Annotated in this window: 49 protein-coding genes; 27 read left to right on the plus strand and 22 right to left on the minus strand. The window is 41.6% G+C overall.

Annotated elements, in window-relative coordinates; translation table 11 throughout:
* Window positions 1-199: 199 nt before the first annotated feature.
* Together B4F91_RS03715 and yegQ are read right to left on the minus strand one after the other, a co-directional pair.
* Window positions 200-592: a hypothetical protein gene (locus B4F91_RS03715; RefSeq protein WP_288635380.1), complete on the minus strand. Its 393-nt coding sequence runs from the start codon at window positions 590-592 to the stop codon at window positions 200-202.
* A 660-nt stretch (window positions 593-1,252) separates the two neighbouring features.
* On the minus strand, window positions 1,253-2,644 hold the full coding sequence (gene yegQ, locus B4F91_RS03720) for a tRNA 5-hydroxyuridine modification protein YegQ (protein ID WP_288635381.1): 1,392 nt from the start codon (window positions 2,642-2,644) through the stop codon (window positions 1,253-1,255).
* 217 nt (window positions 2,645-2,861) lie between these two features.
* On the opposite strand from yegQ, the gene ndk reads away from it, so the two are divergent.
* From ndk to der, 9 genes are all read left to right on the plus strand, one after another.
* Window positions 2,862-3,293, plus strand: coding sequence for a nucleoside-diphosphate kinase (gene ndk, locus B4F91_RS03725; RefSeq protein ID WP_004586996.1), 432 nt, complete (start codon window positions 2,862-2,864; stop codon window positions 3,291-3,293).
* 184 nt (window positions 3,294-3,477) lie between these two features.
* Complete coding sequence (locus tag B4F91_RS03730; RefSeq protein ID WP_004586995.1) at window positions 3,478-4,608, plus strand: bifunctional tRNA (adenosine(37)-C2)-methyltransferase TrmG/ribosomal RNA large subunit methyltransferase RlmN; 1,131 nt, start codon at window positions 3,478-3,480, stop codon at window positions 4,606-4,608.
* A gap of 126 nt (window positions 4,609-4,734) precedes the next feature.
* Window positions 4,735-6,600, plus strand: coding sequence for a type IV pilus biogenesis/stability protein PilW (pilW, locus tag B4F91_RS03735; protein WP_286938723.1), 1,866 nt, complete (start codon window positions 4,735-4,737; stop codon window positions 6,598-6,600).
* A complete protein-coding gene (locus B4F91_RS03740) occupies window positions 6,597-7,493 on the plus strand; it encodes a RodZ domain-containing protein (protein WP_286938724.1) in 897 nt (298 codons plus the stop codon). Before pilW ends, B4F91_RS03740 begins: the two co-directional genes overlap by 4 nt.
* Window positions 7,494-7,498: 5 nt before the next feature.
* A complete protein-coding gene (gene ispG, locus B4F91_RS03745; RefSeq protein WP_004586992.1) occupies window positions 7,499-8,617 on the plus strand; it encodes a flavodoxin-dependent (E)-4-hydroxy-3-methylbut-2-enyl-diphosphate synthase in 1,119 nt (372 codons plus the stop codon).
* Between the two features lie 396 nt (window positions 8,618-9,013).
* Window positions 9,014-10,294: a histidine--tRNA ligase gene (hisS, locus tag B4F91_RS03750; RefSeq protein ID WP_004586991.1), complete on the plus strand. Its 1,281-nt coding sequence runs from the start codon at window positions 9,014-9,016 to the stop codon at window positions 10,292-10,294.
* 19 nt (window positions 10,295-10,313) lie between these two features.
* On the plus strand, window positions 10,314-10,934 hold the full coding sequence (locus B4F91_RS03755; protein ID WP_004586990.1) for a YfgM family protein: 621 nt from the start codon (window positions 10,314-10,316) through the stop codon (window positions 10,932-10,934).
* Between the two features lie 10 nt (window positions 10,935-10,944).
* Window positions 10,945-12,123, plus strand: a complete 1,179-nt coding sequence (gene bamB, locus B4F91_RS03760; protein WP_004586989.1) for an outer membrane protein assembly factor BamB — start codon at window positions 10,945-10,947, stop codon at window positions 12,121-12,123.
* Window positions 12,124-12,197: 74 nt separating this feature from the next.
* On the plus strand, window positions 12,198-13,664 hold the full coding sequence (gene der, locus B4F91_RS03765; protein ID WP_004586988.1) for a ribosome biogenesis GTPase Der: 1,467 nt from the start codon (window positions 12,198-12,200) through the stop codon (window positions 13,662-13,664).
* A 109-nt stretch (window positions 13,665-13,773) separates the two neighbouring features.
* Here der and B4F91_RS03770 read toward each other — a convergent pair whose 3' ends face one another.
* Both B4F91_RS03770 and B4F91_RS03775 read right to left on the minus strand, forming a co-directional pair.
* On the minus strand, window positions 13,774-14,274 hold the full coding sequence (locus B4F91_RS03770; protein ID WP_288635382.1) for a zf-TFIIB domain-containing protein: 501 nt from the start codon (window positions 14,272-14,274) through the stop codon (window positions 13,774-13,776).
* Window positions 14,275-14,313: 39 nt separating this feature from the next.
* The gene (locus tag B4F91_RS03775) at window positions 14,314-14,901 is read right to left on the minus strand and encodes a DUF4202 domain-containing protein (RefSeq protein WP_121638651.1); all 588 of its coding nucleotides are present in this window, start codon (window positions 14,899-14,901) and stop codon (window positions 14,314-14,316) included.
* Between the two features lie 217 nt (window positions 14,902-15,118).
* Between B4F91_RS03775 and B4F91_RS03780 the strand changes: the two genes are divergently transcribed.
* A complete protein-coding gene (locus B4F91_RS03780) occupies window positions 15,119-16,846 on the plus strand; it encodes a DUF885 domain-containing protein (protein WP_286938729.1) in 1,728 nt (575 codons plus the stop codon).
* Between the two features lie 130 nt (window positions 16,847-16,976).
* The gene (locus tag B4F91_RS03785) at window positions 16,977-18,284 is read left to right on the plus strand and encodes a DASH family cryptochrome (protein ID WP_286938731.1); all 1,308 of its coding nucleotides are present in this window, start codon (window positions 16,977-16,979) and stop codon (window positions 18,282-18,284) included.
* 26 nt (window positions 18,285-18,310) lie between these two features.
* On the opposite strand, the gene B4F91_RS03790 is transcribed toward B4F91_RS03785, so the two are convergent.
* Complete coding sequence (locus B4F91_RS03790) at window positions 18,311-19,387, minus strand: YeiH family protein (protein WP_286938732.1); 1,077 nt, start codon at window positions 19,385-19,387, stop codon at window positions 18,311-18,313.
* A 137-nt stretch (window positions 19,388-19,524) separates the two neighbouring features.
* Between B4F91_RS03790 and B4F91_RS03795 the strand changes: the two genes are divergently transcribed.
* A complete protein-coding gene (locus B4F91_RS03795) occupies window positions 19,525-20,418 on the plus strand; it encodes a LysR family transcriptional regulator (protein WP_286938734.1) in 894 nt (297 codons plus the stop codon).
* 93 nt (window positions 20,419-20,511) lie between these two features.
* Here B4F91_RS03795 and B4F91_RS03800 read toward each other — a convergent pair whose 3' ends face one another.
* Complete coding sequence (locus B4F91_RS03800) at window positions 20,512-20,856, minus strand: hypothetical protein (RefSeq protein WP_126009495.1); 345 nt, start codon at window positions 20,854-20,856, stop codon at window positions 20,512-20,514.
* A gap of 139 nt (window positions 20,857-20,995) precedes the next feature.
* The gene (locus B4F91_RS03805) at window positions 20,996-21,454 is read right to left on the minus strand and encodes a thioredoxin family protein (protein ID WP_348689276.1); all 459 of its coding nucleotides are present in this window, start codon (window positions 21,452-21,454) and stop codon (window positions 20,996-20,998) included.
* 128 nt (window positions 21,455-21,582) lie between these two features.
* Here B4F91_RS03805 and B4F91_RS03810 point away from each other — a divergent pair, with 128 nt between their 5' ends.
* The 4 genes from B4F91_RS03810 to B4F91_RS03825 all read left to right on the plus strand — a co-directional run bounded on the left by B4F91_RS03810 (window position 21,583) and on the right by B4F91_RS03825 (window position 26,815).
* Window positions 21,583-24,138 carry a CotH kinase family protein gene (locus B4F91_RS03810; protein ID WP_286938738.1) on the plus strand — a complete coding sequence of 852 codons (2,556 nt, stop codon included), beginning with the start codon at window positions 21,583-21,585 and terminating at the stop codon, window positions 24,136-24,138.
* 77 nt (window positions 24,139-24,215) lie between these two features.
* Window positions 24,216-25,133 (plus strand): polyphosphate polymerase domain-containing protein, encoded by a 918-nt coding sequence (locus B4F91_RS03815; RefSeq protein ID WP_286938740.1) that lies wholly within the window; start codon window positions 24,216-24,218, stop codon window positions 25,131-25,133.
* Window position 25,134: 1 nt separating this feature from the next.
* Window positions 25,135-25,722, plus strand: a complete 588-nt coding sequence (locus B4F91_RS03820) for a DUF4956 domain-containing protein (RefSeq protein ID WP_096042696.1) — start codon at window positions 25,135-25,137, stop codon at window positions 25,720-25,722.
* Window position 25,723: 1 nt separating this feature from the next.
* Window positions 25,724-26,815 carry an OprO/OprP family phosphate-selective porin gene (locus tag B4F91_RS03825; protein ID WP_286938742.1) on the plus strand — a complete coding sequence of 364 codons (1,092 nt, stop codon included), beginning with the start codon at window positions 25,724-25,726 and terminating at the stop codon, window positions 26,813-26,815.
* Between the two features lie 395 nt (window positions 26,816-27,210).
* Here the strand turns inward: B4F91_RS03825 and B4F91_RS03830 are convergent, their stop codons facing one another.
* The 5 genes from B4F91_RS03830 to B4F91_RS03850 all read right to left on the minus strand — a co-directional run bounded on the left by B4F91_RS03830 (window position 27,211) and on the right by B4F91_RS03850 (window position 30,271).
* On the minus strand, window positions 27,211-28,092 hold the full coding sequence (locus tag B4F91_RS03830) for an NAD-dependent epimerase/dehydratase family protein (protein WP_054981634.1): 882 nt from the start codon (window positions 28,090-28,092) through the stop codon (window positions 27,211-27,213).
* Between the two features lie 131 nt (window positions 28,093-28,223).
* Window positions 28,224-28,748, minus strand: a complete 525-nt coding sequence (locus B4F91_RS03835; protein WP_096042694.1) for a hypothetical protein — start codon at window positions 28,746-28,748, stop codon at window positions 28,224-28,226.
* Window positions 28,749-28,821: 73 nt separating this feature from the next.
* Window positions 28,822-29,466, minus strand: coding sequence for a hypothetical protein (locus tag B4F91_RS03840; protein WP_096042693.1), 645 nt, complete (start codon window positions 29,464-29,466; stop codon window positions 28,822-28,824).
* A 122-nt stretch (window positions 29,467-29,588) separates the two neighbouring features.
* On the minus strand, window positions 29,589-29,924 hold the full coding sequence (locus B4F91_RS03845; RefSeq protein ID WP_096042692.1) for a hypothetical protein: 336 nt from the start codon (window positions 29,922-29,924) through the stop codon (window positions 29,589-29,591).
* Window positions 29,925-30,040: 116 nt separating this feature from the next.
* A complete protein-coding gene (locus B4F91_RS03850; protein ID WP_096042691.1) occupies window positions 30,041-30,271 on the minus strand; it encodes a hypothetical protein in 231 nt (76 codons plus the stop codon).
* Between the two features lie 709 nt (window positions 30,272-30,980).
* On the opposite strand from B4F91_RS03850, the gene B4F91_RS03855 reads away from it, so the two are divergent.
* The gene (locus tag B4F91_RS03855) at window positions 30,981-31,466 is read left to right on the plus strand and encodes a hypothetical protein (protein ID WP_024032946.1); all 486 of its coding nucleotides are present in this window, start codon (window positions 30,981-30,983) and stop codon (window positions 31,464-31,466) included.
* A gap of 27 nt (window positions 31,467-31,493) precedes the next feature.
* On the opposite strand, the gene B4F91_RS03860 is transcribed toward B4F91_RS03855, so the two are convergent.
* Window positions 31,494-32,699: an anhydro-N-acetylmuramic acid kinase gene (locus tag B4F91_RS03860; protein WP_286938745.1), complete on the minus strand. Its 1,206-nt coding sequence runs from the start codon at window positions 32,697-32,699 to the stop codon at window positions 31,494-31,496.
* 147 nt (window positions 32,700-32,846) lie between these two features.
* On the opposite strand from B4F91_RS03860, the gene B4F91_RS03865 reads away from it, so the two are divergent.
* The 3 genes from B4F91_RS03865 to B4F91_RS03875 all read left to right on the plus strand — a co-directional run bounded on the left by B4F91_RS03865 (window position 32,847) and on the right by B4F91_RS03875 (window position 35,206).
* Entirely contained in the window at window positions 32,847-33,335 is a 489-nt protein-coding gene (locus B4F91_RS03865) for a GNAT family N-acetyltransferase (RefSeq protein WP_286938746.1), read from the plus strand.
* Window positions 33,336-33,511: 176 nt separating this feature from the next.
* Window positions 33,512-34,540, plus strand: coding sequence for an NADP-dependent oxidoreductase (locus tag B4F91_RS03870; protein WP_286938748.1), 1,029 nt, complete (start codon window positions 33,512-33,514; stop codon window positions 34,538-34,540).
* 48 nt (window positions 34,541-34,588) lie between these two features.
* A complete protein-coding gene (locus B4F91_RS03875; protein WP_138576690.1) occupies window positions 34,589-35,206 on the plus strand; it encodes a glutathione S-transferase family protein in 618 nt (205 codons plus the stop codon).
* Between the two features lie 71 nt (window positions 35,207-35,277).
* Here the strand turns inward: B4F91_RS03875 and B4F91_RS03880 are convergent, their stop codons facing one another.
* Together B4F91_RS03880 and B4F91_RS03885 are read right to left on the minus strand one after the other, a co-directional pair.
* Entirely contained in the window at window positions 35,278-35,586 is a 309-nt protein-coding gene (locus B4F91_RS03880) for a YkgJ family cysteine cluster protein (RefSeq protein WP_004586962.1), read from the minus strand.
* A gap of 45 nt (window positions 35,587-35,631) precedes the next feature.
* A complete protein-coding gene (locus tag B4F91_RS03885; protein ID WP_286938750.1) occupies window positions 35,632-37,560 on the minus strand; it encodes a RecQ family ATP-dependent DNA helicase in 1,929 nt (642 codons plus the stop codon).
* 503 nt (window positions 37,561-38,063) lie between these two features.
* Here B4F91_RS03885 and B4F91_RS03890 point away from each other — a divergent pair.
* Entirely contained in the window at window positions 38,064-39,368 is a 1,305-nt protein-coding gene (locus B4F91_RS03890; protein WP_029772829.1) for an NAD(P)/FAD-dependent oxidoreductase, read from the plus strand.
* 98 nt (window positions 39,369-39,466) lie between these two features.
* The gene (locus B4F91_RS03895; RefSeq protein WP_096042686.1) at window positions 39,467-40,966 is read left to right on the plus strand and encodes a T6SS phospholipase effector Tle1-like catalytic domain-containing protein; all 1,500 of its coding nucleotides are present in this window, start codon (window positions 39,467-39,469) and stop codon (window positions 40,964-40,966) included.
* Window positions 40,967-41,811: 845 nt separating this feature from the next.
* Here the strand turns inward: B4F91_RS03895 and eat are convergent.
* Genes eat through B4F91_RS03910 form a run of 3 tightly spaced genes read right to left on the minus strand, consistent with a single transcriptional unit; the run spans window position 41,812 to window position 45,517 of the window.
* Complete coding sequence (eat, locus tag B4F91_RS03900; protein ID WP_096042685.1) at window positions 41,812-43,215, minus strand: ethanolamine permease; 1,404 nt, start codon at window positions 43,213-43,215, stop codon at window positions 41,812-41,814.
* 20 nt (window positions 43,216-43,235) lie between these two features.
* Window positions 43,236-44,114, minus strand: coding sequence for an ethanolamine ammonia-lyase subunit EutC (eutC, locus tag B4F91_RS03905; protein WP_288635383.1), 879 nt, complete (start codon window positions 44,112-44,114; stop codon window positions 43,236-43,238).
* Complete coding sequence (locus B4F91_RS03910; RefSeq protein WP_264390823.1) at window positions 44,114-45,517, minus strand: ethanolamine ammonia-lyase subunit EutB; 1,404 nt, start codon at window positions 45,515-45,517, stop codon at window positions 44,114-44,116. The genes eutC and B4F91_RS03910 overlap by 1 nt, the downstream gene beginning before the upstream one ends.
* 219 nt (window positions 45,518-45,736) lie before the next feature.
* Here B4F91_RS03910 and B4F91_RS03915 point away from each other — a divergent pair, with 219 nt between their 5' ends.
* Window positions 45,737-46,705, plus strand: a complete 969-nt coding sequence (locus B4F91_RS03915; protein WP_286936898.1) for a helix-turn-helix domain-containing protein — start codon at window positions 45,737-45,739, stop codon at window positions 46,703-46,705.
* A gap of 695 nt (window positions 46,706-47,400) precedes the next feature.
* Window positions 47,401-47,964, plus strand: a complete 564-nt coding sequence (locus tag B4F91_RS03920) for a cytochrome b (protein ID WP_121638649.1) — start codon at window positions 47,401-47,403, stop codon at window positions 47,962-47,964.
* A 31-nt stretch (window positions 47,965-47,995) separates the two neighbouring features.
* Here B4F91_RS03920 and arfA read toward each other — a convergent pair whose 3' ends face one another.
* From arfA to B4F91_RS03935, 3 genes are all read right to left on the minus strand, one after another.
* Window positions 47,996-48,196, minus strand: coding sequence for an alternative ribosome rescue factor ArfA (gene arfA, locus B4F91_RS03925; protein ID WP_024032961.1), 201 nt, complete (start codon window positions 48,194-48,196; stop codon window positions 47,996-47,998).
* A gap of 218 nt (window positions 48,197-48,414) precedes the next feature.
* Window positions 48,415-50,955 carry a TonB-dependent receptor plug domain-containing protein gene (locus tag B4F91_RS03930; protein WP_286936900.1) on the minus strand — a complete coding sequence of 847 codons (2,541 nt, stop codon included), beginning with the start codon at window positions 50,953-50,955 and terminating at the stop codon, window positions 48,415-48,417.
* A gap of 227 nt (window positions 50,956-51,182) precedes the next feature.
* A complete protein-coding gene (locus B4F91_RS03935) occupies window positions 51,183-52,160 on the minus strand; it encodes a sensor histidine kinase (RefSeq protein WP_286936902.1) in 978 nt (325 codons plus the stop codon).
* Window positions 52,161-52,271: 111 nt separating this feature from the next.
* On the opposite strand from B4F91_RS03935, the gene B4F91_RS03940 reads away from it, so the two are divergent.
* Together B4F91_RS03940 and hemH are read left to right on the plus strand one after the other, a co-directional pair.
* Complete coding sequence (locus B4F91_RS03940; RefSeq protein WP_256850967.1) at window positions 52,272-53,603, plus strand: HD domain-containing phosphohydrolase; 1,332 nt, start codon at window positions 52,272-52,274, stop codon at window positions 53,601-53,603.
* Between the two features lie 284 nt (window positions 53,604-53,887).
* A complete protein-coding gene (gene hemH / locus B4F91_RS03945) occupies window positions 53,888-54,907 on the plus strand; it encodes a ferrochelatase (RefSeq protein ID WP_055255821.1) in 1,020 nt (339 codons plus the stop codon).
* Window positions 54,908-55,415: 508 nt separating this feature from the next.
* On the opposite strand, the gene B4F91_RS03950 is transcribed toward hemH, so the two are convergent.
* Window positions 55,416-56,573 carry a benzoate/H(+) symporter BenE family transporter gene (locus B4F91_RS03950; RefSeq protein WP_004589605.1) on the minus strand — a complete coding sequence of 386 codons (1,158 nt, stop codon included), beginning with the start codon at window positions 56,571-56,573 and terminating at the stop codon, window positions 55,416-55,418.
* A 377-nt stretch (window positions 56,574-56,950) separates the two neighbouring features.
* Between B4F91_RS03950 and B4F91_RS03955 the strand changes: the two genes are divergently transcribed.
* Entirely contained in the window at window positions 56,951-57,667 is a 717-nt protein-coding gene (locus B4F91_RS03955; protein ID WP_286936905.1) for a hypothetical protein, read from the plus strand.
* The last annotated feature ends 4 nt before the right edge of the window (window positions 57,668-57,671 follow it).

Raw genomic sequence — 57,671 nt, forward strand, 5'->3', positions numbered from 1 at the left:
GATCTAGAAGTGATGAGAGTTTTTTCAAACGAATGAAATTGGGTACTGGCATTAAATGCGGTGTCTAAAGCTGTTTTAATATTCATAAAAAAATCCGATGGCAAATGCTCATCGGATTCTTACATCTATAGAAGATCGGTCAACTGATCATTAAAATATTTCTTAACTGATCGGCATTAGCCCAGAGGCTCGCCAGATTTTATGAGCTTTCTATTAACCGTAACCAACTGTCTTCTGCAACTGCAAAATATACATTGGGTTTTAGCATAAATAGTTGCTCAAATTCTGCAGTAAACAACCCACAAAAGTTTGTTATTTCTTCAATATGTATGAGTAAAAGGGCATACATTTCAATACCCTCCAAATACCGCTCTGAGAACTCAGGATTAGCAGCTAGTAACTGTTGAGAAATACTAATACCCAAAACACTTCCCACGCTATCTCGGTGTAAATAAATGTAGTTTGTGAAGCCCAACTCTTTCGTTTGCTTATCAACTACATCAGCTAATAGCAAAATTGTAGAAATGTCATCCCACGGTGATCTACTAGTGCGTACATATTGGCGTATAAACGGTGATTTTTGATCTTTCATTATTTTTCCTAGTTATTTGTCCTAAAACTAACTAGGCATAAGTCAGGAGAAAAATTGAAAGGTGATAGATAAACGACTTAAATTTGCAAAATACCTTAAAAACATTAAGGTTAAGGTACTTTTTCAAATACTGAGAATTTAAAATGAGTGATTTTATATGGCTATTACCAGCTGCTGTGCTGACGATAATATTAATTAGGCTTATTAAACAAGCTAAGGAAGTAGATTAAGTAAAAACAATACTTAACTTTTTTGCTATAACCGCTGGCAGTTTAAGTGACCTATATGTCACTTTAAGGCCCAAAATGCAGCTTAATGCTCCCTATAAGGCACTTTATAGTGAGAGTTAAAAAAAAGAAAAATCTAAGTTTTACTTTTATTAACTACCAATTCTCTTTTCCAAATTCATTCTAGAAGCTACAAAACACGAATATAAGATTCAAACACTCTACCAGTCTAAAATTTCAACTATTCAGTTAATACAATTTGCCTTTTAAGGCTGTTTTTAAGATACTAGCTAGGTGCTTGTGAATTACTAAAAATCGTAGCACAAACCATAGCACGACAAAGCAAAACATTGTTTTATAAAGATTTAATTAGAAGCCTTATAACCATCGCAGTTAATGCATTTATTATTTATAAATAGTGCCATGCAAGCGCTTACTCACTTGCTACTTTTTTATAGGGGTTGCGGGTATTTTGGTGCTCATCTAAATTTCGCATTAATATTGCGTGCTCTAAATTAATGCGTGTATCTAATCGAATTTTAACGTGATGCCCAGAGCCTTTGGCGTCGGTAATACTTTCGCCCTTTTTGTTTTGCATATATTCAAGTTCAAAAATAATGTTCCCTTGTGGTGTCATCAGTTCAAGTGAGTGGCCTGTGCAAAATTTATTTTTTACGTCTATTTCAACTAAACCATCAGCATGGCGCCCTATTACTTCCCCAACAAATTGCTGCTTAGTTGATACAGAGTGACCGTATTCATAGTTTTGATAATCTTGGTGGGCATGGCGCTTTAAAAAGCCTTCGGTGTAGCCTCTATGCGCTAAGTTCTCAAGTGTTTTAAATAAGTGAGTATCGAATGGTTTACCCGATGCCGCATCATCTATGGCTTTACGGTATACTTGCGCGGTGCGCGCTACGTAATAAAACGATTTTGTCCGCCCTTCTATTTTTAAACTATGTACACCCATTTTTGTTAACTGCTCTACGTATTGTACGGCGCGTAAATCTTTTGAATTCATAATATACGTACCATGTTCATCCTCAAATGCAGGCATATACTCACCAGGGCGACCTTGTTCCTCTAACATAAATACTTCGCTACTTGACGTACCTTCACCAAGAGTAGGAATAACTTGGTTCGGATCAATTTTATGCACCATCTCACCCGTTTCGTTTTCAACGCCTGGTTTTACATCGTAATTCCAGCGGCAGGCATTCGTGCAGGTGCCTTGGTTAGGGTCGCGCTTATTTATATAACCCGAGAGTAAACAGCGCCCAGAATACGCCATACATAACGCGCCATGGACAAACACCTCAAGCTCAGTATTTGGGCAGAGTGTGCGTATTTCGGTTATTTCTTCAAGTGATAGCTCGCGCGATAAAATAACCCGCTCAATACCTTGTTTTGCCCAAAACTGAACACTTGCATAATTAACTGCATTTGCTTGCACCGATAGGTGAATAGGCATGGCTGGCCACTTTTCACGTACCAGCATAATTAGCCCAGGATCTGACATAATCAGCGCATCGGGTCCCATAGCAATCACAGGTTCTATATCACGTAAATACGATTTAACCTTTGCGTTATGCGGAGCAATATTTGAGACCACATAAAACTTTTTATTTTGCGCATGGGCTTCATTAATCCCTATTTGTAATGTCTCTAAATCAAACTCATTATTACGTACCCGCAAACTGTAGCGAGGCTGACCTGCATACACAGCATCAGCTCCATATGCAAAGGCGTAGCGCATGTTTTTTAAACTCCCCGCAGGGCATAACAGTTCGGGAATAAAAGAAGTTACAGAAGAAACAGCTGGCATATGCGCTCCGTACAGCTAACCGAGTACACATCGGTTACATGATTAATTAATTTACAAGCGCGGCATTATAAATGCGCTAAACATTGTGCTTTTGATCAAGATCATAAAACTGCAACCAAACTGGTTTTTAATAAAATTAGGTTTTTTCAATTAAAACGCGTATAATTCGCGCCCGTAAATATTCACACTTTTATTTAAAAATTATTGGAGCATAAAGATGGCTTTAGAGCGTACTTTCTCAATCGTAAAACCTGATGCAGTAGCAAAAAACCACATCGGCGCAATCTACAACCGTTTCGAAACTGCGGGTCTTAAAATCGTTGCAGCTAAAATGGTTCACCTTTCAAAAGAGAAAGCTGAAGGTTTCTACGCAGAGCACAGCGAGCGTCCTTTCTTCGGTGCTTTAGTATCTTTCATGACATCTGGTCCAGTAATGGTTACCGTTCTTGAAGGCGAAAACGCTGTTCTTAAAAACCGTGAAATCATGGGCGCTACTAACCCTGCTGAAGCACTAGCTGGTACTTTACGTGCAGACTACGCTGATAGCATCGACGAAAACGCTGTTCACGGTTCTGACGCTGTTGAATCTGCTGCTCGCGAAATCGCGTACTTCTTCGCTGACGAAGAGCTTTGCCCACGTACTCGTTAATTCGAGTTTTACAGTTAACGCTGTAATGCAAAGTAAGAAAAGGGCTTTCGAGCCCTTTTTTAGTCATTACGTAAAGTATCCTTAAATGCATTTTTGATATTTTACTTAATGATTAAAGTGGGTGAATTGTGTACAATTCGCCCTTGTAAATTTTATCTCCACCGTCACCGATTGAGGTTGTTTCATGACCGAGCAAAAAAAGATTAACTTATTAGATTTAAACCGAGATGCAATGCGCGAGCTATTTGTATCATTCGGTGAAAAGCCATTTCGTGGCGACCAGGTGATGAAATGGATTTATCATTTTGGCGTTGATAACTTTGACGACATGAGCAACGTTAATAAAAAGCTTAAAGAAAAGCTTAAAAACGAATGCGAAATTGTTGCGCCAGAAATCTCTGTACGCCAACAAGCAAGCGACGGCACAATTAAGTACGCATTAGTGCTTGATGGCGGCCAAGAAGTTGAAGCTGTATGGATCCCAGAAAAAGACCGCGCCACCTTGTGTGTATCTTCGCAAGTGGGTTGTGCCCTTGAGTGTACGTTTTGTTCAACTGCGCAACAAGGCTTTAACCGTAACCTTAAAGTGTCTGAAATTATTGGCCAAGTTTGGCGTGTAGCTAAAGACATAGGCCTTGATGGCAACAGCGAAAAACGCCCAGTTACCAACGTAGTAATGATGGGTATGGGCGAGCCCCTACTTAATATTAAAAACGTAGTGCCGGCAATGGAACTAATGATGGATGACTGGGGCTTTGGCTTATCTAAGCGCCGCGTAACATTAAGTACCTCAGGGGTTGTGCCTGCGCTTGATTTATTAAAAGAAAAAATAGACGTAGCACTTGCTATTTCTCTTCACGCTCCCGATAACGCTCTGCGTGACGTACTTGTACCAATTAATAAAAAGTACCCAATTGAAGAATTTTTAGCCGCGTGTCGTCGTTATATCGATGGCTCTAAAGCAAATAAAGACGTGACTATTGAATACGTTATGCTAAATGGCGTTAACGACAGCACCGACCAAGCACATGAGCTGGTTAAAACGCTTAAAGGTACACCTTCTAAAGTTAACCTTATTCCGTTTAACCCGTTCCCGGGTAACGAATACACACGCTCTAGCAACAGCCGTATTGACCGTTTTTCTAAGGTTTTACAAGCTGCGGGTATTACGTGTATTGTGCGCCGTACTCGTGGTGACGATATTGACGCCGCCTGTGGGCAATTAGCCGGCGATGTTGTTGACCGTACTAAACGTATGGCGAAAAAGAAAATGCGTGACGATAACGCAATTAGCGTAAATATCCAGCAAGCATAAGCCTGTAACCACCCTGCGTATATTCCCTGTGCAGGGTGGTTAAGTTGTTTATTTTTAAATAAATGATGCAACACTAAGGGTTTTAGGTAAGATAGGCGCTATGGATAGAAAAACAGAGACAAGGTAATGCGATCTTTACTTGCTTTAACACTTTCAACACTTGCCCTTACAGGGTGCGTAAGTGAAAGTAGTTATAACGGCAGTGACAAACCCGTCGTCGAAAACAAAATCAATAATGCAGGCGCAGCACGCACTCGTATCGCCCTCGCTTTACAATACTTAGAAACTGGCAACAACTCGCAAGCAAAGTATAACCTTGAGCGAGCTATAGAATTTGCCCCAAATCTACCTGAAGTACATTACTCTCTTGCTTATTATTACCAACAAGTAGGCGAAAAAGAGCGTGCCGATAAAGCCTATCAAAAAGCATTAGCAATTAAGCCTGACGATCCGAACACGCTTAATAACTACGGTGTGTTTTTATGTAGTATTGAAGAGTATGACCGCGCGACCGATCAGTTTTTAAAAGCAATTGATATTCCAAGCTATATTCGCGTTGCCGAAAGCTACGAAAACCTTGCATTATGTGCCATAGAATTTAACGACTTTGAAAATGCAGAGAGTTACTTTAAACAAGCGCTTAATCACAGCTCGCAACGTACATCGACCCTAATAAGCTTAGCCGCCCTTTTTTATGCCAAAAGCGATTTACATAAAGCCAGCGAAGTATTAAAGCGCCATGACGACACCGGCCGAGTGTCTGCACGTGCTTTATTGCTTGGTTATTTAATTAAGCAGCGCATGGGCAGAATAGAAGAAGCAGAAAAAATTGCCGCCACCATAATGCAAACTTACCCAACAAGTAAACAAGCCTATGCTATTCGTGATAATCGTACTAAACAAACTGAGTTTGAAATACTGCGCGAAAAATACCGTAAAGCGCAACTCGAGGAGCTTCAAGAGCAGTATGGCGAAGAGCAAATCAGTGTTGAGCAACCAAAAATTAAAATTATCCGAAAAAAGCGCCCAACTACCGATAATTCGACCAGCTTAATTTCTCCAGGGGTTGAGCCTTCAAGCCCAGTATTAAATGAGACGGCAAAAGCACAGGCAACCATTGCCGCAGCAAACAAACAAAAAACCGTAGCTGAGCAAAATGATGACGCTGCCACTTTCACGCCAGCGGCTCAACCAACGCAGGCTGAAGTAGTTACAACAACAAAAGCAGTAGTGCCAGCTGCGGCAGCGGCTCCAACCGTAACAAATACTGCCCAAGTAGCAACTACAACATCTGCGCCTGCAGAATCTAATACAGATACCGCAGCGGTGCTTTTGGCTTTAACAACGGCTCACCAAGCGCAACAAACGTCTACACCCACAGCTGAGCCGCCAAAAGCCGTCGCTAAACAAACACCCAAAGATGATGACGAAGTAAAAATAATTTCATTTGGTGCGCCCAAACAAGCTAACTTTAACACCCCACAAAATACACGCCCTGCTGAAAATGGCCCACAGAATACGGGCTTAAATAATTCGGTAGTATTTTATGAGGCTAAAAAAGACAGTGCGGTATTTAGTAATAATCCATACAGCGACAGTAACGACATTACACTAAAAAACTACCAACCAAGTGTAAAACAAGAGCCTCCCATGCTTAATCCAAAAGTCCCCCCTTTAAAGGTGCCTTTTCATATTATTGAGTTTGGTGAAAACCTATTTAGCATTTCAGTGCGATACAATGTTAAACTACAAAAACTCCTGCAGTGGAATGGTCTAAAGGAGTCGGATCGCGTTATCAACGGAAGTAAAATTTATTTAAACGATCCTAATATTTATTACGAGATTAAAGCTGGCGATACCCTTTACGACATAGCTACCCAGCGGCATGTATTAATTGATGAATTAATGCGATGGAATAAATTAAGCCCAGATATAGAACTTACACCTGGGCACAGACTATTACTAGTGGATCCAAATTCGTACCTATTATGACAGAAGAAACTACGCAACAAAGCGATGAGCCAAGTGTTGGGCAACTATTAAAAGCGCACCGAGAGCAGGCTAATGTAAGCTTAGAGTCACTTACTGGCCCACTTAAGCTTTCTATTTCTCAGCTGCAACGCTTAGAAAGCGATCAGTACCAAACGTTAGGCCCAATTACCTTTGTAAAAGGCTACATTAAAAACTATTGCCGTGAACTACACGTCGATAGCGCCCCTATATTAGCTAAATTGCCTGCACCGCCCGAGCCTACAAAGCCGGCTAACATGCAAAGCTTTTCGCGCCGCACAGAAAAAGAAGCCCATGACAGCCGTCTAATGCTGGTGAGCTACATTATTTTAGCCATTGTTATTGGCTCATCTGCCTTATGGTTTTGGCAAAATGCTACGCCTATCGATGAGCAAACAAGCACAATCAATATTGAAAATTCAATTTTAGATAACCAGCAAAATAACAACGCGCTAAATAACGAAAGCGAGAACACCTCGCAAATGCCAGCAACACAGGCAGTTGAGCGCACACCGGCTGTAATGCCTTTAAGTGCTGAACAAGCCCCCTTAAGTGAAGCCGTTAATGCCACTGCGCCTATTGCCGCTAGCACCCAAACAGCCACTAACGAGCCCGACACGCAAAGTAACACCAGTACAATTAACATGGTGTTTAACGATGAGAGCTGGGTAGAAATACACGATGGCGAAGGTGAGCGCATAGCATTTGGCGTAAAAAAAGCAGGCTATAAAATGGCTGTAAGCGGCACCCCGCCTTTTTCAGTTGTGCTGGGTAAGCACGACGTAGTTAGTGTTTCTCTAAACGGCGAACCAGTTGATATTTCTGGTTATCCTAAAAATCGTTTAGCCAAATTTAAATTACCATTAGCAGAGTAGTCGCTATGTTTTCAGAATCTCCAATTAAACGCAGAAAATCAACCCGCATCAATGTAGGCAACGTGCCTATTGGTGACGGTGCCCCTATTGCCGTGCAGTCGATGACCAATACCGACACCATGGATATAGATGCCACGGTAGCGCAAATCCAAGCAATACAAGATGCCGGCGCCGATATAGTGCGTGTATCTGTACCAACTATGGATGCAGCAGAAGCGTTTAAAAGTATAAAAGAGCAAGTTAGTATACCGCTTGTAGCCGATATTCACTTTGATTACCGCATAGCGTTAAAAGTGGCAAAATATGGCGTAGATTGCCTACGTATAAACCCAGGGAATATAGGCAGTGAAGAGCGTATTAGAGCCGTTGTAGACTCTGCACGCGAGCATAATATCCCTATTCGTATTGGTGTAAATGGCGGCTCATTAGAGCGCGACCTACAAGAAAAATACGGCGAGCCAACTCCCGAGGCATTACTTGAATCAGCAATGCGCCATGTAGATATATTACGCCGCCTTGATTTTGACCAATTTAAAATATCGGTAAAAGCATCAGACGTATTTTTAGCTGTAGGCGCTTATCGTTTACTTGCTAAAGAAATAGATCAACCCCTGCATTTAGGGATCACCGAAGCCGGCGGTATGCGCTCAGGCTCGGTTAAATCGGCTGTAGGTTTAGGCATGTTACTTGCCGAAGGTATTGGCGATACGCTACGTGTATCACTTGCTGCCGACCCAGTTCAAGAAATCAAAGTAGGTTTTGATATTTTAAAATCGCTGCGTATACGCTCTCGCGGTATTAACTTTATTGCATGCCCTAGCTGCTCACGTCAAGAGTTTGATGTAGTGAGCACCATGAACCAGCTTGAAGAGCGCCTAGAAGATGTTGTTGAGCCAATGTCTGTTTCGGTAATTGGTTGTGTCGTTAACGGCCCAGGCGAAGCCCTTGTTAGTGATATTGGCCTTGCCGGTGCAAACCGCCGCTCAGGTTTATACATTAATGGCGAGCGTCAAAAAGCGCGTATTGATAACAACAACATTGTTGACCAGCTTGAAGGCTACGTGCGCGACTTTATTGCTCAAAAAGAGCAGCAAACACCTATCGACATTAAAATAGTCGAATAAATACCGTATAAAGCGCCAAACCACGTTGTTTGGCGTTTACCTTTATAGCTAGAGGATACCCAAACGACCCCAAGGTACAGAATTCAGCGTTTCACAGGCTCTTAATATCAAGGCGTTACTTTGCAAGAATGGCAATCCCTTTTAAAAAGTAACAACGATGAGAGTAAGTGTCTGTGAACCGCCCAACGGGTTGGTTTAAAAGCGATTTATACTGCGTTATTGATTTTAACAATAGAACCACTATTACTTTCAATCAATGCCTTGCCTAAATCGCTTTTAATTCAAACGACGCTCGCATCATGGGGTCATTTGGGTATATAATGACGGGTCAATTTTTAGCATTCTTGTTGTGTAAGCATTTTTTTATTACACATAAACAGTAATTAGGATTTATCAGTGGCAAAACAAATTCAGGCAGTTCGCGGTATGAACGATTGTCTGCCGGGCGACACGCAAGTTTGGCAGAAAGTAGAAAACATTTTACGCGAGACAGTAGCATCGTTCGGTTATCAAGAAATTCGTTTTCCTATTGTAGAATCAACCGACTTATTTAAACGCTCTATTGGTGAAGTAACCGATATAGTAGAAAAAGAAATGTATACCTTTGCCGATCGTAACGGCGACATGCTAACCCTTCGCCCAGAAGGCACCGCAGTGTGTGTACGTGCAGGTAACCAAAATGGCTTGCTTTATAACCAAGAGCAGCGCCTGTGGTACATGGGCCCGATGTTTCGTCATGAGCGCCCTCAAAAAGGCCGCTACCGTCAGTTTCACCAATTTGGTTTAGAAACATTTGGTATTGCCACAGCCGACATAGACGCAGAAGTTATTTTACTTACCGCGCAATTATGGAAAGCATTTGGCATTAACGAACACGTACGTTTAGAGCTTAACTCGTTAGGCTCTAACGAAGCACGTGCTGATTACCGCGATGCACTCGTTGCCTACCTTGAACAGCATACCGACGTGCTTGATGAAGATTCAAAGCGCCGTATGTACTCAAACCCATTACGTGTACTTGATAGCAAAAACCCAGACGTGCAAGCAATCTTAGTGGATGCGCCTAAATTGTCTGAGCATTTAGATGCTGAATCAAAAGAACATTTTGCAAATTTATGTGAACGTTTAGACGCAGCTGGCGTCATATACACGGTTAATGAAAAGTTAGTACGTGGTTTAGACTACTACAACCGCACCGTATTTGAATGGGTAACAGATAGCCTAGGTGCACAAGGTACAGTGTGTGCTGGCGGACGCTACGATGGCTTAGTTGAGCAACTTGGCGGCAAAGCAACGCCCGCAGTTGGTTTCGCTATGGGTCTAGAGCGCTTAGTACTGTTACTCCAAGCACTTGAGTGTGTAGGTGACATTCGCCGTAATGCTGATGTATATTTAGCGGCAATGGGCGACAAAGCCAGCGTACAAGCCCCTGCCATTGCAGCGCAACTACGTAGCGACGTACCCGGTTTACGCGTTATGGTGCATGCCGGTGGCGGTAACTTTAAAAAACAACTAAAACGAGCTGATAAAAGCGATGCACTAGTGGCTGTTATTATTGGCGAAGATGAATTAGAAAAAGGCGTTGTGACCATAAAATATTTACGTGAGCGTAAAGAGCAAGTCACACTAGAATTAGAACAAGCTAAAGCGCTATTAGCTGAGCTTATCAATAGCTAAGCTAACTTAAGAGGTAATAATGGACATTTATTCAACAGAAGAACAACAAGCAGAAGCCATTAAGCGCTTTTTTCGCGAAAACGGTATTTCACTTGCGCTAGGTGTAATTGTAGGTTTAGGCGGCTTATACGGTTGGAAAGCATACAACCAAAACCAAATTACAACTGCTGAGCAAGCGTCTGACGAATATACAACACTTGTTCAAAGTGACGATGTACTTGGCGCAGCCGATACATTCATTAAAAACAACCAAGACACAAGCTATGCAACTTTAGCCGCTTTTGTTGCGGCAAAAGACGCTGTTGATGCAAAAAAATTAGACCTTGCTAGCGAAAAACTTAGCTGGATTGTTACAAACGCCCAAAGCGAAGAGCTTAAAGCCATTGCCATTACGCGTTTAGCACGTATTCAACTTGCGCAAAGTAAATTTGACGAAGCCCTAAGTACATTAAACTCACCCCTACCTGAGGCATATAACGCCAATGTAGCTGAGCTAAAAGGCGATATTTACATTGCACAAGGTAATAAAGACCAAGCTCGCACTGCGTATCAAGCAGCTGCCGATGCAGGCGGGTTAACAACAAACCCTTTATTACAAATTAAATTAGACGACCTAGCAGTAACTAGCCCAGCGGCATAAGGTTTTAGGTATGAAAAAAATAACAACAGCAACTCTCGCACTGTGCATGGCAACGCTAATGGGTTGTTCATCAAGTGATGACGAAGACGAGTTAGTACTTCCTGAAATTGTTAATCAATTTGAAACAGACGTAGTGTGGCAAGAGTCGGTTGGCAGTGGTGTAGAACATTATTTTTCTCGCTTATCGCCTGCTGTATACAAAGACACTATTTATGTAGCTAGCCGCGAAGGCCAAATTGAAGCGCTTTCGCTTACCAATGGCGACACGTTATGGGAAACCGACGTACGTGAAGATTTATCGTTTTGGCCATGGTCAGATAACGGCACAGCAAAATTATCAGGCGGTATATTACAAGCTTATGGTAAAATTTACGTAGGCTCTGAGCACGGATTTATTATTGCCCTTGACCGCGAAACGGGTGAAGAAGTATGGCGTAAAAATGTGCCAGGCGAAGCGTTATCAAAACCAGCTGCGGGCGATGGTCTAATTTTTGTTAATTTAGGCTCGGGTAAACTATTAGCGCTGCACCCAGATACAGGCGAAGAACGCTGGAACTTTGAACAAGAAGTACCACCGCTTACATTGCGTGGCCAAAGCTCGCCAACAGTTGCAAACGGTGGTGTGTTAGTAGGCTTAGAGACAGGTAAATTAAGTGTACTCATTTCTGAGAGCGGTTATTCAGCATGGAGTGCAGAAATTGCCGTTGCTAAAGGCGCATCAGAATTTGAGCGTTTGGTTGATGTAGACACACAACCAATTATTAGCGGCCCTTACGCCTATGCCATTGCATACAACGGTAACCTAGCAGCGGTAGATATTCGCTCAGGCAATGTTGTATGGAAACGTGAATACAGCAGCTACCGCGAAATAGCGATGGATGCACAAACTATTTACTTAGTAGATAGCGAAGGCGTAATTTACGCATTAGATAAAAATTCAGGTATTGAACGTTGGAGCCAACCCGCTCTACGTGGTTGGTACCTAACAGGCCCTGCAGTTGCAGGTAGCCACTTAGCTTTAGGTGACCAAGAAGGTAACCTACATTGGCTAAACAAAGACACTGGCGAGTTAGTATCTCGTGAAGAATTTGACAGCTCAGGCTTTTTTGTTGAGCCGGTTGTAGCCGACGACAAGCTAATTTTATACACCCGTGATGGTGAAGTTAGTGTGGTAAACACCCCTAACTAACTAGCTAACACTTAAAGGTTTTTTGTAAGGCTTCGCACTGCGAAGCCTTTTGTTGTTTTTTAAAGAGGTAGTTTATGCTTCCCGTGATCGCTCTAGTTGGGCGACCCAATGTGGGCAAATCCACATTATTTAACCGTTTAACACGTACTCGTGATGCACTCGTAGCCGATTTTCCAGGTTTAACACGAGATAGAAAATATGGCCAAGCTAATTACGATGGCTATGAATTTATCGTGGTAGACACGGGTGGTATTGATGGCTCTGAAGAAGGCATCGAAACCGAAATGGCCGACCAGTCGTTACTTGCCATTGAAGAAGCCGATATTGTGTTGTTTTTGGTTGATGCCCGCGTAGGCATGACCGTTGCTGACCAAGCCATTGCTAATCACTTGCGCAAGCAAGAGAAAAAAAGCTTTGTGGTTGCCAACAAAACAGATGGCATTGACGCCGACTCAAACTGTGCAGAATTTTATCAATTATCATTAGGTAATATTCACCATATTGCAGCAGCACATGGGCGTGGTATTACACAGCTTTTAGAGCACACTTTACAGCCTGTAATTGCAGAGCTTGCAGCACTAGATGAAGACGTTGCTGATGACGATGAAGAGTTAATCGACCTTTATCAAGAAGCTGAAGGCGACGATACAGACCACCAAGCGTTTGCCGATAAACCAGTAAAACTGGCTATTATTGGCCGCCCTAACGTAGGTAAGTCTACACTTACAAACCGTATACTCGGTGAAGAACGTGTAATTGTATACGATATGCCAGGCACCACCCGCGACTCTATTTATATTCCGATGACTCGTAACGACAAAGAATATATTTTAATAGATACCGCAGGTGTTCGTAAGCGTAAAAAAGTAAGCGACGTAGTTGAAAAGTTCTCAGTAATTAAAACGCTTCAAGCTATTGAAGATGCAAACGTTGTATTACTGGTTGTTGATGCTCGCGATGGTATTTCTGATCAAGACTTAAGCTTATTAGGTTTTGCGCTTAACTCAGGTCGTTCATTGGTTATTGCCGTGAACAAATGGGATGGGCTTGATGATTACGTTAAAGATCGCATTAAAACAGAGCTTGATCGCCGTTTAGGTTTTATTGATTTTGCACGCTTGCACTTTATATCTGCACTTCACGGTACAGGTGTTGGCCATTTATTTGAATCGGTTGATGAAGCGTACGAGTCAGCAACTAAACGTATTAGCACCGCAATGCTACGCCGTATTATGGACATGGCACAGGCCGATCATCAGCCGCCACTTGTTCGTGGTCGTCGTGTTAAGCTTAAATATGCGCATGCCGGTGGTTATAACCCGCCACGTATTGTAATTCACGGTAACCAAGTTCACGATTTACCCGATAGCTACAAACGCTACCTGATGAACTACTACCGTAAAGCACTTAAAATTATGGGCACCCCAATCAAAATTGAATTTAGAGAAGGTGATAACCCATTTGCAGGGCGTACTAACAAAGTAACGCTTTCGCAAAAACGTAAAATACGTGCCTTTGCAAAAGAAAACCGTAATAAATAAACGGCATAAGCGTTAATTTATTACAAAAAACGGCGTACTTTTTAGTACGCCGTTTTTTTATGCTTTATACCAATTAGTTTAATTAAGTGATCTATTTTGAGGCTTGGTATTAAAGATTAAGTAATGCCAATTGCACCAACCGCTCAACGGTGGTGTCTTGGCTATTTTTAGGCGCTTTCGGGTAATACTTAGATTTTGGCGGCTTAATAGATATAAACCCATGATTGGTGGCCATTTCGTGCGCTAACAGTTTTCGCTCTTTGGGTGTTAAATGGTTTTCGTGTATTTTTGCAAGCTCCCCACTATCAAGCCATATGCCAGCGCAACCTGGGCACTCGTCTATTTCAACAACTTTGAGCGGTGAAAAAAACCGGCGCATCATTACTATGCTTGGGCACTTTGGGCAATTTACTCGCGATGATACATCGCCCTCACCTTCAATGTAATTACTCAAATACTTAATTAGAACCTGACCATGCTTTAACTCAGGCGAGCTAAACTTAAAAATTTGGCTGTTATCAAAAAATACGCCGCCTTGCGCTGACGTAAAAACAGTAATCCCGCCAATTAATAACGGCTCAAGAGAGGTATTTGTGCGTGGGCATAACATTCTAAAATCCTTTTATTTTAATACTTAACTTACACTACTTTACTCAAGTGCTTTATGAATAAGCCCAACAAGCGGCGCTGGTAATGTAATATTACCTGCAAGTACAAACTCATGCGCGTCGTCTGACATTTTTTGCCATGTACGGCGAATAATACCTATCCATTTTTGCTCATCGTAATCAGGCTTACTATTAGCAAACCCGAGCATGTAATGCTCAATAAATACCAGGCTTGCTACGTCTTCTACTAATTGGCTGTCTGGGTTACGTTTAATATTTTTTTTAGCAACTGCATCGTACACTCTGTTTTGCTCAGCATCGCTGTACCCTGCTTGCTGCATAAGCGCAACAACGCTACTGGCATGAAATATATAAAGCGCACTGCGCCACTGATGATAGCCTTGCTTGTTCATTGCAAAGTCGCTACGCGGCGACTTCCAACGTTGTATATGCTGCCCACGCACTGCAATTTGCATAAGCTCGTCAGCACCTGGGTTAAATCGGCTAAGCATATCGCTCATACGCTGTGAGTATAAATACTCTTTAGGAACACTCTCCCCATTAAATTGCTCACTGTTTGGGTCTTGGTTGTTTGCTTCATCAATTAAGGCGATTACTTTATTAAACATGACGGTCATTTTTTATAATAAGTTTTAATCATTCTAAACGCTGATAAAACAATAAACTAGTGCGCCACTCAGTTATGCAGTGAAATTTGCTCAACCATAATATAAAACCAATAAATACAGGTTGTAAAAGTAAGCGCATTGATTAAGTTAACTTGGTACTATATTGAGCACAAATTAAAATAAAAAAGCGCGACTAACTCGCCAATAACGGATCACTATGTTTAAAAAACGTATTTTAGCTATTTGCTTAGCAGCCACCTCGCTACCAAGCCTTGCCGACAGTAACAGCGATTTAAAAACCATTATTGATAACCACTGGCAAAATGCCAAAGCTGAAAAAATATTTTTTCGAACCGATCCAGACGGTTGGAAACCAAACGGCACATTACCAAATTGGAGCGAGCAAGCCATTGCTAAGCGCCAAGCGTATAACAACAATGTACTAAAAAGCTTAGCCAACATTGATCCAAAAACGCTCAACAAGGATCAGCTAATGAACTACCGCTTATTTAAATATGAGCGAGAAACCGAGCAGCAAAGCTACCTTTATCAAGATAAGTATTTTCCGGTAAATTTTTTAAGTGGCTGGCATACCTACTTTGCAGAAGCACCCGCTAATATGGCTTTTTTAACAGCTGATGATTACAACGCATTTTTAATCAGCCTTGCCGACTACCCGCGCTTTAATCAGCAAAATATTGATTTAATGAAAGAAGGGATAAAAACAGGATTTACCCATTACTGTAAAACCTTTGAAAATTACAGCCAAAGCATTAGCGCGCACATAGTTAAAAACCCCGAAAACAGCGCCCTTTACGAGCCCTTTACGCGTATACCTAATACCTTTAGTACAGCGCAAAAATCAAACTTAAAACAAAAAGCCCAAGCCGTAATTAAAGATAAAGTAATTCCTGCGTATCAGCATTTTTACGACTTTTTTGAAAATGACTATATGCCACATTGTAGAGCGCAGCCGGGCATAGCAAGCGTTAAAGGCGGGCTTGACTACTACAAGTACACAGTTAATTACTACACCACAACAAACGCCACACCTAAACAAATACACCAACTAGGCCTTAAAGAAGTCGCGCGTATTAAAGCGCAAATGCAAAATATTATTGATGAAGTAGGCTTTGATGGCACCTATAGTGAGTTTTTAGAATTTTTAGCAACCGATGAGCAATTTTACGCAAAAGACGCGCAAGACTTGCTAGAAAAAACCGCGTTTATAACGCAAAAAATGTATGGCAAATTGCCCACTTACTTTGGCCACTTACCGCGTAACACCTTTACTATTAAGGGCTCAGCAAGTCGTGGTGCGTTTTATATGCCACCACCAGATAACCGCTCACCAGGTACTTACTTTTTAGCCTCAACACCTAAACTGCAGCCTTTATATAATTTAGAAGCACTTAGTCTGCACGAAGCCATACCTGGGCACCATTTACAAAACGCCATTGCTATGGAGCTAAATGTCCCCGAATTTAGACGCACACTTAGCCACTCTGCATTTGGCGAAGGTTGGGCACTATACACAGAACGCTTAGGTAAAGAAGCTGGTTTTTATCAAAGCTCATACAGCGATTTTGGCCGTTTAGGCTACGAAATGTGGCGTGCGGTGAGGCTTGTTGTTGATACCGGCATTCATGCCTTTGGTTGGAGCCGCCAAAAAGCAATTGATTACTTAGCCAGTCACACCGCTTTACCACAAAGTGCGGTGGAGGATCAGATAGATCGTTACATTTCATGGCCAGGCCAAGCGCTCTCATACAAAATGGGCGAAATAAAAATACGCGAACTGCGCGCAAAAGCCGAAAAAGAACTCGGCGCTCAATTTGATATACGCAGCTTTCACGACACTGTTATTGGCCAAGGCTCATTGCCTATGGCAGTGCTTGAAGACGTTATAAACGATTGGATAGCAGAGCAAAAACCAGTAAGTTAAAACACGACTTTTAAGCACTAAAGGGCGGTAAGTTTATCGCCCTTTACAAAACCGCATTAAACACCTCAAAACTAATCCCTACCCGCTTTTGCTTCGTAAACTTAATGATTACAAAAACCAGAGCATGAGTATGAGCAAACGCATTTTATATTGGCTACAAAACGATTTACGCCTAACCGACAACCCAATTTTGAGTGACCTTGTGTTGCAGCAATGCGCGCTTGATATTGTATTTGTTATTAACCCGCACTGGTTTAAAAATAATAATTACCAACAAAAACCTTACGGCATACACAAACAGCAGTTTTTGATGCAAAGCTTGTACGAGCTACAACAAACACTTATTGAGCGCGGGCAAACCCTGCATGTGCTTGAGGGCGAACCCGTATCGCTTTTAAAAGCGCGTATTAATGAGCAAAATATTGATGAAGTGGTATACAGCGAACAATTTGGCGTGTACGAGCAACGCCAAATAAACTTACTCAAAGCATATTGCCCCAATACACAATTTACAGGAACGCAGCAAGACACGCTCTTTAAGCAAAGTGACCTCCCCTTTGATTTAAGCGAATTACCTAAACACTTTACCCCGTTTCGTAAAAAGGTAGAGGCCGCCAATAGCCCCATTACACCTTCTACTTTGCCAAACGGTTTGCTGCCTAAGCCAATAACTTTATGCGCAAAAAAACCTCTAGAACGTATAACAAATAAAGGCGTAATGCATGGCGGGCTTAACAGTGCGCAAGCTCATTTAAAACAATACTTTGCAGGCACAATGCCAAGTACTTATAAAACGACTCGCAACGAGCTTGATGGTTTTAACAACACCACCAAATTTAGTACTTGGCTTGCCTTTGGCTGTATAAGTGCAAAACAAGTTTACAAAGCCGTAGAAAATTACGAGCAATGCAATACGGCAAACGAGTCTACTTATTGGATTAAGTTTGAATTGCTATGGCGAGAGTATTTTAAATGGCACGCACTTAAAGCAGGTAACAACCTGTTTAGCTTTAAAGGGCAAAAACAAACTAAACCGCTTACTACTTTTACACCTACACGCTTTGCTGCTTGGTGTAACGGCACAACGCCATACCCGCTTGTAAATGCCATTATGGAAGAACTAAACACTACGGGTTACATTTCAAACCGAGCACGGCAAATTGCAGCAAGCTGTTTAGTAAACGAGCTTGGCCTTGATTGGCGATACGGCGCAGCCTATTTTGAGCAGCAACTTATTGATTACGATGTAGCAGCAAACTGGGGCAACTGGCAGTACATAGCCGGTGTGGGGGTTGACCCGCGTGGCGGCCGCCACTTTAATATACAAAAGCAAACCGCGCAGTTTGATCCAAATGGTGTTTATACCAATAAATGGCACGGGCACAGTAATAAAACACAGCAGCTCGATCACTTAAACGAAGTAGATTGGCCTATTTAAGCCAATCTCCCTCCACCAGGTTATATTTAAAACAGCTGCGCAATGCCTACATTAATGGCAAAGCCAGCTAAGGTTAAAAACAAAAATAAACAGCCTGCTAATAACAGTGGCTTTATACCCGCTTGGCGAATAGCGCCAACATGTGTACGCAGCCCAAGTGCGACCATGGCAATGGTAAGTAGTATATTGTCAAACCATATAATAGCGTTTGTAGTTCCTTGCGGAATAACCGATAACGAATGCACGCCACTTGCCACTATAAATAACACTGCAAACCAAGGGATTGTAATACCTGCTTTTTGCCCGCCGCCATGTGCGTTTATGTTTGCATGCTTTTTACTTTGCCAAAACGATAAGCCTACTAAAAATGGCGCAAGCATCATTACGCGTAGCATTTTTTCTATCACGGCGGTGTCAGCCGCATTGGCACTTACCGCAGTCCCTGCTGCTACCACTTGCGCAACTTCATGAATGGTTGAACCAACAAAAATACCGTACGCATGCTCACTCACACCCATATATTCAAACATAATTGGGTAGGCAAACATACTTAACGTGCCAAACACCACAACCGTTGCCACCGCTACAGATACTTTATGCGCTTGTGCTTTTATAACTGACTCAGTTGCCATTACCGCTGCGGCGCCACAAATAGAGCTACCCGCACCTATTAGTATGGTTGTTTGTTCATCAAGCTTAAAAGCTCGCTTACCTAGCTGTACTGCTAATATAAACGTACCAAGCAGCATTACCACATCGGTTAATAGGCCATGCCAGCCCACACCCGCTACTTGCGCAAAAGTAATTCTAAACCCAAATAAAATAACGCCCGCTTTGAGTAATATACTTTTAGCGTAATCAACGCCTACATCTGTACGCGTAGCTATACGCGAAAACACACTATTACCCACAATAATGCCAAGCACAATACCAATTGTTAAGGAGCTAAATTGCGCACTTTGCATTATAGGTAACTTACTTAATGCAACAGATGCCCCCGCTAACACAACCACCAGCAGCATACCTAACCACCAGCGCGTATCGCCGTATTGCTTAGTATTAATACCTATAGGCTGAAAACTATTTTTAATAGCGCTAAGCATAATATTCCCTCACTTAAACCAAGTTGATGTGTTGACTTAATTGTAAGAAAGCTCAAAATATAACTCCAATATATTAAAATCATGATTTGATAACTTAAAGTTATACAATTTAGAGTTATGCAATTTAAGGTTATACAATGAACTTACATGCGCTTAGGGTGTTTTATACAGTGGCTAAATTGGGTAGCTTTTCAGGCGCAGCCGAAGCGCTTTTTATAAGCCAGCCCGCTGTTTCTAAAGCGCTAAAAGAGCTAGAGCATCAGTTAAATATTCAACTTATTGAACGTGCATCTAAGGGTAAAAAGCTCACCTTAAGCGAAGGCGGCCAAGCTTTGTATGATCACGCCCGCAGTATTTTTGCTATCGAAAAAGCCGCCATTGACGATATTAAGTCGCGCACAGGGCTTAAGCGCGGTACATTAGTTATAGGCACCAGCACCACCATTGCCAGTTATTGGCTACCGCCTTATTTAGCCAAATTTTGTGCGCAGTACCCGCATATAAAAGTAGAAGTACAAGTGGCTAATACCGCGCAAATTGAGCACGCATTGCTAGAATGCACTATAGATTTAGCGCTGGTTGAAGGCACACCTACCGAGCAACATATAATAAGTAAGCACTGGCAAAATGATTTGATGAGTGTGGTTATACCGAGCAACTTTAAGCCCACTAAAGACTTAAAAGCATGGTTAAACGAGCAGTTTTGGCTACTGCGCGAGCCAGGCTCTGGCACGTTAGAAATGTCTGTAAAGTTATTAGCAGAGCATGGCGTACAAGCAGAGCAAAGTATGCAATTAGGCAGCAACGAAGCAATAGCAAGAGCTGTTGCTCAAGGTATGGGGGTCGCTTTATTGCCAAACGTAGTCACAGAAGATTTAGTGCAGTTAGGTAAATTAACACGCCTGAGCCAAAAAAATAACGAGCAACTCTCTCGGCCGCTATACCAACTGCATTATAAAGACAGACCGTCTTCGCATGCTGCGCAAGCATTCGAAAAAAGTTTATTTAGTGCTCAATTTTTAAATGAGTGAATTTAACGCGCGTCGTAAATTTACATAAACGTTAAAGCGAGCGTTGATAACTCGTGATGTGTGAGACAGTTTGTCCTCTATCGCTTATGTTTGTTAGGGTTTTGTGAGCTCATAAGCACGAGCTATAACTAAAGGAAAAAAATCTCCGCCTAAAATTACTGCCCATTGCCCACAACCAAAACGTTCAATACGATTTGCATCTGTCAATACATTACGTAAATTATCAGGGGAAGCATTATCTATATTTGAAATGATATTTTTTACTTCTTTTGGGTCATAATCAATTTTTAACCACGGAGGGGAACATAGACTATTCATAAATTCAGAAATAACTTCAGGATAATTAGGGTAGCCACTAGAACTATCAATATCAGGTAATGCCTGCTTAGCTAACCTAAAGTTTTCTTCAAGCTTTTCTACATCACTTTTTAAAAACATACTTCCTCCTTAAAAAAACAAAGGGGTAAAATCCTGACCTCTCATATTGAAATACTAAGAGATCATTCATAACAGCCCACAAGCTAACTTATAAGTCTATTAGGCTGAATCAGTAAGCTCTCATAGCCCCAAGCTCTACTCACAAACCCTGCGTTAAATCTTGTGCCAGTGTGCCCGTTGGTTTTTCAATTACGCGTACTAACTCTTTACCATTATCTTTTACTATAAACGTTGGCGTGTATTGCAAGTCGTGCGCCTGTGCTATTCCGGCGTCGTCTTGCTTGTTGTAACCCACGGCCACATATTTAACGCTTGCAAGCTCTACCTTTGATTCATCAAGTAACTTAATAAGCTTTGGTACTTCGCGCTGGCTGTCGTGACACCAAGTGCCAAATAATACAACTAATGCCTTGCCTTCTAGCTTTTGCATTAAGGCTATATCTTGCTCGGTTGGCGTAAATGCGTTGTACTGCTTATTAAACTTATCGTAATCGTTTAATAGTACATCAGTTGTAATATCGCCCGAAAATGGCGCAGTAGCGGCATTACTTACAAGCGGCATGCTTAACGCGCACAATAAAATTAATTGTTTAAACATAAGGTTAAAGTAACTTTTAAAGTGAGTAATTAAGCTCACTATACTGAATATTACTGAATGTTTACACATTGTTTGCACCTTCTATTTTTATAGTTTGCCCACTTTAATAAAATAATAAGCGTGCATACATGAATATAAAACCTTTTATATTTTATTCAGTTATCGCCTCTACTACATTTTTATATGGCTGTGGCGGTACTGAGCAAACAACCGATAGCAGCACAGAGCAAACTGACTCATCATCAACAACCACCTCAACGGGCTTAGTTATTAACGAAATTGTCGCAAGCCCAAGCGATACCACCTACGACTGGATTGAGCTATACGCCACTGAAGATATAGCCGACTTATCGGTATTTTCACTTGTTGATGATAACGCCGACAGAGAGCCTCAAGCTTTACCCGCAGTAGCGCTTTCCCAAGGTGAATTTATTGTTATTCAAGCCATTGATGAAACCGACACGCCGCCCGATAGCGGTTATTACGTTGCCTTTAAACTAGGGAGCGACGATGCGGTTACGTTATATGAGGACGGCACTGCGGTGTCTGTACTTGATTGGGAAGAAGGCGAAGCCGCTGAAGGCTTTAGTTACGGCTTATACACCGATGGCACCGGCACCGCGCAAACACTAACGCCAACAGAGGGCGCAGCTAACCAAACAGCCGATACCTCTACACTTGTTACAACGCTAATTGCTGAAGATGCTCCACTTCGTATAAACGAAGTAGTAGCAAAAGACAGCAGCGGCGGCGAGGACTGGATAGAGCTTTATGTAACAAGCAGTAGCGATGTTTATTTAGCCGACTACACACTAAGTGATGACAATAACGAGCAATTTGCTCTACCTGATATTACGTTATCGCCTGGTGAGTTTTACCGCATTTACGCAAGCACCGATGATTTAGGCGACCTGCCAAGCGTAGCGTTTAAATTAGGCGCAAGCGATACCGTCAGCCTTTACAGTAACAATGTAATTATAGAGCAGTTATCGTGGAATAAAGGCCAAGCGCTAAGTGGTTACAGCTATGGCCGCTACCCAGATGGCAGCGATGCAACTGCGGTACTCACTCCAACAGAGCTTAGCTCAAACAGCCAAGCAACCCACGGGCCACTCGTTATTAACGAAATAGTGGCAAGCGCCGCAGACGATGGCAACGACTGGTTTGAGCTATACAACAACAGCGAAAATACAATTAACTTAGCCAACTACCAAGTTATTGATGAAAGCGACGACATAGACCCCGTAACCCTTCCCGACATAGATTTATACGCAGGTGAATACATTACTATTTATGCCACCGATGAAGACCCAGGCACTTACTACGTCCCTTTTAATCTAGGCAAAGAAGACGAGCTAAGCTTAATACTCAACGATGAAGTAATTGACTATATTGACTGGGATGAAAGTGATGTAGCCACAGGCTTTAGTTACGGCCTAAGTAGCAGTACAGGCTTTACTCATGCGTTTTTAACACCTACCCCAAGTAGTGAAAATACAGTTGCAACCGCCTTTACACCTACGGCCGTTAATACGCTTTCTATTACAATTAGCGACGAAAACTGGCAAGACATTCTAGATAACCCACTTGATGAGCAGTACCACGAAACCGCTATTACCTTTAATGGGGTAACACTCGGTAGCGTGGCTATTCGCACTAAAGGCGGCTCAAGTTTAAGCAGCGTTGCCAACTCTAGTAGCGACCGTTACAGCTTTAAGGTTGATATTAACGAATATGTGTCGGGGCAAAAGTTTTTTGGGCTAAAAAAATTCACACTACAAAACTCGTTTAACGATCCGTCGTACATGCGTGAAGTAATCGCCTACGAGCTAATGGATGAAATGGACGTGCCAACGCCTGAGCATGCTTACGTTAACTTTTATGTAAACGGCGAACTATTTGGTTTGTATTTAATGGTAGAAGCCGTAGATGGCGAATTTGTTGAAAAACACTTTGCCAACAGTAATGGCGATTTATACAAGCCAGATGGCACAGGCAGCGATTTATTATGGCTAGGTGACGACATACAAAGTTACACCGATATAAACCTGCAAACCAACGAAGACACCACCGATAACGGCGCCTTTATTAACTTTGTAGAATCGCTCGATGAAGGCGAAACCACCGCCATAGATATAGACACGCTGCTGCGTTATATGTCGGTTAGTACTTCACTGTCTAATTTAGATAGCTACCACGGCCCGCTTGCACATAACTATTATATTTACGATGACGATGGCGTATTTAGCATTTTACCGTGGGATTTTAACGAGTCATTCGGCACCTTTAACATGGATTGTAATGGCGTAGATGTAAGAGAGCTCTACATTGATGAGCCTGTAAGCGGCGCATTAAGCGAGCGCCCATTAATTGCTAATGTATTTGCCGAGCAAAGCCACCTCAATACGTACCACAGTTACTTAACACAGCTTATTAATGGCTCACTTTCAAGCGACACATTTAACGCACGCGTAAATGAAATAGCCAGCCTAATTCGTGAGCACGTACAAAACGACCCAACTAGCTTTTATGGCTCAACCTACTTTGAGCAAAACCTAACCTCTACCACGGGGCAGTTTTACGGCTTAACCTCGTTTATGGAGTACCGCGTAGCAAATATGGCCGCGCAGCTTGATGGCACATTGCCCTCAGCGGGTGATGGCAGCGGATTTTGCTCTAGATAAACAACCCATCCTTGATGCGGTGTCAGCACGCTGGCACTGCACTCTATTACTTTGCAATTTAATAATCTGAGAAAATTATGACAATTCAAGCACGTTTTAAGGATGAACTTTTTGAAAAGGATACTTCTACCTCACCAGTAGCAATTACTGCTATAAACACTAAAAATAAGCAGGCTCAGCCTCAAGAGTCAAACGCGCATGGCTCATTAACAAGCTTAATTAACGAGTTACTTATTCCGTTTGAAGGTTACGGGTTAAACGATCTTAATAACGCTAATTTAATGAACCGTGTAGACAGCAAGTTTATGCTGCCACTGTCTTTTTTACCTGAGCTACTTACTCATATACAAGGCCAGTACCGTGTACTTGATATACAAGGTAAGCGTTTATTCTCTTACTATAATCAGTACTTTGATACACCCGAACTTGATTTATATAAAGCCCACCATAACGGTAAGCTTAACCGCTACAAAGTACGCCAAAGGCGCTACGTTGATACAGCCACCGAATACCTAGAAGTAAAACTAAAAAACAACCAAAGCCGCACAGTAAAAACACGTATAAAGCTCGCGCAAACTAACAACCAGCAAGCTAACAGCACGGCGTTTATTAAAGAGCAAATGAAAAACAGCTTTGCACATTTAAATGTAACCCAGCAAAGCGGCTATAACCGCATAGCCCTAGCTAACGAAGAAAAAGCCGAGCGTTTAACGCTTGATTTTAACCTGTGGTACAACACCCCAAAAGGCGATAACAAAATAACCTTACCGGGCTTTTTTATTGCCGAGCTTAAACAAAGTAAAAAAACAAAACGCTCGCCATTTTATAAACTTATGAGCAAACACCACATATCCCCTGCCTCGTTTAGTAAATACTGCATTGGCTGTGCTTTGCTTTACCCCGAGCGTTTAAAAGTAAACCGCTTTAAACCTGTTTTAGCCTGTTTAAAACACCTTAACCGCACTAACCCGCTTTTACCTTTAGAGAATAATTAAAATGACCAAATTAGATCTTATTTTTCTTTCCCGCTTTTTAGTAAACATCCTATCGCTGGCTGTACTTTGCTATGGCTGTTACTTTCGCGTAAGTAAAAATGCAGTGGTAGCAGGCTCGTTTATTTTATTTGGCGTAGGCGTTTTTATTATTACCTTTTTGCTGCACGGCGTTGATATGTCGATGGAATTTGCATTTGGCCTATTTGCTGTATTTACCATGCTAAGGTACCGCACTGAGTCTATTTCGATTAAAGAAATGACCTACTTATTCCTTGTTACTGCCATTGCTTTACTGACCTCTGTAGGGCAAATGAGCTTAATTGAGCTAGGTATTCTTAATGGCATTATTTGCTTAATTGCCTTTTTGATTGACTCAAGCGTATTTGTAAAACGCTACGAAGTACAAAGCGTTTGCTACGAGCGCATAGAAAACATAACCCCACAAAACCAAGCCATTCTCATCAATGATTTAAAACAGCGCACAGGCCTAAACGTCGTTGCTGTAGATATAGAACACATCGACTTTTTAAGAGACGTAGCGCAACTAAAAGTAAGTTACTTAGCCGAAAAACAAACAAAGGCAGCCTAACATGACCTCTAAACAAACGATTACTTATGCGGCACTTTCAGCGCTTTGCCTTGTTAGTAACGCAAGCTTTGCCAAAATTAACGACGACATAGACCTAAGCGGCTATATCATGCTCGACTACAACAAGTTTGATACCTCATTGTTAGAGGGGCAATACGACAGCAACAGCTCAGAAAGTACCTCAGAAATACGCCGCGCACGCCTAAGTTTTAAATCAGACATAAGCAAAGACTGGAAAAGTAAATTTCAGCTTGGCTTTGCCGATGGCGAAACCGAAATAAAAGACGCCTACCTAGAATACTCTGGCTGGAAATATGCCGATTTAACCATAGGCCAGCAAAAAGAAGGTTTTGGCCTAGAAAAACTAACTAGCTCGCGTAAATTGCTAATGCTTGAGCGCAGCATGATAAGCGAAGCGTTTTCTCCAGGGCGTAGTTTTGGTATTAGCCTATCGGGAGACATAGCCTCAGTAAATTGGCAACTAGGTTATTACGAGCCCGATGAAGACGAAGCAACGTCTGCTATTACAGGGCGCGTAGCCTGGGTGCCATGGCAGCAAAACACCAACCTTTTACACATGGGCGTCGCATTTAGTGAGAGGCAGTACGACGGTAACGAATTTAGAGTGAATGAACCTCTTGAAGTGTATACCGCCGACACATTAATAGAAGGCGATAAAATTAATGCAGATAGCCTCTCGCAACAAGGCGTAGAGCTACTATGGCTTAAAGATAGATTTACCATGATGGCCGAGTGGCAACAAGCACAAGTAACCAGTATTGAAAATACAACCAATGATTACGAAGGCGGCTATTTGCAATTTGGTTATCAGCTATCGGGCGGATACCGTAAGTATAAAAACGCAAAACTAGGCGCAAGCTCAGAGCCAGGCTGGGAAATTACAGGCCGCTACAGCCTACTTAAGCTCAAGCAAGAAAACCAAGACGCAAAAACCTACACCCTTGGTGTTAACTACACCGTAAACAAAAACATAAAATTTATGGCCGACTACATTAAAGCCGACTACTTTGAAGCAGGCGGTACTATCACATCGGGCAATGCAATCTCATTAAGGCTGCAGTATTCGTTTTAATGCGCTTTGCATGTTAAGCCGGTTAGCCTAAAACTATAAAGCCCTGTGTTAAACGTAACGTTTAATACAGGGGCTTATTTTAATAGAGCTGTTATAAGCTCCTAAAGGTTACTTATCAGGCTTGTACTTATTCCACTAATTACAGTAAGGGATTTAAGTTTACCTGTTCACTAATTAATATCGTTCAATAAAAATGAACACCAGCATTTAGTGAACAAAAGATGGACAAGGGCTAATACAGGCAGCTATCGAAAAACTAAACTTGCAAACGAGTTTAGGCACAAAGTATGAAACTTTTAAAAAAGAGTGTACTGAGAGCGAACTCGCTTTGCCTAATGTTAAAAGCAATGCATAGTAAAAACGCTGCCCACGCCGAATCACTCTTAATTGCTTTGTTAGCTGCGTTTCAAAATTGGCAATACTTCAGGTATTTCAGTATCTAGCATTTCCAAAACGCTTTTAAAACCATGTATAGGTGACCACCCTAATTTGTCACAGGCAGATGATGAATCATATACGCGATCTAAGCTTTGAGGTAGTTGCCAATCTCTTTGTTTAAATGCTAGCGCGATGTCAGGACATTGACGCTCGATGACAGATGCAGCATCAGTATATAGCGCTTCACAATCAGAAAGTTGAAAAGGTGTAGCGCCTGAGATTATAAAACGATTAAAACCACTTAAGCGTTTTTCCACAGAACATAAATGAGCGTTTGCTACATCACGAGCATCTATGCCACGAGTAAGGCGAAATACTGCCATTAAATCCGCAGGTTCAGGAAAACATCTCGACATTTGCAGCACAGTAACTGGAAGCTGAAACAACTTTGAAATTTCTTCTAGCTTAGCTTCAGCCGCAATTTTACTTTTATGATAAATCGACTTGGGTTGAGGTGTGATGTCTTCATTTATCCAACCTGCAATACCTTTAGGTGTTGAAGCATAGCCGTACAATGCAGTAGTGCTGGTAAAAATAAAGTGCTTAATACCTGCTTTTAATCCAGCCAGAGCGAGTTTCTCGGTCGCGTCTACGTTGATAGACTGAAACTCTGAATCAGGTACTAAACCAACATGTGGAGCGTGAAGAGCCGCTGTATGAATGATGACATCAACATTTTTAAGAGCCCGATCAATCAGATCACTATCAAGAATATCACCAATGTAATCGGCTGTTGAGCAAGGCGTTTTATCAATGCCGACCACGTCATGGGTGCGCATTAATTTAATATAGATTGCACGCCCGACTCTACCGGCAGAGCCTGTTACTAAAATTCTCACTATGACACCTTACTAATGATTGACCTCAAAGCAGCTAACGCTTTGCCAAGGGGCAAATGCGAACGTTGTTGGGCGAAGCCCAGTGAGTATTTGTCCCAGCCGCGCTTTTTGCGGCGAACTTTGGCAACTTGTTAGGTTCCGGTTTTAGGGATGTTACATTTGATCATAAACCAATTCTTTTCGCTTTCGTTAAGCATAGCGAACCCCATATTTTCTTCGCCGAAATGGCAAATTCTTGTTTTTGATGGATTACCAAAAGAAAAATAGCCTTCTCGACGCTTTCCGCTGTCTTCATAAGAAAATGCCTTCATGACAAACCAAACACCATCAAAGTACTGAAACCAAATTAATTTGATTCCTTTACTTTTAGCGAATGAAATGAATTCGTCAAGTCGGCCATCAGAAACTTCTACTTTCTTTTTAGTCCCTTTTATTGAAACGACATTTACCGGCAGGTTTTTACCATCATCTTCATCTATCCACTGAACAAGCTCAAATTTTTCTTTCTCAGCCAACTTAATCAAATGTTCTAAGCTACTATGATGTTTCGACAAAAAGCCTTCTGCTCTTTTTTCTACCCTGTTTTTGAAAGGATTATACTCGTCAGAACACCCCAGCACTAAAAATCCAACAGCAAGAATCGTGAGTAATCTCATAGGAACCTAACGCCCCAATAATGGGCGAATATCAGTTGGTTAAAATAAGCGACGTAGGAGCAAAAACCAACTGTTATTTGTCCTGATTAATTGGCTTGTTAGCAGTACTTTTAACCTTGCTTACAGTTAGAAGAGCACCAATGAATATTATTGCAATAATATCAATTGAGAACGACTGCATAGGTAAACTTGAAGTAAATTGATTAAAAGAGAAGCCAGGCAAAAATGATGCTGTTGCCCCAAATGAAAACTCAGTCCCCCAACTCAGGTAAACATAAGCACCACCTAACCCAGAATAAGTAGTTGAAATACTACCGATAGCAATGCTAGGGATTTGAAGTGACTGATTTAAGATAGAAAGCCAGTAGTATTTATGGTTTTCTTTTAATGCAGTATAGCCAGCTAAAATATTAAGTACTATAAGTGGAAGCGTAATCACCGTACTAAGTATTGAAACTGAACCATCGGCAATAGAGCTCAAATAATACAATATAATAAATACGGCTGCTGTAAGTTGGAAATAACCGATGATCTTAACTCTATTTTCAGCTAACGAAAAAGCTTCAGTTTGGGAGTTAGCCATTACTATAGCTATTTCGTCTTTTCTAATTTCGAGCTCTGTCAGGAATGAATCATAATTACTAGATTCAGGTGAAATTTTATCTTTAACTTCAAATAACTCATTTATAGAGTATTTAGAATAATCGATAGTGCTCATATGCATCCTTGTACTGCTAACGCCCTCGTTAAGGGGCTTTTTATTAGTTTGCCATAATTGTGTAGCGAAGTGAAACTCGGCAAACTGTAAAAAGTCCCGCTTGAACAGCTTGTTATGTGTATTTAAAACAAATCTATTTTTTGATTGACGTGTTCCATTATTTCATCGTATTTAAATTCGTCAATCTTACCTGCAACAACAAAACAAAATAGATAAGAAGAAACATAATTAAATTTATATTGTTTAATAGAATTAGGATCGAAAGAGCAATCTGTTTGAACTTGTTGTTCATTAGCTTCAGACATTTCCTCAAGTAAACTGACTCTTTTTATATTTTGCCTTTCTGCAAAAAATAGTGGAGCTAATTTATACATATTTTCTTTAGGGATCTCACCACTACTTACGGCTGTAATTGCAGATAAAAGAGATTCTTCTGTTTCTTGTAGCCATTCATCCATTTTTAAATACACCTGAGATACACATAACGCCCACATTAACGGGCAAATTGTTGCTTGGCTATAATTTGTGACGAAGGAACAAAGCCAAGCGTTATTTGTCTCTGTTTAATTGCTTGTTATGTGGTTGTTACGCTTTCTAATTTTTTAATCAAATAATAAATTAGAAATGAATTTATACCACCAAATATGACAAGTAATGTAGCTAAGATATTTAACTGTGGGGCAATTGCATAAATAAAGCCAATTGCAAAAAAAGAAATAGCCACTAATACGAATGCTAAAACCATGACCATTTTGAAGTCACGCTTTTTATCTTGATGATTAATTGTATCCATTACATTAGACATATTTATCCTTAATATGAGAAACACATAACAATTTAATAGTGCGCTCGTCGCGCATATTTCTACCGACTTAGCGCTCATTTATCTACTTTATATAGTTTTAACAAATTACCTAAGGTATTACTATCACTAAGTTTTCTAAAGTTTTTAGGTAAACTTAAATAATCCAATTTGCGCGCAGCGCTCATTTTCATGAATATATGCGCAAAGTGCAGTTTAACCAATCAATTAACGACGATATTTAGCCAATCTCAATGACCTGTTATCGCTCATAAAGGCCTTACTACATTTTTAGCATAAGATAGCTTGGCTTGTGCGGGCACTCTTTTAATACGGGCTACAACATTCAACCGCAATGCATACCGTATTAAATCAAAAAAGATAAGTATGAAATTTTAATTTGGAATCTCTATTTAATGCTTTGATTAGGTAAAGCCTAAAAACCAAATTCTATTCCCGATGAAGAGAAGCCTATGAGAAAAACCCAAATAAGGAACACAATACCATTACTACAAGCCTTGCCACATATAGCTCTTCATTCCAGATGTGTGACAAACCATTCCAAAGTTGAATGAGAAAGAACATATAGCGATCTTTTTTGATCAAAATACAGTGATTATCCGATTAAGTGCAACTTGTCATAAAACTGCAATCAAAATAGGTGATAATTTAAACTCGAACTGTATTTTTTATAATCTAGAAGTTGAAGTAAATGAGCACACCAATGACGCAACTCACATTTGCGTTACAATCGTTTGAAGATCCTCTCTCTGCGGCTATGGGCCACACAATGGAATACGAGCAGTTAACCTTGCAAGCCAGTGCTATGCATGAAATAACGCTGCAATGCGTATTGCCTGACGACGCCCACGAAAACGATATTATTTCGCTGAGCGCAACGTATCCCAGTGCCCGTGATGCGCAATACTTTACTGAAAAAGTACTCACTAACGCCGACTTAGAGCGTGGTTATGTGTATTTAACATTAAGTAAAATTACCCAAAGCCACTGCTTAGTAATGCAATTGATGCTGCATGGCTTAAATGCCACTTTAAAAAATAGTTTACAGTTTGATATGCAAGTAAATGCGTTTGAGGCTGGTTATAAAAATCAGCAAGCACTAAAAAGCCAAACTAAGCCACATGGCGTTAAAAAATACTTTCGTAATATGAGCTCAAGTTTATTTTCGTTTTTTTAATGTGTTGGTATACAAATTTATAAAAACTTAATCAGCAAAACTCACTTTACCCATAGTGACCCCTGCAATACCCTGCGCAGTATTATTTAGGTGCTGCTGCTCACCTGCTAGGCATTCGTTGGCTAAAATGGCAAATAGTACGGCTTCTTTGGCATCGGGGTTTATGCCTAAATCGTCGGTATTTTTAAACGCTTTAATAGTCGGGCACAGCGCATTAAGGTGCGCCATTAATAATGGGTTATGAATACCGCCACCACTTGCGTATACCACACACTCTTTAGCACTTTGCCCGCATTCATTTAACGCATTTGCAATTACCCTTGCGCTAAACATATTTAAAGTTGCCATTACATCTTCATGGCTTAAGTGCTGTGTATTTGTTTGCAGCTGAGCTCCATGCAAATACGCTAAATTAAATACTTCAGGCCCTGTTGTTTTAGGCAGCGCAAGCTCAAAAAAAGTGTTGCTACACAATGCATTTAATAAGAGTGAATTAACCTTGCCAGCTTTAGCTATTTTAGCGCCATCATCAAAGTGCATACCTTTAAAATTCTGCTGTACGTACGCATCCATAATGGTGTTACCTGGGCCTATGTCGCTACTAAATACGCTATTTGCATCACCGCTTTTAGGTAAAAACGTTAAATTAGCAATACCACCCATGTTTAATAAAATGCGGTTCTCATTGTGGTTTGCAAAAAATAAGTAATCGCCATATACCGCAAGCGGTGCACCTTCCCCTCCTGCGGCTATGTGTTTTTGCCTAAAGTCGCCAATCGTTGTAATACCGGTAGTAACGGCTATTTGGTCGCTATCGCCAATTTGTAATGTGCCATTAGTAAAGCTTTTATGATTATGCTGCGACTGCGGGCAGTGGTAAATGGTTTGCCCGTGGCTGGCTATTACATCAATACTTGCTGGGTTTACGTGCCAAGTATGTAAGCACTGATTAACCATATCGCCATGGAGTTTACCAACCCATGGATGCAGTAAGGTAACAAGTTCTAAATCACACTCTCGTTTGGCAAATACCTGCTTTATTTTACTTTTATACTCGTTGTTATAGTCAACGGTGGTAAAGTTAAGCACTTCAATTTGCGTATTTATACCTGCGCCCGTTACCTTACACAGTGCTACATCGAGCCCATCTAACGAGGTACCACTCATTAAACCTATAATTAAACGGCTTGGCTTTTGGGCACTATTATAAAGGGCGGCTATATGTGGGTGCATAAAGGTATCTTAAACAGGTATCATATTTTGCTTATATTAGAGTACTTTAAAACAAAGTTATAGGCGTAAACGGTTAATCTTTGTGATTGTGCAATCTCTAATTGCTTGCTAAGTTGACCCGTATGCAACAGACACTTTATTAAAACAATGATCACCCTAAGAGACTTTAAACCAACAGACGCGCCACACATTATTAATACCTTAAACGATAAGCAGGTTACGCGCTTTTTATCCTCTAAAATTCCATTTCCGTATACTCAAGCCGACGCCGACTGGTGGATAAACCAAGGCTCTAAAAGTGGAATAGTTAAGGCCATTGTTGTAGATGAGCAATTTGCGGGGTGTATTGGTATCACCCCCGGAGAATTTGAATATAGCCGCAGTGGCGAAATAGGCTATTGGCTTAATAGCCACTTTTGGGGGCAAGGAGTAATGACTCATGCTATTTCGCAAATTTGCGATGACGCATTTAAAAGCTCAAACCTAAACCGTATTTTTGGCGCTGAATTTGCTGGCAATACTGGCTCTATAAAGGCATTGACTAAATGCGGTTTTAAGGCCGAGGCTGTTCTCAAACAGGCCATTTATAAAAATGGTGTGTTTTACGATAGCCATATTTTTAGCACGCTAAAATAAACCGTTTAGAATAAATACTCTGCAAAGCTTGAATTACCAGCCTCGCGCCCAAAGCTCGTGTATTAAGGTACAAATTTTTATTTTCGTATAACTTAGCGCGCATTATTGTTTAGGCTCACCTGGTTTTAAACGCGTAAACATTCGCTAAGTAAATTCACTCTTAAGAGGAGATTTTTATGTCTGCAACTAGTCGTCAACTTACTTTAGCATCACGCCCGCACGGTGCCCCTACCGATGAAAACTTTGAGCTTAAAACAGTAGATTTACCAGCGCTTAAAGATGGAGAGGTGCTGCTGCGCACTATTTACCTATCACTTGACCCATACATGCGTGGCCGCATGAGCGATGCAAAGTCGTATGCCGATCCGGTGAATGTGGGCGATGTAATGGTAGGCGCTACCGTATGCCAAGTAGAAGAGTCTAAAAACGATAAATTCAGCGAAGGCGAATGGGTACTTGCTTACACCGGTTGGCAAGATTACGCCATTACTAACGGCGAAGGCCTTATGCAATTAGGTAAAGAGCCAGAAAACCCATCGTACGCACTCGGTATTATGGGTATGCCAGGCTTTACAGCCTACATGGGCTTACTTGATATTGGCGCACCTAAAGAAGGCGAAACCGTTGTAGTAGCCGCAGCAACAGGGCCGGTTGGCGCAACCGTTGGCCAAATAGCCAAAATTAAAGGCTGTAAAGTGGTAGGCGTTGCTGGTGGCAACGAAAAATGTACACATGCCGTTGAAAATCTGGGCTTTGATGCCTGTATTGATCACAAAGCCGATGACTTTGCAGAGCAGCTAGAAAAAGCCTGTGATAACGGCATAGATGTTTATTACGAAAATGTGGGCGGTAAAGTGTTTGATGCCGTATTACCATTACTTAATACCGCAGCCCGTGTGCCACTGTGTGGTTTAGTGTCGCAATATAATTCTACCAGCCTTCCAGATGGGCCTGATCGTATGGGTATGCTAATGGGGCAGTTGCTTACTAAACGTATTAAAATGCAAGGCTTTATAATTTTTGACGACTACGGCCACCGCTACGACGAATTTGCACAAGACATGCAAAAATGGCTACAAGATGGCAAAGTACAATACCGCGAACACATGGTAGAAGGTATTGAAAACACTATTAGCGCATTTAACGATATGCTAAATGGTAAAAACTTTGGTAAAACCGTTGTTAAAATTAACGAGCCACTTTAAATTTTACAAAGCGTTACTGCACATGCAGTAACGCTAACAAGGACTGACATGATTAAACTACACCATTTAAATAAATCGCGCTCAAAACGTATTATTTGGCTTTTAGAAGAGCTTGATGTTGATTACGAAATTGTTGCCTACCAGCGCAACACAGAGACCTTTTTAGCGCCTGACGAACTTAAAAAAGTACACCAATTAGGTAAGTCACCAGTGATTGAAGACGATGGCTTAATTGTTACCGAATCTGGCGCGATCACCGATTATTTAATTACTAAATACGGTAACGGTAAATTTGCACCAAAAGCTGGCACTGCCGAATATGTTGAATATCAACAATGGCTACACTTTGCTGAAAGCTCTGCTATTTTGCCGCTACTGCTTAAAATGTTTGTTTTAAAAGATGGCGCTAAAACAGAGTTTTTAGAAAATTACGCCGATGCAGAAACCGTAAAAGTAATTAGCTACTTTAACGACCGATTACAAGGTAAGCGCTATTTAGTAGGCGACACTTTAACCGGTGCCGATATTATGATGTCGTTTATTGTAGAAATAGTTAAAAACTCAGGCCAACTTGTCCACTTTAAACACCTTGTAAAATACGATGAGCTATTACAAAGCCACGAGAAATTTCATACAGCTAATGAGCTAGAAGCTAAATACGATTAATTAGCTTAAGTACAAAACACAGATAAACCAAAGGGGCTTTTTGAGCCCCTTTTTTAGTGCATATGTTTTTATTAAATACCCGCTATTTCGCGCTCTGTAATACACTCGTTTGAGGCCATTTCAAACTCGCGGCACGTAAGTGGGCGGTTTTCGTAAATGGTACACATTAGCGTGTTGCGGTCGAGTGCTTGGCACCAGCCGTCGTCTGCGCGTTTCATTACTTCGCTGCCCCATTTGTCGTAATCAATGTATTGAAAAGGCACGCCCGTGTCGGTCACTATGCGCACTTCTAATTGGCAGCAACATGCCTGGCAATTAGCGCAGGTTACGGGCTCAGGTGTAGAGGAAATAGTTTTACTTGGAATAACAGTATTAGGCATAGTGACTTACTTTTTTGAATAAGCCACTAGGATACAGTAACTAATTTAACGCGCTAGTAGTTTTGCTTTTATATCGCTGTAACGCATCTGCTCACAAAGCGCAAAACCACTCAGTTGGCGCACTTTATTACGTGCAAATAATGGCACGCTCATGCCCGCTAAAAAGCGGCACTGAGTTTCAATACCTACACTGTGAATACCTTTTGTTGCCATATGCGCTAAAAACTCATCCACTTTTTGATAAACCACGCCATCGGCAATGTGAGCAGGCTCTATTGAATACTCAAGCTTTACAGCATTACCACGGCATACACTACAATGCCCGCATTGCGCTGGCGCATTTTGGTCGTCAAAATAACGCGCTAAGTTATAGCTTAAGCAGCTTTGTAATTCAAAAAAGCGCACCAGTGCAGCAATACGTTTAATCTCTGCTTGTTCTTTATCGCTAAAGTAGTCATGAAGTTGCTTTGCAAGCTCAGGGTTATTTATAACCTCACTATGCACTTTGTAAACTTGGGTAATACGTTTGGTTCCAAGGGTTATTAGGTTTTTTTCGGCTAAGTAATCAAGCGCTGCTACTACGCGTTTACGGTCAACTTGGGCGGCTTGGGTAAGGGTGTCAAAATTAAGCGTGCCCCATATTTTTTTAAAATCGGTGTGGCTAAATATTTGCGTTAAAAAGGCTTGGCGCTGCTCGTCAAACTGGCTCAGTAGTTCGTTTTTATCAACCAAAAACTTGTATTTAAAATCGGCGTAATAGGCGTACTGCGGCGTTATTGCACCTTGCATTTCTAGTTGTACCAGCAAGGTTTTAAGCGCTAATTGGCGAATGTTACTTTCGCTTGAAAGACTGTATTCTTGCATTTCCCATTGCTGCGGCTGGGCTTTAATATCGTTAATTACGTATTCAATGCCGCTCAGCTCAGGGGTGTCGCCATACACAAAGTTTTCTACTGTGTTTAGGCCATCTAAATTAGCCAAGGTGTAACAGTTTGATGGGTTGCCATCGCGCCCTGCGCGGCCAATTTCTTGGCTGTAGTTTTCAATTGATTTTGGTAAATCGTAATGAATAACAAAGCGAATATCTGATTTATCAACGCCCATACCAAAGGCTATTGTTGCCACAACAACGTTAATTTTACCCGCCATAAAATCATCTTGAATTTGCCACCTTAGTGTATCTTCAAGCCCTGCATGATACGCAACCGCTTGAATACCTTGCGCACTTAGCGTATTAGCCACTTGCTCGGCACTTTGCTGAAGCGTTACATAAACAATACCTGGGCCATTTTGCGCACGCACTATGTTTGTAAGCTCAGTGTTTTTATCAGCCGTTTTTACACTTAGCACACTTAAATCGAGGTTAGCGCGGTAAAAGCCGGTTTGTACAATGCACTCTGGGGCAATATTAAAACGCTCGCTCATGTCGCGTTTTACTTTTTTAGTGGCTGTGGCGGTGAGTAATAGTACCAGTGGAATATTTAGCTCTTCGCGGTATCGCGGTAGTTTAAGGTAGTCGGGTCTAAAGTTATGGCCCCATTCAGATATACAGTGCGCTTCGTCTACCACCAGCATAGACAGCGCAACTTGGCTTATAAACTCTCTAAAACGCTCGTTTTTAAAACGCTCAACCGACACCATTAATACTTTAATTTTACCATTTCGTACATCGTTCATTACGGTGCTGCTTTGCATTTGGTCTTGGCTAGAATCAAGGCTTGCTGCGTAAATACCTTTGCTATTTAAAAAGCTAATTTGATCTTTCATCAATGCAAGTAAAGGCGACACCACCAAGGTTAAGTTTGGTAAATGCATAGCTGTTAGCTGATAACACAACGACTTACCCGACCCCGTAGGAAATATAGCCAGTGACGATTGCCCATTTAAAAGCTGCTCAATGGTTTGCTGTTGCCCTGCTCTAAATTGGCTAAAACCAAAATGCTGCTCAAGTGATTTAATTAATGGCGTGGTCATAAATATCCTTTTTGGCTAGGGAATGGGCTTTAACAGCAAAAGTGCAACGTAAATGAAATATTTGCATATACCCCAAAGCATCTCAATATAAGAGTGTCTGTTGGCATTAAAAGCAATTTAGATAAAGCATAGATTGTAAGTATTAGCGGCTTTATTGCAACAATCAACAAAGCACTAAAACCTACTTTAAATCAATAGATTAAAAGATTTAAAAGCTTTTAATATCAGCGTTACACCCTATTAAAAGCAAGCTGCCTTTTATGTAAAATAACGCCTTTATATTAGGGCCCTTTAAAGCGCTAAATTTTTCATATTGAGGCAATTTAGACCTTAGTATACAACAAATAAGCTTATCAATTGCTGACATATGTTTTATTTAGGCGCAAAATACGCAGCAGATGCTCAATGGTGCTAACAGCCAAGCTAATTTTGTATACCCAAGTGATTTTTTATAAGCGTTATAAGCAGATTATTTGGGTATATTATTTTTTAAGGGCATTGCTATGAATATAACTAAACCTAAAATCGTCGTTATTGGCGGTGGCGCAGGCGGACTAGAGCTGGCAACACAATTAGGGCATAAATTAGGGAAGAAAAAACAAGCCGAAATTCTTTTAATCGATAAAAACCGCACCCACATATGGAAGCCGTTACTACACGAAGTAGCGACAGGCTCTATTGACCCTGATTTAGATGGCGTTGTGTATTCAGCCCACGCTGCAAAACATCATTATAATTTTCAGCTTGGTACATTTTGCGATATAGACCAAAGCAATAAAACCATTACCCTTGCACCGCACCTTGATGAGCTAGGCCACACTATTTTGCCACAGCGCAGCGTACGCTACGACCACCTTGTTATTGCCATTGGCAGCGTAAGCAACGACTTTAATACCCCAGGCATAAAAGATCATTGCTACTTTTTAGACTCAAACCAGCAAGCTGAGCGCTTTCAGCATTCATTACTCGACAGCTTTACTCGCCTTCACCAAGACGATAACCAACAGCAATCATTAAATATTGCCATTGTGGGCGGCGGCGCAACCGGCGTTGAGCTCTCGGCAGAGCTTTACCATGTATCTGAATTATTAAAGCTTTACGGCCTTACAAATATGTCGTCTAAGCGTTTACATATTCATTTAATAGAAGCGGGGCCCCGTATTTTGCCCGCCCTACCCGAGCGCATAGCCGATAGCGCAAAACGCGAGTTATTAAAACTCGGCGTAAACGTACGAGAGCAAACACTGGTAAAAGAAGCCACCGAACAAGGGTTTATAACAAAAGACGAAGAACACATAGACGCCGATATAATGGTATGGGCTGCAGGTGTAAAAGCGCCAGATTTTATTAAAGATTTAGGTATTTTTGATCTTACCCGCAGTAACCAAATTCAAGTAAACGAGTTTTTACAAAGCACCGTAGATGAAAGCATTTTTGTTATTGGTGATTGCTGCGCCTTTACCCAAGAAGACGGAAAGCTTGTACCCCCACGGGCACAATCGGCGCATCAAATGGCGCTATGTGTAGAAAAAAATCTTATTGCCACGTTAAAACAACAGCCATTATGCGGCTTTAAATATAGCGACCATGGCTCTCTCGTTAACTTATCGCGCTACAGTACGGTAGGTAATTTAATGGGTAACTTAACCAGCAATACCTTTTTTATAGAAGGTAAAATTGCTCGCTTTATGTATATATCACTGTATCGCATGCACCAGCGCGCCATACACGGCAGCGCAAAAACCTTTGCATTATGGATAAGCGAAAAAGTACTGCGCGTAGTGCGCCCTAAAATGAAACTGCATTAAAAATAGAGTAAGCAGCGATAATAATTATTTATTGCTGCTGTCTTTAATATTTAACATTCCCTGTGTAGAGTATTTAAAACAATTAAAGGATTAGGGCTATGACGGGTAAAACGCTAATTTTTAATTTTGATGGTACTGGGGGCGAGCCTCGCGATGCAGAGCAATTTAGCTCAGACCATTTTAAAGAAGACAGTAGTATTTCTAATATTCTTAAGCTGCATTTATTATTAGGCGGCAAACTCGATGACTCCCCCACCACCCCATTTACAAACCAGCTTAGTTTTTATTATCAAGGTATTGGCACTAAAGGTAGCCGCTTAAAACGTATTTTAAACCAAACTTTAGCGCCACGTGGTGACGATGTTGCCAGTATTTTAAATCAAGCCATGAGTGATTTTAAAGCGCATTACCAACTAGGCGATACCCTTTTACTTACCGGTTTTAGCCGAGGCGGCGCACTCGCTAGGCGTTTTGCAAAAATCCTAGAACCTTTAATTAGCGATAATGTTTACGTATGTGTATTTGATACCGTGGCCTCAATAGGTTTATCAAAAGTCAGTAAAGCAACGCGCGGTGCCGAGCATGTAATATTTGAAAACCACACCATTGCTAATAATATTTCGCAGGCACTGCACTGCGTAGCACTTGATGAAAAACGCCGTGCGTTTGAACCCACCCTAATGAACCATCAAAATAATATTACCGAGCTTTGGTTTGCAGGGGCGCATTCAGATATTGGCGGCGGTTATTACCGCGATGGCCTAGCTGATATTTGCCTGCGCTATGCGCTTGAATGGTTAATTGAGCAACCACTTAATATTAGTTTATTAACCAGTCACGATATTGACTACGAAACCTTATTGCCTGGTAGTAAATTAGTTGACCAAGACGATGTAACCGTAACGCCCGATCCTTTAGCTTTAAGCCATCAGCAAAATTACTTTTGGTTTAATCCCTTTTTTAAATTGGTGGATAGGGAGTGCTATGTACTTATTGATAACGAAGCCAGCAACTTAGAACCACATATACATCAAAGCGTAGCTACACGAATTAATAAACTAACTAGCTATCGCCCAGAATCGCTTAAAAACTTGCATTACAAAATTAGGTATAACGATAACAGCACATTAAGCTTTACTGGTTTAAGCCAACACATTGCCCTTGAAAACCAAAACATGAGCGTATTACAAGTTTCGCAAAGCCAAGATGTAATGGTGTTTGCCAGCGAGGCACATAACAATACAGGGCTTATGTTAGTTGAAGGCGCAACTTATAAGTTTGACCCCTACCCTAATCAATTTTGGTATGACGACGGCATAAAATGCACTGCAAGCGGCTGGCACCGCGATAATGTGCAATTAGGGGTTAAAGAAATCCCCATGGCATTGCTTGAACCATTTAGACGACTTCCAAGAGCGCAGTGGTTCTCTTTGGTTGGCGCAATTAACAATAACGACGAATATTTATTTGAAATAGCCAATGGCGCTACAGTAACCATTACTAAATCAGGTGAATTTAGCCCATTTGCCAATGACTTAAGCCGATTTTACGGCGCCAATGCAGGAAAAATAAAAGTAAAAGTAACCCGCATAAGTTAAATGGGCTGTAATCGCGCAGCTTGCTCGCGTTTAAAAACAATGCTTTAACCGAGGTATAAAGTGATTGTTTCACCACCGAGAAGCGAAGGAGAATACCTAGAGAAGTGACTAAACGTTACGGGTGTTTTCTCTGTGTAGCGCGAAGCGCCTCGGTGTACTCGGTGGTGATATACAGATAACTTATACCAATTTACTTTGGCTACTCATTTACTTCTCTTTCCCTTCTCTTTGTGCATTTTTGTATTAAAGATCAATAAATCACAAAGAGGTTAAGAGACGCTTCGCTTTTAGAGAAGTAATTAGCATTTTGCGCGAGCAAGCTTCGCGCCTACCACTTTCACTTCTCATTTAATCCTCTTTCACTTCTCTTTGTGCATTTTTGTATTAAAGATCAATAAATCACAAAGAGGTATAGAGGCGCTTCGCTTTTAGAGAAGCAACTAACATCTTGCGCGAGCAAGCTTCGCGCCTACAACTTTCACTTCTCATTTACTCCTCTTTCTCTTCTCTTTGTGCATATTGTATTAAAGATCAATAAACCACAAAGAGGCTTAGAGGCGCTTCGCTTTTAGAGAAGTAACTTGCATCTCGCGCGAGCAAGCTTCGCGCCTACAGCTTTCACTTCTCATTTACTCCTCATTCTCTTCTCTTTGTGCATTTTTGTATTAAAGATCAGTAAATCACAAAGAGGCTTAGAGGCGCTTCGCTTTTAGAGAAGTAACTACCATCTCGCGCGAGCAAGCTTCGCGCCTACAGCGAGCCTTAACAGCAGAGGTAAATTACCTTGTAGACGCGCAGCTTGCTGGCGTTTTAAAAGCAACGCTTTTACCCTAGTGTTAACCCCCTTAATTTGAGGCGGCTAAGTCCGCTTCAGCATCGGCAAGCATAGCAAACTCTTCATCCGCACTTTTAGCGACTAAATGCTTAGCGCTATAGCCAAAGTAATAAGCTGCACCAATCACAAATAGCACTACTGTGTATAAAAATGCACGAGGGTCAAACGCATACACACCCGTTAATGCAATAAGCGATAACACTAACGCAATACCCGATGTAACCACGCCACCAGGCGTTTTATACGGGCGAGCTAAATTAGGTTGCTTAATACGTAACATAATATGGCTCAGCGCCATTAACGCATACGATACCGTTGCACCTACCACCGCCATGGCTAGCATTAAATCGCCCTCACCACTCAGTGAGGCAATAAATCCAAAAATAGCGGGTACAATTAACGCACGCGCGGGTACTTTGCGCTCTGTAGTAATTGATAACGAACGCGGTAAATAGCCCGCACGCGAAAGCGCAAACACTAAACGGCTATAACCATAAATAATCGAAAAGAACGACGCGACCAATCCCGCTAAGCCTAAAATATTTACCACAGTGGCTAAGCTTGTATTGCCCGTGGCGTTAAGCGCATCAACTAAAGGAACTGCACTGGCACCCATTGCGTTTGCACCACCGGCAGCAGGAACTAATACCACAACAAGTAAAGCGGTAAACAGTAAAAATAACATAGCGCCAATAATGCCTTTAGGTACATCTTTAGCCGGGTTTTTAGCTTCTTCGGCTGCAAGCGGCACGCCTTCTACTGCTAAAAATAACCACATAGCAAAAGGCAATGCAGCCCACACACCATACCAACCAAGTGGTAAAAATTCATTTGCACCTGCGGCATTAGTTACCGCAACATCAAATAAATTAGCCGCGTCAAAATTAGCAATTAACGCCACGGCAGTGGCAATAATAGCCAATACTGCTAAGCCACTTATCACCATCATTACTTTTAGCGCTTCACCCACACCCGCTAAGTGAATACCTACAAACGTTAAGTAAAACAGTGCATATACCCACGGGCCATTAAAACCCGTTAACGCCTCAACCGCAGAGCCAATAAATATAACAATGGCGGCGGGGGCTAATGCATATTCAATTAATACCGCAAGGCCAGTTAAATAACCCCCGGCAGGGCCCATTGCTTGACGCGCAAAACTGTAACCGCCACCTGCCGCAGGAATTGCTGCCGACATTTCAGCAAGCGATAACACCAGCGTTAAATACATTATTGCCATTAACACGGCAGCAATGGCAAATCCGCCCCAGCCGGCTTCGGCTATGCCAAAGTTCCAGCCTGCAAAGTCGCCCGAAATTACATACGACACCCCTAGCCCTGCAAGCAATAACCAGCCCGCAGTGCCACTTTTTAACTGCCTTTGTGCAAGATACTCTTTATTGTTATTAGACATATTGACCTCTTTTTATGGTTTTATTCCGCGATTAAAAAATTTGTGGTTTGAACCTGATGCTCTATTACATCGTCTTGTGTTCTGTCTTTTAAGTTAACCCCAGTAAGCCCGCACTTTTTGGCCTCTTGCAGTAAATATACGGCTCTTCGGGCAGCCTCAAAGTAACTAAGCCCTGCAGGGCGAATGTTAGAAATACAATTACGGCACGCATCGTTAAGCCCCGTTTTTGGCTCCCACGTTAAATAAAGGCCAAGGCTGTCGGGGGAGCTAAGTCCTGGGCGCTCACCAATTAATACCATTACCACTTGTGCATTTAGCAGCTCGCCAATGTCATCACCAATCGCTACGCGGCCTTGCTCTACAAGGGTTATAGGCGCTAATTTATAGGGCATTGAATTGCTATGTAATTGGCTAAGCAGCTCGCTTATAAATGGCGCTGCGTTTTTTTGTACCGCCAACGACGAAAGCCCATCAACAACTACAATGGCTAAATCGTATTGCGCCTGTGTACTGCTTTGCCTATTTTGCATAGTGTTTAAAAGCGTTGTACGCCCTGCTTGGTTTAGCTTTCGGCCTAAATCGGGGCGCTGTAAATAAGTAACACGGTCAACAGCCTCACTTTGTACACTTAGCGGTTTTTCAACCTCGCTAAGCGCATCAATAGCACTGAGTGTTTTTGTCATTTCGCTAATATCTAACGGAAAGTTAACCGCATCGCGCGCCTGAGCATGCGATAGTTGAAACGCTAGCATTTCAGCTGTAGGTAAACTAATGCCTGCGCGGCCAAGACCTATACGGGCATCGGTAAAACGGCGTAAATCGCTCCATGGGTTTTCAACCACTTTGCCATTATCGTGATCGTTGCTGCTTTGCGTGTTTATGCTTTTAACCGCTTTCATTACATCCCTCCTTGTACTGCTTTTAATGGCTTAGCAAAGGCAGTTGGTAAGGTGTTCGATAAAATAGTCTCGGCGGTATTTTCCATAATTTGCATTTTGCTAAGCCACGCTTCAAATTCTGGCGCTGGGCGCGAGCCTAAAACCCGGCGCACATATAAGGCATCATGAAATGAGGTAGTTTGGTAATTAAGCATAATGTCGTCCGAGCCTGGAATCCCCATTACAAACGAGCAACCCGCCACGCCTAATAAGGTGAGTAAGTTATCCATATCGTTTTGGTCGGCCTCGGCGTGGTTGGTGTAACACACATCGCACCCCATAGGTATGCCTAAAAGCTTGGCACAAAAGTGATCTTCAAGCCCTGCGCGGGTAATTTCTTTACCATCAAATAAATACTCGGGGCCAATAAAGCCTACAACGGTATTAACTAATAAAGGGTTAAACTTGCGTGCTACAGCATAAGCACGCGCCTCACAGGTTTGTTGGTCAAGCCCATGGTGTGCATTAGCCGAAAGCGAGCTGCCTTGCCCGGTTTCAAAATACATTACATTATTGCCAACCGTGCCACGCTTTAAGCTCAGCGCAGCATCTTGCGCCTCTGCTAACGTATTTAAATTAAAACCAAAGCTTGAATTTGTAGCCTCTGTACCGCCTATAGACTGAAAAACTAAATCAACCGGCGCACCTGCTTCTATGCATTCTATGGTGTTAGTTACATGGGTAAGCACGCAGCTTTGTGTCGGAATTTCGTATTTTTGAATTACATCATCCATCAGTGTCATTAACTTAATGGCTTGCGCTACGTTGTCGGTGGCGGGATTAATGCCAATTACCGCATCGCCATTGCCGTATAAAAGGCCATCGAGCATGCAGGCAGCTATACCATTTATGTCATCGGTTGGGTGGTTAGGTTGCAAGCGGGTTGATAAATGCCCAGGCAAACCTATGGTGTTTCTAAACGCGCTTTTTACGTGGCACTTTTTAGCAACAAGTATGAGATCTTGATTACGCATTATTTTACTTACCGCAGCCGCCATTTCAGGGGTAATAGCTTGCCTAACACTTGCAAGTACCGCAGGCGTTGCAAAATCACTTAATAACCAGTTTCTAAAATCTCCCACGGTTAAGTGCGATATAAGCTTAAAAGCGTTTGCATCGTGCTCGTCAATAATAAGTCGTGTAATTTCGTCTTGCTCGTAGGGAATAAGTACATCGTTTAAAAATGTTTTTAGCGGTACTTCGGCCAATGTCATCTGCGCTACAGCGCGCTCTTGTGCCGATTGTGCAATAACTCCCGCTAACCTATCGCCCGAGCGCTGCGGCGTAGCTTTAGCCATTAACTGCGCTAAGCTCTTGAATTGATAAGTATGTGTTCCTAAAGTATAACTGTACGTATGCCCCATGATTTACTCCGCATAACTAATATTACAAACCTTGGTATAGGTCTTGCCTCATATAAGCTATAAATCAATTTTGAATAGTCACAAGAAGGCTTAATTTGTACCAAGTGGCTATCGAATTTTGGCAAATCACGTTTTATTATTTTATTTCAGTAAGTTAACGCCTTTATTTGGCATTCACTTAAACTAAAAATATGTTTACTTTAAAAGAGCATCACCTATATGGCGCAGCAAGGCAGCAACAACGCACCACAAAAGAGCAAGGTATACACGCACGATATTGACGAGCAAGCCCACAACCTCACTCAATGGCAGCAAAAGTACGACCAAGTAAGCGATGGCCGCTTTTATGGCTGTATAGAAGGCGTAAATTACAACGATATTCATGCTTTTAAAGAATACACCGAGCGTGCACTGCGCCAGCAATGCAACATAGCCCCTAACTCTATTTGGCTTGGCATACCGAGTCAGTCGCAGCAAAGTAAAATTAATGGCCTTGATGTAGCGAGCAATCAATTTATGTGCCGTACCAGCAGCAGCGACTTTGAGCTAATTACCCCTGAGCAATTTGATATTTACGGTTTGGTTATTGATTGGCATTCCATTGAGTACATGGCGCAGTTACAAGGCGTAACTATTAAAAATCTATCATCTGCACAATCTGCTCGTTTATCGGTAAGTGACTCATCGCTGCAAACAGCAAGGCAAATTATTAATAGTATGGTTGCCTGTAAGGGCTTTGGGCTTAAACCAGAGTCACAGCAAGATATGCTTAGTATGCTAGCACTGCATTTACTGCAAGCCGATAACCCGCAGCAAAACATAGCCCCTAGCTACAAACACCGTAAAGCGGTGGTCGATAAAGTAAAAGAGTACGTGGCAGCTAACCCACAAAAAACAATAACCATAACCGAACTTTGCGAGCTTTCTTTTGTTAGTAGGCGCACGCTGCAGTACAGTTTCGAAAGCATTTTAGGTATTAACCCGCTTAGGTTTTTACGTTTAACCCGACTTAACAATGTAAGGCGCGAGCTTAAAGTGGTTGGACAAACTAAGCCTATATCAATCATAGCGGCCAATTGGGGTTTTTGGCACGCAGGGCAATTTACTAAAGATTACACGCAGTTATTTGGCGAAAACCCATCTCAAACCATCGCCAATAATTTAAAAGAAAGTGGCCTAGATTTTTAGATGCTTAGCATCGCGCGTGAGTCAGCTTTTCGCGCCTACCAACAAAATTATCACCGAAGTAAATTACCTTGTAGACGCACAGCTTGCTGGCGTTTAAAAGCAACGCCTTAACCGAGATATAAAGTGATTGTTTCACCACCGAGAAGCGAAGGAGAATACCAAGAGAAGTGACTAAGCGTTACGGGTGTTTTCTCTGTGTAGCGCGAAGCGCCTCGGTGTACTCGGTGGTGATATACAGATAACTTATACCAAGTTACTTTGGCTACTCATTTACTTCTCTATCCCTTCTCTTTGTGCATTTTTGTATTAAAGCTCAATTAATCACAAAGAGGCTCAGAGGCGCTTCGCTTTTAGAGAAGTAACTAACATCTTGCGAGAGCAAGTTTCGCGCCTACCAATTTCACTTCTCATTTACTTCTCTATCCCTTCTCTTTGTGCATTTTTGTATTAAAGATCAATAAATCATTAAGGGGTTCAGAGCCGCGTCGCTTTTAGAGAAGTAAATAGCATCTTGCGCGAGCAAGCTTCGCGCCTACAACTTTTACTTCACGTTGCAGGTTTTACCCTTTTAAATTTAAAAAATAAGTTTCGTTAACCCTACTTTAACCCTCTATAGTTTAAGCTAGCTGCATTAATGTAGATTATTCAATTGTACACGCAACTAAGCGCCACTTTTTAAGTTAGGAATAACCACAATGAAACTTACAAAAGATACAACAAGTACGTTAAGCAAAACCACCATAAGCCTGCATTGGATTGTAGCTATTTTAATTATTGGGTTATTAGGCTCAGGCTTATATATGGAAAACTTTAAAGCGTTTTTTCTAATGAGTTGGCACAAATCATTTGGCGTAATGCTGCTTGCTTTTGCGTTATTAAGAGTAACATGGCGCATTGTAAATGGTTGGCCAAAGCACGATGTTAAACACCCAAATTATGAGCAAGTGTTAGCTAAAATTGTGCATTACGTTCTTATAATAAGCATGTTACTTATGCCTATTTCGGGGCTGATTATGTCGGGCTTTGGTGGGCATGGCGTAGAGATGTTCGGGCTAGAGCTTATTCCGCACAACCCCAACCCAGAAAACCCACAAAAAAGCCTCGCTTTTAACCAAGGCTTAGCAGAGATAGGAAAAACCGTTCACGGTATTACAGCAAATGCGCTTCTTATCGCGTTAGGTTTACATATTGTGGGCGCTTTAAAGCACCATATTATTGATAAAGACAACACCCTTACGCGTATGCTTGGCAAAAAGTAGGCAGTTAAAAGTCTTATTTGATCGGTGCTATTTAAGCCGCGATTAAATAAGACTCTCGTCCTACGTGTTTGTTATTGCGCTTAAACGAGCCTTTCCCTTTTTTAGCTTTAACCACTTGAGGTTTAAACACTTTAGAGGTTACTAGCGCCGCCAGCGCATTATGATTAATAACACCTCGGCCGGTGTCTACCGCACTATTATTTGCAGCTTTGGTTTTCGATTTTTTAGCCATTTTATTTCCTAACTATTTATAACAATAAGAACCTTAAGAAGTGGCGATTGTATGCCTAATTTTCAACCTTGCAAGTGTTTTAACGCTCTTTTTCATAATAAATAAACATAAAAAAAGCGCAGTAAATAACTGCGCTGAGTAACCTGAACGCTGGATAATAAAATATGTTGGTATATCTCTTAACCAGAGTTCAGGTTAAATAGGTTTAGCTCAATTAATTAAAATTCAAAGCTTACTTTTGCATAATAAGTACGCCCGTCAAAGCCGTAAGGCAATGCACGTACAGGGTATTTAAACGCGCCGTTGGTAATAAAGTTAAGCACTTCGTCATCACCTAGCTCATCTGGGGTTTCATCAAAAATATTATCAGCCCCTACCGATACGTTAAATATTTCGTTAATTTGGTAGCTAACGTTTAAATCCACTAGTACTGCTGATTCAACTGTACTAGTTGGTTTAAACGACCCCGTAGGCGAAAGCTCACCTGGTAAAGGGATGTGGTCATTACCAAAGTATTTAACGTCTGTTTCGCCAAAGTAATTAAAGCGAAGCGTTGTTTCATACGCATCACGCTCGTAGTCAAACGTTAAAGTTGCGCGCTCACCTGGCTGGCCGTCGGTAAAAAAGCTACGTTGTAAATCATCAAACGCCACCGACTCAGGAATACCTTCTTCTGCGTTCACGTTATCAATTTTAGTGTCGTTTAAGTTACCCGCAAAGGTTACTCCAAAATTACCGCCCTCTACATCAGTACGGTAAGAGGCAATAATATCAACACCTTGTGTAGTTGAATCTACAGAGTTTGAAAAGTAATTAGCTTGCACAGCACCGGTTGCTTGAAGCGCGGCTACGGCTTCATCGCTAAAGGCAACGTCCTCTGCAGAAAGTAAACTACCAAGCGTAATACGGTCTTTAATTTCTACGCGGTAAAAATCAACCGTTAACGAAAGCTCACTTGTTACATCGTAAACAAAACCAGCACTGTAGTTAGTTGAGGTTTCAAGCTCTAGGCTATCTACACCTAACGCACTTGGAAAAGCAGTACCCGTATTTGCAGTGAACGACTGCGTAAGTGTGCCATCAGAGCCTAGGTTAGTTGTAAATGCGGTATAACCACTTTGCTGAAGCGATGGCGCTCTAAAACCAGTCGATACCGCACCACGTACTGCAAAATCATCATTAAACTCATAACGTGTTGCTAATTTACCAATTAAGTCATCGCCCGCATCTGAAAAGTCTTCGTAGCGCAGCGCACCACTTACGTTCCATGCATCCGTTACCATGGTTTCTACATCTACATAAAACGCGTAGCTGTGGCGATCGCTCTTGTTTGTTGCCTCTGGGCGCAAACCGTTATAAGCCTGAAAACCACACTCAGCAAATTGATCTGGATCGTTTACTGAAGGGTACGAAGCATCGGTATTTGCTAAACCACATGCGTAAGAGGCTTCATCGCCAGGTACTATTTCGTAGTTTTCTTTACGGTATTCAGCACCAATAGTTACATATAAAGGCTCATTGCGGCCAATATCAACGATGCCGTTAAAATCAGCATTAACTGTTGTTTGATCAAATCTAAAACCACCAGAGTAACCGCCGCTTGGGCCTGCATTTGCTGCTATATCGGCATCGCTTGCATCTGGGTTATTAAATACGTACTCCGCCGCATAAGAGGCATTTATAGTATTACGTGAGGTAAAGTCGTATTGGTTTTCACCATACACTGCCGATACATCGTATCCCCAATCTGGGTTTATATCGCCTCTAAAACCAACCGCTACTGAAATATCTTCAGCTTCGTTATAAATGCGGGGTAAAAAACCATCGCTGTATACTTGCGTTACATTTTTAGACGCTTCGTTAAAGTTACGGTAAAAACCATTACCCAGCGCGGTACGCTCAGAATAGCCACCAAATGAGTACAATTCGCTGTCGCCCATTGGCAAAGCCATGTTGTAAAACAACGAGGTAAATTCACTTTCTGAGTTACCTTGGCCCCAACGTACATCTTCACTCAGCGTGCCTGGCTCAACATTTAACGACCCACCGGTATCGCGCTCTGCACGGTTAGTGCCATCAGCATCACGATACTCAAGCGATAAATTAATAAAGCCGCCTTCGTTACCTAAGTCAAAACCACGGTTTAAACCTGCAGAAAGCGTATCGCCGTCGCCTTCACTGGTGCCGCCGTACTGTACGTAACCCGTTGTTACGCCAGTTGAATTATTAAGCGATAAGTTAATTACGCCAGCTATCGCGTCAGAGCCATATTTAGCTGCTGCGCCATCGCGTAGTACTTCTACACCTTTAAGCGCAGTTAGCGGAATGGCGTTCATGTCGGTGCCGGCTGCGCCTGCACCTACAGTGCCGTTAAGGCCAAAAATAGATTGATTATGGCGGCGCTTACCGTTAACCAACACTAACGTTTGATCTGGCTGTAAGCCGCGCAGCGTTGCTGGTCTAAATAAATCAGAGCCATCAGATACTTGCGTACGAGAAAAGTTAAACGACGGGGCAGTAGCTTGCAGACTCTGCCCTAGTTCTGTAAAGCCGCCTTTGTTTAAATCATCAGCGTCTATTAAATCAATAGGTGACGAAGACTCAGTAGAGGTGCGGTTAGAAACGCGCGACCCTAATACAGAAATTTGTTCGATATTTTGTGCAGCCTCAACAGGTGCTTCTTGAGCGCTTACAATGCTTGGTGCGCTTACGGCAAACGCAACAGCGGCAGCTAATGTATTTAAACGGTATGTTGGCATGGTGACGACCCTGTTTAGTGTGTTCTTTAATATTTGTTATTGCGATGTAACGCATCGCACTGGGGAACATCCTAGCAACATATGCAAATAAAAAGAAATGAAAAAAACTAAATAATAGGTCTAACTATGCAAAAAAATGTAAATACTAAAAAATAACACTTAAACTTGTTCAAAACACATACAATTAAGGATTTTAATTTCAACCCCAAATTAAATTAACACTTTATTTACAATGGATTTATCACGCTTTCTTGTACTTTTACGGGTAACCAACAACAAATGGTAGTACCTGTTCCTAAAGTACTGCTAACTTCTATTTTTCCGCCGTGATCTTGCAAAATAAAGTTAACAACGGTCATTCCTATTCCTAATGAGTGGGCTGTTTTCTGTGTAGTAAAAAAAGGCTTAAAAAGGTGCGCTTGGGTATTTTCATCCATTCCACAACCGTTATCTTTCACTTTTATACATACCCCCTCATTTTTCTGCGTTACGCTTAGTTCAATAATGATGCCTTTTTCTAGTTCATGTTCGCACGCTTGTTGAGCATTTAATAACAGCTCAACAAAAATTTGATGAATAGACGACAGCTCCCCCCAAATAAGCGGCACTTGCTCAAAGTTGGTTTTTATTTCGCAGTATTTAAGCTGCCCTTGCAACACGCCTAAAGCAGAGCCTGCAACCTCGCTTACATCTAAATATTGCTTGTTATGGGTACTTGTAAATTGGCTAAGGTTTAATAAATTATGCACAGTTTGCTTTATGCGCTTTAAACCATCTAGGCTTTCGCTCAACTGCGAGTAAATTTCGTGTCCATTCCATGCCAGTTGGTATTGTTTTTTTAGATCAACCAACACGCTTTTAAATTGCCCTGCATTTAATTGGCCGTTTAAAAACTGCTCGTTATAGTGAAGAGATTTTGATAAAAGAGGGCTAACATATTGCAAGCTTTCTATATTACTAATTACATACGAAAGCGGGTTATTTATTTCATGCGCAATACTGCAGGACAAAACACCCACACTTGCCATTTTGTCGGCCTGAACAAACATTTGCTGATACAAAGACAGCTCAGCAACGTTTTTGGTTAGTTCGCCATTTAACACAACTAACAATTGGCTTTTATCGGCAAGCAGTTGCTCTGCAGCTATGCGCTTTTGCTGCTCATCTAAAAAGGCTTGTTTGTAGTCGTCGGTTAAAGTGCTCATCCTATTCGCTCCATAAATACGCATCCATGTATAACGTTTAGTTTGCCACACGTAATTATGCAAACTAGGGGCAATTTTTAGGCTATGCTTATTATTTTAAAAGGTAGCACTATGACCAAACCAGCAGACGCTGCACATTCAATCACTGCCGTAGATGTACTTTGTGTTGATGACGACGAAATTGTTCTGCGCTCACTAACCTCCTTATTAAAAAATAATAACTTTAGTTTTATGACCTGCAAAAGCCCAGTGCAAGCGCTTGAGCTTTTAAACAGCCACGAATTTAGCTTAATCATTAGCGACATGAAAATGCCCACCATGAATGGCGCGCAATTTTTAGAGCAAGCCCGTAACAAAGCCCCCGAAACACAACGTATTTTATTAACCGGCTACGCCGAAATAGAAACCACCCTAGCCGCTGTAAACCTAGCGCAAATTAACGGCTACATTCAAAAACCATGGCAAAACGATATGCTTTTGCGCAGCATAAACGACAGCATCGAAAAGTTTCAGCTAAAAAAACAAAACAAGCAACTCGAGCTGCAAGTAAAACAGCAAAACAAAGAACTTCTCGAATTAAATAACTCATTAGAGCAACGAGTAGAAAAGCGTACAAAACAAATTAAGCAAGTACTTAAACAGCTAGAAGATGCTAATGAGCGCGAAAAACACGAACACAAAGCCACCGTAGAGCTACTTTATAATTTTATAAACGCCAATCCGTACTTAGATGGCAACAAAGCGCAAAAAATTGCCGACACCTGCACCCAAATAGCACTGTACTTAAACCTCTCGCAAAAAAGTATAGATTTAGCCCCCATGGCGGGTTACTTAGCGCAAATAGGTTTGCTTGCTATGGACCCAGAGCTCTATAAAAAGCCAGTGAGCCGGCTAAGCGAGCAACAGCGCAAAGCCTTTTATACACACCCAAGCACAGCACAATTAATGCTTATGCCTGCTATACATTTACATGATGTATCTGATGCAATTTATCATCAATATGAGCGCTTTAACGGCAACGGTTTACCAAAAGGATTAGCAGCAAACGACATTCCTATTGGCGCTATGGTGCTTAGCGTTGCTCGCGATTATTGGAACGCATTTGAACAAAGCCAAAGCCCCACAGACAAAGAGCGCCACAGCGATGCACTCGAAAGCGTTAAAATGTACAGTGGCACTTTTTACCACCCTAAAATTGTTCGCGCACTAGAGGCAAGCCATAGCAAATTAAATGAGCAACTTAATAATGCGGGCTCTATCATTATATGCAGCGCTCAAGAGCTAAAAGCCAATATGATTTTAGGCCATACGTTACACAGCCACAGCGGTATTATGTTGTTACCTAAAGGCCATGTGTTTGGTAAAAAATCCATCGAAAAACTACAGCAACTAGAAGCCAAAAAACCAACCCCATTTAGAATAATGGTAAAAAGCGCTAAATGAGTGATCTAAACTGTGGCTTTTTTCGTTACAATTACCGTAAATAAGCTAAACTAATTCAAACAGGTACCTGTTAATCTGGGTATATATTTTAAACTGTTTAATACCAATCCGCTTAATTAAGTAATTTATTTTAGGGTGGAAAAACGTGTTGATAGCTAGGCAAAAAATTCGCTATTTAGTTGTTCTAAATGAGAGTTTTTTAACGCTGGTAGCGACACGTTTAGCCCCGCAAAATGATCAAGTATTATTGCGAATAGGTATCACATTGCTTTAAGGAGCACAGCGTGTCGCGATTTTCTGCAGTCACTGACAATCCCCACGACGGACGTTTTAATCAAAAAACGGGCATTTTACTTACCAACTTAGGCAGTCCAGACGCGCCCACCCCAGCGGCACTGCGTACCTACTTACGTGAATTTTTATCCGATCCGCGCATTGTAGAAATTCCACGTTTAGTGTGGATGATAATACTGCACGGTATAATTTTGCGTATTCGCCCTAAGCGCTCAGCAAAACTATACGAAAGCATTTGGACCGAAAACGGCTCGCCGCTAACACATATTACCCGCCTGCAACGCGACAAACTAAACGCGCTACTCCAAGAGCAAGGTTACACCAATACCGAAGTTGTTATGGCCATGCGTTACGGTAACCCTTCAATAGAGGCGGGCCTTGAAGCGCTGCGCGATAAAGGCCTAACGCGCATAATTGTACTGCCGCTTTACCCCCAATATTCAAGCCCTACCACTGGCTCAACATTTGATGCCGTATCAAGAGTATTGCAAAAATGGCGCTGGGTGCCTGAGCTACACTTTGTAAATGGTTATCACAAAAACACCGCTTACATTGATTCATTAGCTAGCAGCATTAGTGAAGATTTAGAAAAAAACGGCATGCCACAAAAATTAGTTTTTTCATATCACGGTATGCCAAAGCTATTTTTAGATAGAGGCGATCCTTACCACTGCCTATGTTTGCAAACCACGCGTTTAGTGGTTGAAAAACTAGGCCTTGATAAAGATAAAGTAATTAGCACTTTTCAAAGCCGCTTTGGTAAAGCCGAATGGTTAAAGCCATACACCGACGCCACGCTTGCATCGTTACCTGATGAAAACATTACCGACGTTGCAATTTTAAGCCCTGCTTTTAGCGCCGATTGCTTAGAGACACTCGAAGAGCTTGAAGAAGAAAATCGCGAAATTTTTGAAAACGCAGGCGGCGAAAAGTACCGTTACATAGCCGCTTTAAACGACAGAGACGATCACATTAACGCTTTATATGATGTGCTAAAACCAATGCTTTAAACGCATCTTTATTGCCTTAACGTAAAAAAGCGGTGTTAAATTTAACACCGCTTTTTTAGTTGTAAGATAAGCATTTATTAAATGTCATAGCCACTATTTTGCGCAAGCAAGCTTCGCGCCTACAACTTTCACTTCTCATTTAATCCTCATTCCCTTCTCTTTGTGCATTTTTGTATTAAAGATCAATAAACCACAAAGAGGTTAAGAGCCGCTTCGCTTTAGAGGAGCAATTAGCACCTTGCGCGAGCAAGCTTCGCGCCTACAACTTTCACTTCTCATTTAATCCTCTTTCCCTTCTCTTTGTGCATTTTTGTATTAAAGATCAATAAACCACAAAGAGGTTAAGAGCCGCTTCGCTTATAGAGAAGCAACTAACATTTTGCGCGAGCAAGCTTCGCGCCTACCAACAAAATTAACACCGAGGTAAATTACCTTGTAGACGCGCAGCTTGCTGGCGTTTTAAAAGCAACGCTTTTACCTGTTTTAACCTATTCGTTAACGCTTTTCTTTAACTTTTACGGGTAATCATCAACGTACAAACGCCGGCAATTATTCCCCAAAACGCAGAGCCCACCGAGAGCATGGTTAAATCAGATGCGGTTACCAAAAACGTAACTATTGCAGCCTCTGTGTATTGGGCTGAGCTTAAAGCTTGCTGCAAGCTATTAGCAATGGTGCCAAACAACGCAATACCCGCTAAGGCTAAAATTAATGCCTGGGGTAAACTTGCCACTAAACCAACAAGCGTTGCCGCGCAAAGTGCCATAACAATATAAAATACGCCTGCGGCAATACTTGCCCAATAGCGTTTATCGGGGCTTTTATCGGCCTCGTCGCTCATACAAATAGCAGCGGTAATAGCGGCTAAATTAATAGAGTACGTACCAAACGGCGCAGTTAAAATATTAATAAAACCAGTTACATTAAGCGTAGCTGAGATAGGCGCTTTATAATTATGAGCCTTTAGTACAGCAATACCCGGTAAGTTTTGAGAGGTCATGGTCACTATATAAAGCGGTAAGCCAATACTTATACACGCTTGCAAGTTAAACACCGGCGCTATGTATGCAAACTCACTTATTTTCCAATGAATAGCGCCAGTATCAATATGCCCCATTTGCCACGCCAGTAGCACGCCTGCAACTAAAACGCTAAGCATGGCAAAACGCGCAAAAAATCGTTTTCCTAAAAAATACATAAGCACCATTAGGCCTATAACCAGTGGTAGCTCATTCATAAAATTAAATACATCTATACCAAAGGTAACCAATACGCCTGCCAGCATGGCACAGGCAAGTTCGCTCGGTATACGGTTCATTATTTTTTCAAACCAACCGGTAACCCCAGACACAAAAACCAATGTAGCGGCAAACATAAATGCACCAATGGCTTCGCCTAAATGGTAGCCCTGCGCGCTGGAAATAAGTAAAGCCGCCCCAGTGGTAGACCATGCAATTAAAACGGGCACTTTATAATAATACGACAACCCAATAGTGGTTATGCCCATTACCAGCCCTAGCATTAAAAGCCAGCTTGCGACTAAATCGGGCGTGCCGCCAAGGGTTATAACAACTTGATAAATAAGCGCAATAGAACTTGAAAAACCAATAATAACAGCCACCAACCCTGCGGTTGCTCGATTAAGCAGCTGATCGGAAAACGTCATAAAATCCCTCTTAATTTTAGATTTTTAAGCCCACAACATACGTTGCCTATTTACGCTTTGCAATTAGCGTTTACGCTATTAAGCGTGAAAAATATTCATTATTTTAAAATTTTTTTTACCTATAAAGATCACACCTTTCATTGCCAAATTAAAAACAAAAACAATTATTCGCTTACGCTTACACCCCGCTAAAACTCTATAAAAACCCATCCTTTTTAGCTCAACAAACAAAACCCATTATAGGTAAATTGTTTATTTACAATCATTTACAATGCAAATAATTAGCACTTTTATACTACCATCACCAACTTGATCTAATTCTCTAGATGATATAAAACGTAACAATTAGTTAACTAAAAACCCCGTAAGAGAAACAAATGAAACGCGCTATTTTAATAATTGTTGCCCTTGGTCTATCTGCATTTGCTATTTATCAGCTGCTATTTAATACCGAAAAACCTCAGCAGGTAACGGCGCCTGTTGCAGTGGATATAGTGCCCGTTGACTCTCAATTTGCAGCAAATAAAAAAGCACCACAGCCCATTGATATGAGTAAAGATCCCGTTAACGTAAAACCTAAAACCATTGAGGCACCAGCGAAAAGCAACCAGTTTGAGGCTATAAACAAGGTATCTGAAAAAGCTAAAGAGGTACTTACCAACGCCAACGTACTACCAAGCGATTTAAACAACGAAGCCTACATAGAGTTCGACCTAAATACGTTACAAGCCCTTGAAGCTGGCGACTCGTTTGATATTTCAATTCCGCAAACCGTTGAAACCTACAGCGCCGAAATCACCTCGTTATCGGAGGCGAGTAATGGCGATAAAAGCATATTTGGCCAAGTTATTGGTGCCAACGGGCAACTACACACCACGGTTATGACCGTAGGAAACGATGCAATTTATGGGCAATTTACCGCACCTAGCGGCAATTACGTTTTTGAAAGTAAAGGTAAATATGGCTGGATTGCAGCAAAACGCGACTTGTACCAAAACCACATAGAACATCACGTAGATGCGCCCACACCAAAAACAGATAAAACCATAGATATGTTTGCCCCAAAAAAAACTAAACAACCCAACACGCAGTAACCCA

Origin of the sequence: Pseudoalteromonas sp. UBA6610 (genome assembly GCF_002433295.1) — a bacterium.
GTDB classification, from domain to species: domain Bacteria; phylum Pseudomonadota; class Gammaproteobacteria; order Enterobacterales; family Alteromonadaceae; genus Pseudoalteromonas; species Pseudoalteromonas atlantica.

What these genes read in the sequence shown, in the direction of transcription:
- B4F91_RS03715 (WP_288635380.1), bottom strand. Translation starts at nt 592, where the DNA reads ATGAAAGATCAAAAATCACCGTTTATACGCCAATATGTACGCACTAGT.
- yegQ (WP_288635381.1), bottom strand. Translation starts at nt 2,644, where the DNA reads ATGCCAGCTGTTTCTTCTGTAACTTCTTTTATTCCCGAACTGTTATGC.
- ndk (WP_004586996.1), top strand. Translation starts at nt 2,862, where the DNA reads ATGGCTTTAGAGCGTACTTTCTCAATCGTAAAACCTGATGCAGTAGCA.
- B4F91_RS03730 (WP_004586995.1), top strand. Translation starts at nt 3,478, where the DNA reads ATGACCGAGCAAAAAAAGATTAACTTATTAGATTTAAACCGAGATGCA.
- pilW (WP_286938723.1), top strand. Translation starts at nt 4,735, where the DNA reads ATGCGATCTTTACTTGCTTTAACACTTTCAACACTTGCCCTTACAGGG.
- B4F91_RS03740 (WP_286938724.1), top strand. Translation starts at nt 6,597, where the DNA reads ATGACAGAAGAAACTACGCAACAAAGCGATGAGCCAAGTGTTGGGCAA.
- ispG (WP_004586992.1), top strand. Translation starts at nt 7,499, where the DNA reads ATGTTTTCAGAATCTCCAATTAAACGCAGAAAATCAACCCGCATCAAT.
- B4F91_RS03755 (WP_004586990.1), top strand. Translation starts at nt 10,314, where the DNA reads ATGGACATTTATTCAACAGAAGAACAACAAGCAGAAGCCATTAAGCGC.
- bamB (WP_004586989.1), top strand. Translation starts at nt 10,945, where the DNA reads ATGAAAAAAATAACAACAGCAACTCTCGCACTGTGCATGGCAACGCTA.
- der (WP_004586988.1), top strand. Translation starts at nt 12,198, where the DNA reads ATGCTTCCCGTGATCGCTCTAGTTGGGCGACCCAATGTGGGCAAATCC.
- B4F91_RS03770 (WP_288635382.1), bottom strand. Translation starts at nt 14,274, where the DNA reads ATGTTATGCCCACGCACAAATACCTCTCTTGAGCCGTTATTAATTGGC.
- B4F91_RS03775 (WP_121638651.1), bottom strand. Translation starts at nt 14,901, where the DNA reads ATGTTTAATAAAGTAATCGCCTTAATTGATGAAGCAAACAACCAAGAC.
- B4F91_RS03780 (WP_286938729.1), top strand. Translation starts at nt 15,119, where the DNA reads ATGTTTAAAAAACGTATTTTAGCTATTTGCTTAGCAGCCACCTCGCTA.
- B4F91_RS03785 (WP_286938731.1), top strand. Translation starts at nt 16,977, where the DNA reads ATGAGCAAACGCATTTTATATTGGCTACAAAACGATTTACGCCTAACC.
- B4F91_RS03790 (WP_286938732.1), bottom strand. Translation starts at nt 19,387, where the DNA reads ATGCTTAGCGCTATTAAAAATAGTTTTCAGCCTATAGGTATTAATACT.
- B4F91_RS03795 (WP_286938734.1), top strand. Translation starts at nt 19,525, where the DNA reads ATGAACTTACATGCGCTTAGGGTGTTTTATACAGTGGCTAAATTGGGT.
- B4F91_RS03800 (WP_126009495.1), bottom strand. Translation starts at nt 20,856, where the DNA reads ATGTTTTTAAAAAGTGATGTAGAAAAGCTTGAAGAAAACTTTAGGTTA.
- B4F91_RS03805 (WP_348689276.1), bottom strand. Translation starts at nt 21,454, where the DNA reads ATGTTTAAACAATTAATTTTATTGTGCGCGTTAAGCATGCCGCTTGTA.
- B4F91_RS03810 (WP_286938738.1), top strand. Translation starts at nt 21,583, where the DNA reads ATGAATATAAAACCTTTTATATTTTATTCAGTTATCGCCTCTACTACA.
- B4F91_RS03815 (WP_286938740.1), top strand. Translation starts at nt 24,216, where the DNA reads ATGACAATTCAAGCACGTTTTAAGGATGAACTTTTTGAAAAGGATACT.
- B4F91_RS03820 (WP_096042696.1), top strand. Translation starts at nt 25,135, where the DNA reads ATGACCAAATTAGATCTTATTTTTCTTTCCCGCTTTTTAGTAAACATC.
- B4F91_RS03825 (WP_286938742.1), top strand. Translation starts at nt 25,724, where the DNA reads ATGACCTCTAAACAAACGATTACTTATGCGGCACTTTCAGCGCTTTGC.
- B4F91_RS03835 (WP_096042694.1), bottom strand. Translation starts at nt 28,748, where the DNA reads ATGAGATTACTCACGATTCTTGCTGTTGGATTTTTAGTGCTGGGGTGT.
- B4F91_RS03840 (WP_096042693.1), bottom strand. Translation starts at nt 29,466, where the DNA reads ATGAGCACTATCGATTATTCTAAATACTCTATAAATGAGTTATTTGAA.
- B4F91_RS03845 (WP_096042692.1), bottom strand. Translation starts at nt 29,924, where the DNA reads ATGGATGAATGGCTACAAGAAACAGAAGAATCTCTTTTATCTGCAATT.
- B4F91_RS03850 (WP_096042691.1), bottom strand. Translation starts at nt 30,271, where the DNA reads ATGTCTAATGTAATGGATACAATTAATCATCAAGATAAAAAGCGTGAC.
- B4F91_RS03855 (WP_024032946.1), top strand. Translation starts at nt 30,981, where the DNA reads ATGAGCACACCAATGACGCAACTCACATTTGCGTTACAATCGTTTGAA.
- B4F91_RS03860 (WP_286938745.1), bottom strand. Translation starts at nt 32,699, where the DNA reads ATGCACCCACATATAGCCGCCCTTTATAATAGTGCCCAAAAGCCAAGC.
- B4F91_RS03865 (WP_286938746.1), top strand. Translation starts at nt 32,847, where the DNA reads ATGATCACCCTAAGAGACTTTAAACCAACAGACGCGCCACACATTATT.
- B4F91_RS03870 (WP_286938748.1), top strand. Translation starts at nt 33,512, where the DNA reads ATGTCTGCAACTAGTCGTCAACTTACTTTAGCATCACGCCCGCACGGT.
- B4F91_RS03875 (WP_138576690.1), top strand. Translation starts at nt 34,589, where the DNA reads ATGATTAAACTACACCATTTAAATAAATCGCGCTCAAAACGTATTATT.
- B4F91_RS03880 (WP_004586962.1), bottom strand. Translation starts at nt 35,586, where the DNA reads ATGCCTAATACTGTTATTCCAAGTAAAACTATTTCCTCTACACCTGAG.
- B4F91_RS03885 (WP_286938750.1), bottom strand. Translation starts at nt 37,560, where the DNA reads ATGACCACGCCATTAATTAAATCACTTGAGCAGCATTTTGGTTTTAGC.
- B4F91_RS03890 (WP_029772829.1), top strand. Translation starts at nt 38,064, where the DNA reads ATGAATATAACTAAACCTAAAATCGTCGTTATTGGCGGTGGCGCAGGC.
- B4F91_RS03895 (WP_096042686.1), top strand. Translation starts at nt 39,467, where the DNA reads ATGACGGGTAAAACGCTAATTTTTAATTTTGATGGTACTGGGGGCGAG.
- eat (WP_096042685.1), bottom strand. Translation starts at nt 43,215, where the DNA reads ATGTCTAATAACAATAAAGAGTATCTTGCACAAAGGCAGTTAAAAAGT.
- eutC (WP_288635383.1), bottom strand. Translation starts at nt 44,114, where the DNA reads ATGAAAGCGGTTAAAAGCATAAACACGCAAAGCAGCAACGATCACGAT.
- B4F91_RS03910 (WP_264390823.1), bottom strand. Translation starts at nt 45,517, where the DNA reads ATGGGGCATACGTACAGTTATACTTTAGGAACACATACTTATCAATTC.
- B4F91_RS03915 (WP_286936898.1), top strand. Translation starts at nt 45,737, where the DNA reads ATGGCGCAGCAAGGCAGCAACAACGCACCACAAAAGAGCAAGGTATAC.
- B4F91_RS03920 (WP_121638649.1), top strand. Translation starts at nt 47,401, where the DNA reads ATGAAACTTACAAAAGATACAACAAGTACGTTAAGCAAAACCACCATA.
- arfA (WP_024032961.1), bottom strand. Translation starts at nt 48,196, where the DNA reads ATGGCTAAAAAATCGAAAACCAAAGCTGCAAATAATAGTGCGGTAGAC.
- B4F91_RS03930 (WP_286936900.1), bottom strand. Translation starts at nt 50,955, where the DNA reads ATGCCAACATACCGTTTAAATACATTAGCTGCCGCTGTTGCGTTTGCC.
- B4F91_RS03935 (WP_286936902.1), bottom strand. Translation starts at nt 52,160, where the DNA reads ATGAGCACTTTAACCGACGACTACAAACAAGCCTTTTTAGATGAGCAG.
- B4F91_RS03940 (WP_256850967.1), top strand. Translation starts at nt 52,272, where the DNA reads ATGACCAAACCAGCAGACGCTGCACATTCAATCACTGCCGTAGATGTA.
- B4F91_RS03950 (WP_004589605.1), bottom strand. Translation starts at nt 56,573, where the DNA reads ATGACGTTTTCCGATCAGCTGCTTAATCGAGCAACCGCAGGGTTGGTG.
- B4F91_RS03955 (WP_286936905.1), top strand. Translation starts at nt 56,951, where the DNA reads ATGAAACGCGCTATTTTAATAATTGTTGCCCTTGGTCTATCTGCATTT.